The 55,575-nt window shown below is 67.9% G+C and carries 55 protein-coding genes (1 of these 55 only partly in view); 40 read left to right on the top strand and 15 right to left on the bottom strand.

Translation table 11 applies throughout. The features are described 5' to 3' along the window. On the bottom strand, positions 1-441 hold the 5' portion of the coding sequence (locus GQ56_RS0123890; RefSeq protein ID WP_031401036.1) for a LysR family transcriptional regulator. Its footprint begins 471 nt before the window's first position; only the first 441 of its 912 coding nucleotides appear in the window; its start codon is at positions 439-441; the stop codon falls past the left edge of the window. 166 nt (positions 442-607) lie between these two features. Here GQ56_RS0123890 and GQ56_RS0123885 point away from each other — a divergent pair, with 166 nt between their 5' ends. Then, on the top strand, positions 608-1,528 hold the full coding sequence (locus GQ56_RS0123885) for a pyridoxal-phosphate dependent enzyme (RefSeq protein WP_031401035.1): 921 nt from the start codon (positions 608-610) through the stop codon (positions 1,526-1,528). A gap of 223 nt (positions 1,529-1,751) precedes the next feature. Here GQ56_RS0123885 and GQ56_RS0123880 read toward each other — a convergent pair whose 3' ends face one another. After that, positions 1,752-3,005, bottom strand: coding sequence for a DUF2242 domain-containing protein (locus GQ56_RS0123880; protein ID WP_052007322.1), 1,254 nt, complete (start codon positions 3,003-3,005; stop codon positions 1,752-1,754). Positions 3,006-3,121: 116 nt separating this feature from the next. Beyond that, positions 3,122-4,015: a LysR family transcriptional regulator gene (locus GQ56_RS0123875; RefSeq protein WP_031401033.1), complete on the bottom strand. Its 894-nt coding sequence runs from the start codon at positions 4,013-4,015 to the stop codon at positions 3,122-3,124. Between the two features lie 109 nt (positions 4,016-4,124). Between GQ56_RS0123875 and GQ56_RS0123870 the strand changes: the two genes are divergently transcribed. The 4 genes from GQ56_RS0123870 (at position 4,125) to GQ56_RS0123855 (ending at position 7,253) form a co-directional block, all read left to right on the top strand. After that, on the top strand, positions 4,125-4,880 hold the full coding sequence (locus GQ56_RS0123870; protein ID WP_031401032.1) for a TerC family protein: 756 nt from the start codon (positions 4,125-4,127) through the stop codon (positions 4,878-4,880). Between the two features lie 91 nt (positions 4,881-4,971). After that, a complete protein-coding gene (locus GQ56_RS0123865) occupies positions 4,972-5,274 on the top strand; it encodes a TFIIB-type zinc ribbon-containing protein (RefSeq protein ID WP_031401031.1) in 303 nt (100 codons plus the stop codon). A gap of 172 nt (positions 5,275-5,446) precedes the next feature. Continuing rightward, positions 5,447-6,220: an isocitrate lyase/PEP mutase family protein gene (locus GQ56_RS0123860; RefSeq protein ID WP_031401030.1), complete on the top strand. Its 774-nt coding sequence runs from the start codon at positions 5,447-5,449 to the stop codon at positions 6,218-6,220. Next, positions 6,207-7,253: a bifunctional transcriptional activator/DNA repair enzyme AdaA gene (locus GQ56_RS0123855; protein ID WP_031401029.1), complete on the top strand. Its 1,047-nt coding sequence runs from the start codon at positions 6,207-6,209 to the stop codon at positions 7,251-7,253. The genes GQ56_RS0123860 and GQ56_RS0123855 overlap by 14 nt, the downstream gene beginning before the upstream one ends. Before the next feature lie 191 nt (positions 7,254-7,444). On the opposite strand, the gene GQ56_RS0123850 is transcribed toward GQ56_RS0123855, so the two are convergent. Beyond that, a complete protein-coding gene (locus tag GQ56_RS0123850; protein ID WP_031401028.1) occupies positions 7,445-7,855 on the bottom strand; it encodes an Hsp20/alpha crystallin family protein in 411 nt (136 codons plus the stop codon). A 16-nt stretch (positions 7,856-7,871) separates the two neighbouring features. Then, positions 7,872-8,312 (bottom strand): Hsp20/alpha crystallin family protein, encoded by a 441-nt coding sequence (locus tag GQ56_RS0123845; RefSeq protein ID WP_031401027.1) that lies wholly within the window; start codon positions 8,310-8,312, stop codon positions 7,872-7,874. A 246-nt stretch (positions 8,313-8,558) separates the two neighbouring features. Between GQ56_RS0123845 and GQ56_RS0123840 the strand changes: the two genes are divergently transcribed. Continuing rightward, entirely contained in the window at positions 8,559-9,476 is a 918-nt protein-coding gene (locus tag GQ56_RS0123840) for a 3-hydroxyacyl-CoA dehydrogenase NAD-binding domain-containing protein (protein ID WP_031401026.1), read from the top strand. A 39-nt stretch (positions 9,477-9,515) separates the two neighbouring features. Here GQ56_RS0123840 and GQ56_RS0123835 read toward each other — a convergent pair whose 3' ends face one another. Both GQ56_RS0123835 and GQ56_RS0123830 read right to left on the bottom strand, forming a co-directional pair. After that, a complete protein-coding gene (locus GQ56_RS0123835) occupies positions 9,516-9,797 on the bottom strand; it encodes a DUF4148 domain-containing protein (protein WP_031401025.1) in 282 nt (93 codons plus the stop codon). Positions 9,798-9,951: 154 nt separating this feature from the next. Continuing rightward, the gene (locus tag GQ56_RS0123830) at positions 9,952-10,800 is read right to left on the bottom strand and encodes a LysR substrate-binding domain-containing protein (RefSeq protein ID WP_031401024.1); all 849 of its coding nucleotides are present in this window, start codon (positions 10,798-10,800) and stop codon (positions 9,952-9,954) included. Positions 10,801-11,128: 328 nt separating this feature from the next. Here GQ56_RS0123830 and madL point away from each other — a divergent pair, with 328 nt between their 5' ends. The 11 genes from madL (at position 11,129) to GQ56_RS0123775 (ending at position 19,902) form a co-directional block, all read left to right on the top strand. Next, positions 11,129-11,524, top strand: coding sequence for a malonate transporter subunit MadL (madL, locus tag GQ56_RS0123825; RefSeq protein ID WP_031401023.1), 396 nt, complete (start codon positions 11,129-11,131; stop codon positions 11,522-11,524). An 11-nt stretch (positions 11,525-11,535) separates the two neighbouring features. Then, the gene (madM, locus tag GQ56_RS0123820; RefSeq protein WP_031401022.1) at positions 11,536-12,303 is read left to right on the top strand and encodes a malonate transporter subunit MadM; all 768 of its coding nucleotides are present in this window, start codon (positions 11,536-11,538) and stop codon (positions 12,301-12,303) included. Positions 12,304-12,435: 132 nt separating this feature from the next. Next, a complete protein-coding gene (gene mdcA, locus GQ56_RS0123815; protein WP_031401021.1) occupies positions 12,436-14,082 on the top strand; it encodes a malonate decarboxylase subunit alpha in 1,647 nt (548 codons plus the stop codon). Between the two features lie 10 nt (positions 14,083-14,092). Further along, the gene (gene mdcC / locus GQ56_RS0123810) at positions 14,093-14,407 is read left to right on the top strand and encodes a malonate decarboxylase acyl carrier protein (RefSeq protein WP_031401020.1); all 315 of its coding nucleotides are present in this window, start codon (positions 14,093-14,095) and stop codon (positions 14,405-14,407) included. Next, positions 14,404-15,339, top strand: a complete 936-nt coding sequence (locus tag GQ56_RS0123805; protein ID WP_031401019.1) for a biotin-independent malonate decarboxylase subunit beta — start codon at positions 14,404-14,406, stop codon at positions 15,337-15,339. The genes mdcC and GQ56_RS0123805 overlap by 4 nt, the downstream gene beginning before the upstream one ends. Beyond that, on the top strand, positions 15,326-16,033 hold the full coding sequence (gene mdcE / locus GQ56_RS0123800; RefSeq protein ID WP_031401018.1) for a biotin-independent malonate decarboxylase subunit gamma: 708 nt from the start codon (positions 15,326-15,328) through the stop codon (positions 16,031-16,033). The genes GQ56_RS0123805 and mdcE overlap by 14 nt, the downstream gene beginning before the upstream one ends. Continuing rightward, positions 16,020-16,688, top strand: coding sequence for a malonate decarboxylase holo-[acyl-carrier-protein] synthase (mdcG, locus tag GQ56_RS0123795; protein WP_031401017.1), 669 nt, complete (start codon positions 16,020-16,022; stop codon positions 16,686-16,688). The genes mdcE and mdcG overlap by 14 nt, the downstream gene beginning before the upstream one ends. Next, positions 16,685-17,551, top strand: a complete 867-nt coding sequence (gene mdcB, locus GQ56_RS0123790) for a triphosphoribosyl-dephospho-CoA synthase MdcB (RefSeq protein ID WP_031401016.1) — start codon at positions 16,685-16,687, stop codon at positions 17,549-17,551. The genes mdcG and mdcB overlap by 4 nt, the downstream gene beginning before the upstream one ends. Then, on the top strand, positions 17,548-18,480 hold the full coding sequence (locus GQ56_RS0123785) for an acyltransferase domain-containing protein (protein ID WP_031401015.1): 933 nt from the start codon (positions 17,548-17,550) through the stop codon (positions 18,478-18,480). The genes mdcB and GQ56_RS0123785 overlap by 4 nt, the downstream gene beginning before the upstream one ends. Positions 18,481-18,585: 105 nt before the next feature. Next, on the top strand, positions 18,586-19,107 hold the full coding sequence (locus GQ56_RS0123780; protein WP_031401014.1) for a phospholipase D-like domain-containing protein: 522 nt from the start codon (positions 18,586-18,588) through the stop codon (positions 19,105-19,107). A gap of 129 nt (positions 19,108-19,236) precedes the next feature. Continuing rightward, entirely contained in the window at positions 19,237-19,902 is a 666-nt protein-coding gene (locus GQ56_RS0123775; protein ID WP_407638600.1) for a phosphoribosyltransferase, read from the top strand. On the opposite strand, the gene GQ56_RS0123770 is transcribed toward GQ56_RS0123775, so the two are convergent. After that, positions 19,889-21,100 carry a polyhydroxyalkanoate depolymerase gene (locus tag GQ56_RS0123770; protein WP_031401012.1) on the bottom strand — a complete coding sequence of 404 codons (1,212 nt, stop codon included), beginning with the start codon at positions 21,098-21,100 and terminating at the stop codon, positions 19,889-19,891. The two genes, GQ56_RS0123775 and GQ56_RS0123770, sit on opposite strands and share 14 nt — an antisense overlap. A gap of 164 nt (positions 21,101-21,264) precedes the next feature. Between GQ56_RS0123770 and GQ56_RS0123765 the strand changes: the two genes are divergently transcribed. Continuing rightward, positions 21,265-21,894, top strand: a complete 630-nt coding sequence (locus GQ56_RS0123765; RefSeq protein ID WP_031401011.1) for a glutathione S-transferase family protein — start codon at positions 21,265-21,267, stop codon at positions 21,892-21,894. A 176-nt stretch (positions 21,895-22,070) separates the two neighbouring features. Next, positions 22,071-22,277, top strand: coding sequence for a hypothetical protein (locus GQ56_RS0123760; protein WP_031401010.1), 207 nt, complete (start codon positions 22,071-22,073; stop codon positions 22,275-22,277). Positions 22,278-22,387: 110 nt separating this feature from the next. Here the strand turns inward: GQ56_RS0123760 and proP are convergent, their stop codons facing one another. Further along, positions 22,388-23,875, bottom strand: a complete 1,488-nt coding sequence (proP, locus tag GQ56_RS0123755) for a glycine betaine/L-proline transporter ProP (protein WP_031401009.1) — start codon at positions 23,873-23,875, stop codon at positions 22,388-22,390. 526 nt (positions 23,876-24,401) lie between these two features. Here proP and GQ56_RS0123750 point away from each other — a divergent pair. Then, positions 24,402-24,734 (top strand): YnfA family protein, encoded by a 333-nt coding sequence (locus GQ56_RS0123750; protein ID WP_011545077.1) that lies wholly within the window; start codon positions 24,402-24,404, stop codon positions 24,732-24,734. Positions 24,735-24,761: 27 nt separating this feature from the next. Here the strand turns inward: GQ56_RS0123750 and dnaQ are convergent, their stop codons facing one another. The 3 genes from dnaQ to GQ56_RS0123735 are packed head-to-tail and all read right to left on the bottom strand — an operon-like array spanning position 24,762 to position 26,787. Beyond that, the gene (dnaQ, locus tag GQ56_RS0123745; protein WP_031401008.1) at positions 24,762-25,496 is read right to left on the bottom strand and encodes a DNA polymerase III subunit epsilon; all 735 of its coding nucleotides are present in this window, start codon (positions 25,494-25,496) and stop codon (positions 24,762-24,764) included. Positions 25,497-25,534: 38 nt separating this feature from the next. Further along, positions 25,535-25,978, bottom strand: a complete 444-nt coding sequence (gene rnhA / locus GQ56_RS0123740) for a ribonuclease HI (protein WP_031401007.1) — start codon at positions 25,976-25,978, stop codon at positions 25,535-25,537. After that, positions 25,975-26,787, bottom strand: a complete 813-nt coding sequence (locus GQ56_RS0123735) for a class I SAM-dependent methyltransferase (protein ID WP_031401006.1) — start codon at positions 26,785-26,787, stop codon at positions 25,975-25,977. The genes rnhA and GQ56_RS0123735 overlap by 4 nt, the downstream gene beginning before the upstream one ends. Before the next feature lie 18 nt (positions 26,788-26,805). On the opposite strand from GQ56_RS0123735, the gene gloB reads away from it, so the two are divergent. The 8 genes from gloB (at position 26,806) to GQ56_RS0123690 (ending at position 37,278) form a co-directional block, all read left to right on the top strand. Continuing rightward, on the top strand, positions 26,806-27,612 hold the full coding sequence (gloB, locus tag GQ56_RS0123730; RefSeq protein ID WP_031401005.1) for a hydroxyacylglutathione hydrolase: 807 nt from the start codon (positions 26,806-26,808) through the stop codon (positions 27,610-27,612). Between the two features lie 151 nt (positions 27,613-27,763). Beyond that, positions 27,764-29,323, top strand: coding sequence for a transglycosylase SLT domain-containing protein (locus GQ56_RS0123725; RefSeq protein WP_031401004.1), 1,560 nt, complete (start codon positions 27,764-27,766; stop codon positions 29,321-29,323). A 157-nt stretch (positions 29,324-29,480) separates the two neighbouring features. Next, a complete protein-coding gene (locus GQ56_RS0123720; RefSeq protein ID WP_031401003.1) occupies positions 29,481-30,698 on the top strand; it encodes an MFS transporter in 1,218 nt (405 codons plus the stop codon). A gap of 365 nt (positions 30,699-31,063) precedes the next feature. Then, the gene (gene carA / locus GQ56_RS0123710) at positions 31,064-32,209 is read left to right on the top strand and encodes a glutamine-hydrolyzing carbamoyl-phosphate synthase small subunit (RefSeq protein ID WP_031401002.1); all 1,146 of its coding nucleotides are present in this window, start codon (positions 31,064-31,066) and stop codon (positions 32,207-32,209) included. Positions 32,210-32,246: 37 nt separating this feature from the next. Continuing rightward, positions 32,247-32,906 carry a leucine efflux protein LeuE gene (gene leuE / locus GQ56_RS0123705; RefSeq protein WP_031401001.1) on the top strand — a complete coding sequence of 220 codons (660 nt, stop codon included), beginning with the start codon at positions 32,247-32,249 and terminating at the stop codon, positions 32,904-32,906. A 49-nt stretch (positions 32,907-32,955) separates the two neighbouring features. Continuing rightward, positions 32,956-36,210 (top strand): carbamoyl-phosphate synthase large subunit, encoded by a 3,255-nt coding sequence (gene carB / locus GQ56_RS0123700; protein ID WP_031401000.1) that lies wholly within the window; start codon positions 32,956-32,958, stop codon positions 36,208-36,210. A gap of 118 nt (positions 36,211-36,328) precedes the next feature. Continuing rightward, complete coding sequence (gene greA / locus GQ56_RS0123695; RefSeq protein WP_031400999.1) at positions 36,329-36,805, top strand: transcription elongation factor GreA; 477 nt, start codon at positions 36,329-36,331, stop codon at positions 36,803-36,805. A 14-nt stretch (positions 36,806-36,819) separates the two neighbouring features. Continuing rightward, positions 36,820-37,278: a DUF4149 domain-containing protein gene (locus GQ56_RS0123690; RefSeq protein WP_031400998.1), complete on the top strand. Its 459-nt coding sequence runs from the start codon at positions 36,820-36,822 to the stop codon at positions 37,276-37,278. A 46-nt stretch (positions 37,279-37,324) separates the two neighbouring features. On the opposite strand, the gene GQ56_RS0123685 is transcribed toward GQ56_RS0123690, so the two are convergent. Next, positions 37,325-37,852 carry a YhbY family RNA-binding protein gene (locus GQ56_RS0123685; protein ID WP_031400997.1) on the bottom strand — a complete coding sequence of 176 codons (528 nt, stop codon included), beginning with the start codon at positions 37,850-37,852 and terminating at the stop codon, positions 37,325-37,327. Positions 37,853-38,045: 193 nt separating this feature from the next. Between GQ56_RS0123685 and GQ56_RS0123680 the strand changes: the two genes are divergently transcribed. The 11 genes from GQ56_RS0123680 (at position 38,046) to phoR (ending at position 50,259) form a co-directional block, all read left to right on the top strand. Then, the gene (locus tag GQ56_RS0123680; protein WP_031400996.1) at positions 38,046-38,708 is read left to right on the top strand and encodes an RlmE family RNA methyltransferase; all 663 of its coding nucleotides are present in this window, start codon (positions 38,046-38,048) and stop codon (positions 38,706-38,708) included. Between the two features lie 166 nt (positions 38,709-38,874). Next, a complete protein-coding gene (gene ftsH / locus GQ56_RS0123675; RefSeq protein WP_031400995.1) occupies positions 38,875-40,773 on the top strand; it encodes an ATP-dependent zinc metalloprotease FtsH in 1,899 nt (632 codons plus the stop codon). A 76-nt stretch (positions 40,774-40,849) separates the two neighbouring features. Then, complete coding sequence (folP, locus tag GQ56_RS0123670) at positions 40,850-41,743, top strand: dihydropteroate synthase (protein ID WP_031400994.1); 894 nt, start codon at positions 40,850-40,852, stop codon at positions 41,741-41,743. A gap of 26 nt (positions 41,744-41,769) precedes the next feature. Next, on the top strand, positions 41,770-43,125 hold the full coding sequence (gene glmM / locus GQ56_RS0123665; protein WP_031400993.1) for a phosphoglucosamine mutase: 1,356 nt from the start codon (positions 41,770-41,772) through the stop codon (positions 43,123-43,125). A gap of 431 nt (positions 43,126-43,556) precedes the next feature. Beyond that, complete coding sequence (gene pstS, locus GQ56_RS0123660) at positions 43,557-44,591, top strand: phosphate ABC transporter substrate-binding protein PstS (protein WP_031400992.1); 1,035 nt, start codon at positions 43,557-43,559, stop codon at positions 44,589-44,591. Positions 44,592-44,685: 94 nt separating this feature from the next. After that, entirely contained in the window at positions 44,686-45,672 is a 987-nt protein-coding gene (gene pstC / locus GQ56_RS0123655) for a phosphate ABC transporter permease PstC (protein WP_031400991.1), read from the top strand. Continuing rightward, a complete protein-coding gene (gene pstA, locus GQ56_RS0123650) occupies positions 45,669-46,562 on the top strand; it encodes a phosphate ABC transporter permease PstA (protein ID WP_031400990.1) in 894 nt (297 codons plus the stop codon). Before pstC ends, pstA begins: the two co-directional genes overlap by 4 nt. 15 nt (positions 46,563-46,577) lie before the next feature. Continuing rightward, positions 46,578-47,426: a phosphate ABC transporter ATP-binding protein PstB gene (pstB, locus tag GQ56_RS0123645; protein ID WP_031400989.1), complete on the top strand. Its 849-nt coding sequence runs from the start codon at positions 46,578-46,580 to the stop codon at positions 47,424-47,426. A gap of 18 nt (positions 47,427-47,444) precedes the next feature. After that, positions 47,445-48,149: a phosphate signaling complex protein PhoU gene (phoU, locus tag GQ56_RS0123640; RefSeq protein WP_014897420.1), complete on the top strand. Its 705-nt coding sequence runs from the start codon at positions 47,445-47,447 to the stop codon at positions 48,147-48,149. A gap of 31 nt (positions 48,150-48,180) precedes the next feature. Beyond that, on the top strand, positions 48,181-48,882 hold the full coding sequence (gene phoB / locus GQ56_RS0123635; protein WP_006750313.1) for a phosphate regulon transcriptional regulator PhoB: 702 nt from the start codon (positions 48,181-48,183) through the stop codon (positions 48,880-48,882). A 57-nt stretch (positions 48,883-48,939) separates the two neighbouring features. Beyond that, entirely contained in the window at positions 48,940-50,259 is a 1,320-nt protein-coding gene (gene phoR, locus GQ56_RS0123630; protein ID WP_031400988.1) for a phosphate regulon sensor histidine kinase PhoR, read from the top strand. Positions 50,260-50,415: 156 nt separating this feature from the next. On the opposite strand, the gene ppk1 is transcribed toward phoR, so the two are convergent. Further along, positions 50,416-52,479, bottom strand: coding sequence for a polyphosphate kinase 1 (ppk1, locus tag GQ56_RS0123625; protein ID WP_031400987.1), 2,064 nt, complete (start codon positions 52,477-52,479; stop codon positions 50,416-50,418). A gap of 278 nt (positions 52,480-52,757) precedes the next feature. On the opposite strand from ppk1, the gene ppx reads away from it, so the two are divergent. Further along, complete coding sequence (gene ppx, locus GQ56_RS0123620) at positions 52,758-54,272, top strand: exopolyphosphatase (RefSeq protein ID WP_031400986.1); 1,515 nt, start codon at positions 52,758-52,760, stop codon at positions 54,270-54,272. Between the two features lie 73 nt (positions 54,273-54,345). On the opposite strand, the gene GQ56_RS0123615 is transcribed toward ppx, so the two are convergent. Then, positions 54,346-54,780, bottom strand: coding sequence for a hypothetical protein (locus tag GQ56_RS0123615; RefSeq protein ID WP_031400985.1), 435 nt, complete (start codon positions 54,778-54,780; stop codon positions 54,346-54,348). Between the last annotated feature and the right edge of the window lie 795 nt (positions 54,781-55,575).

The following is a 55,575-nucleotide window of genomic DNA, read 5'->3' as shown; positions in this document are numbered from 1 at the left end:
GCCATCGAGCTGGCCGCGTGTCAGCGCGCTCGCCTGTTCGGCCGACAGCATCGGCACGATCGACAGCTTCACGTCCGGGCACGCGTCGCGAAACGCCTTGAGGACGTTCGCGACGATCGGCAGCGGCAGGCAGTTCGGCAGTGCGCCGAGCCGCAACTCGCCGAGCTGGCCGGCCGCGCTGCGCAACGCTCGCTCGCGGCTGTCCTGCAGCGCCGCGAGCAGCCCGGTTGCATCCTGCAGGAAGCTCGCGCCGGCTGCCGTGAGCGTGACGCCCGTCGTACGGCGGACCAGCAGCGGGGTGCCGATGGCGTCCTCGAGTTCGCGGATCTGCCGCGACAGCGCAGGCTGGACGATGCCGGCCGCGCGGGCGCCGGCCATCACGCTGCCGGCTTGCGCGACGGCCACGAAGTAACGCAGGTGACGCAGTTCGATCTGGCGCATGCAGTGTCCGTTCCGGTTCGAAGATATGCCTGGAAAGCATAACAAACATCATTCGATGGTATTGGAAAGCATGGCTGGCGTGCCGTACGATGGCCTTCGTTGCCGTGCTTGCGCAGCGAGCCGCGTGCGTTTCCACCGTTCCCCCTGTTCCCATTGGTCCCGTCCCATGCCGCTTCATATCCCCACTCCCTATGTCCGCTCGCAAATCGCGTCCCGCCGGCTCGGCAAGACCATCCGGCTGAAGCTCGAGGCGTTGCAGCCGTCGGGCTCGTTCAAGCTGCGCGGCGTCGGCGCCGTCTGCGAAGCGCGGCATGCGGCCGGCGCCCGGCGGTTCGTGTCGTCGTCGGGCGGCAACGCGGGCATCGCCGTCGCGTATTGCGGCCGCGAACTGGGTGTGCCGGTGAGCGTCGTCGTGCCGGAAAGCACGTCGGCACGTGCGCGCGAGCTGATTCGGATCGAAGGGGCGGAACTGGTCGTGCACGGCGCGAGCTGGGCCGAGGCGAACGCGTTCGCCCAATCGGCGCTCGGCGAGCACGACGCATTCGTGCATCCGTTCGACGACCGCGTGCTGTGGCAGGGTCACGCGACGATGATCGACGAGATGGCCGCGGCCGGTCCGAAGCCGGACGCGGTCGTGCTCGCGGTCGGCGGCGGCGGGCTGCTGTGCGGCGTGCTCGAGGGGCTGGCGCGCAACGGCTGGCACGACGTGCCGGTGGTCGCGGCCGAAACGGAAGGCGCCGACTGTTATGCGCGCTCGCTCGCGGAGGGACGCCCCGTCGTGTTGCCGGCGATCACGAGCGTCGCGACGTCGCTCGGCGCGAAGCAGCCGTGCGACGCGGCGCTCGAATGGGCCACGCGGCACGCGATCCAGCCGGTCGTCGTGTCCGATGCCGACGCGGTGGCCGCGTCGCTGCGCTTTCTGGACGAACACCGGATCGTCGTCGAGCCCGCTTGCGGCGCCGCGCTGACCGCGCTCGAGCGGACGGTTCCCGTGCTCGCCTCGGCGACGGAGGTTGCCGTGATCGTCTGCGGCGGCGTGACGACCACCGTCGAGCAACTGCAGACGCTGCACGCGACGTTACGGTGAGCCGGGCGGCTGGTGCGGGCGGGCCTGCGGGGCGACGGTCGATGTGGGTGGTCGCAGGCGCCGGCAGCACTTGATCCGCAGGGCGGCATTCATGCAATGACGGCTGCCACGCTGGCGGCCGGCTGCCGTCAGGGCGGGAAATCCGGTGGAGGCGCGTGACGGGGAAGGGTACGTATCGTCGTGCCGAGCCTGATGCGGCCGGGCGCGACGATACGGGTGCCGGTCAGTTCGCGGCGGGTGCGGAGGATGCGACCGGGGTGCCGGCGGCAGGTGCGGGCGATCCGCTTGAGGGCGCAGATGCCGATGCGGGGGCCGAAGTCGCGGTCGCGGCCGGCGCCGTGGCGGCAGGAGGCGATGCCGGGCTGGAGACAGATACAGAGGCGGGTGCGGGTGCCAACGCCGATGCAGGCGTCAACGCGGAGACTGGAGCCGGTGCAGGTGTCGATGAGGCGACTGGTGCTGAAGCCGGTGCAAGAGTCGACGTGGCAACGGGAGCCGTAGCCGGTGCAAGAGTCGACGTGGCAACGGGAGCCGCAGCCGGTGCAAGAGTCGATGTGGCAACGGGAGTCGAAGCCGGTGCAGGTGTCGACGTGGCAACGGGAGCCGCAGCCGGTGCAAGAGTCGACGTGGCAACGGGGGCCGAAGCCGGTGCATGCGTCGCCGTGGCAACCGGAGCCGAAGCCGGCGCGGGCGTCGGCGCGGCGACGGGCGCCGAAACCGCTCCCGCCGGCGCCGCACCGCCCGTCGCGGTAGGCACGGCGCTCGCGCCCGATGCCGGCGCGGCACCCGGCGCCGAAAGCGGCACGGGTGCGGCAGGCGGCGTCGGCACGACCGGCGTCGTCATCTTGATCGGCTCGCCTTGCGGCGTCGGCGCGGGCTCGGGCAGCGGTGCGACGGCTTCCTTTTCGGCCTGCTTGACGGTGGCGCGATCGCGCCGGGCCGGATCGATCTTCAGGAAATGGTCGACGAGGTTGAAGAAGCGCTCATAGAACACGCCGGCGGGAATCGTCTCGCTCGCGGTCTTGACGAGCGCATCGTCGCTCGACCCGATTGGCAGCGACAGCGAGCCGAACAGGCTGAGGCCGACGCTGGCCGACGTATTCGATTTCTTCAGCGTGTAGCGGTCCTGCACCGCGTTCACGTACGCGATGCTCGACGAGCCGTCCGCGTTCGCGTCCGCGCACACGACGTGAAACTCGATCACGACGTGCATGTCGTTGTTCGGCTGGAAATTCTTGCTGCCGTCGACCGCGTCGTTGCGTGACGACGACGCCACATAGCCCTGGCTCAGCAGCGCGCGCCGCGCGGCCTCGCAGGTCGCGTCGGACTTCGAATGGAACGTGTGCGCGTACGGGCTGCTGGTCGCGTCGAACTGCTCCTGCTGGTAGATCGGCTTGGGCGGCGACGAGCACGCTGCCAGCACGGTCGCGGCCGCGAGCGCGCACGAAGCGGAAAACAGGCGAAATCGGTTGTGCATGGCGTCTTTCAGAAGGCTCGGCGAGATGCCGCGCAAGGGGAGGCGCCCGGGTGGTGCGCGCGCAAATCTCGGATGGCCGGGGCGTCATTATAGTTTCGTTTGATGTCGCGCTCGCTTCAGTCGGCCGGCGCGGGGCGAGCCGCGGCCAGCAACTGCGAGGTGAGCGGATGATGCTCGCCGCGCCGTGAGCGGATCGCGTGAATTTCCTCGGTCACGTCGCCCGCGCGCCCGAGCCGCCGAAGGCCGCGCAGCAGCGACGCGTCGTTCGCGCCGAGTTCGCTCAGCGGAAACACGCCGAGGCCGCGCGCCGCGAATACGGCCATCAGTGCGCTGTCCTCGAACTCGCCGGCCACGCGCGGCACGATCCGTTCGCTTTCGAGCCATTGATCGAGGCGCGCGCGCAGTGCCGAATGCGCGGTCGGCAGCAGCACGGGCAGGTCGGCCAGGCACTGCGGGAAGCGCTGCCGCGCGGCCGGCGTCACGAGTGCCGCCGGCCCGTACCAGTCGACCGGCGACGCGACCAGCCGCTCGCTCGTCACGCGCAGGTTCGAGCCCGACGGCGCGCCCTGGCCGGCCAGCACGAGATCGAGATGATGCAGCGCCAGCTCCGCGAGCAGCGCGTCGTGCTCGCCCTCGTGGCACAGCAGCCGCAGCGTGGGCGTATCGAGTACCGGCGCGAGGATCGCGTGGGCGGCGAGCTTGGAGATGCCGTCCGCGAGGCCGACCGCGAGCCGCACGGTCGGCCGGCTGGCCGCCGCGCGGACTTCGTCGGGAATCAGCCGCCCCATCTCGAAGATCGCCTCCGCGCGCGCGAACGCGGCCTGGCCGGCGTCGGTCATCGCGACGCCGCGCCCGGCGGGGCGCAGCAACTGGTGCCCGAGCGCCTTCTCGAGCTCGCGCACCTGTGCGCTGATCGTCTGCACGGCCATGTCGAGCCGTCCGGCCGCGCGCGCGAAGCCGCCTTCCTTCACGACGACCCAGAAATAGTACAGATGCCGGAAATTGAGCATGGAATCGTTTACTTCGTAAAAACCGAACCTAAGATCAGATTCTCTCTGATTTTTCCGAAGTTCGGGGCGGCATATCATCTGGCTTTCCACTTTCGTATCGGCCCATTTCATGGACTACCTGCTGACGCTTGCCGCCGACCCCGCCGTCTGGGCCGCGCTCCTGACGCTCGTCGTGATGGAAGTCGTGCTCGGCATCGACAACCTGATCTTCATCTCGATCCTCAGCAACAAGCTGCCCGAAGCGCAGCGCGCCCGCACGCAGCGCCTCGGCATCGCGCTCGCGCTGGTGATGCGCCTCGCGCTGCTCGGCAGCGTCGCGTGGATCGCGAGCCTCACCGAACCGGTGTTCACGGCCTTCGACCATGCGTTCTCGTGGCGCGACATGATCCTGCTGTCGGGCGGCCTGTTCCTCGTCTGGAAGGCGACCACCGAGATCCATCACCACGTGGCGCACGACGGCGACGGCGCGAGCGGTGCCGGCGGTGCGGCCGGCCTGACGGTGTGGGCTGCGATCGGCCAGATCGTGATGCTCGACATCGTGTTCTCGATCGACAGCATCGTGACCGCGATCGGCATGACCGAGCACGTCCCGATCATGTTCGTCGCGGTGATCGTCGCGGTGGCCGTGATGCTGTTCGCTGCCCAGCCGCTCGCACGCTTCATCGACCGGAACCCGACCATCGTGATGCTTGCGTTGTCGTTCCTCGTCGTGATCGGCATGACGCTGATTGCCGAAGGTTTCGGTTCGCACGTGCCGAAGGGCTATATCTACGCGGCAATGGCGTTCTCGGCCTTCGTCGAGGGGATGAACATGCTGGCGCGGCGCGCGAAGGCGAAGCGCGCGGCGCGGGTGGAGGGCGACTAAGCCATCGTGTGCGATGCGGGCCGCTGCGGCGGCCGGCTCGCACGTATTCAAGTGGAATTTTTAAGGAATCCATACGGAAAGGAGAAGTGCAATGAAATGCCCAGTCTGCAAGACGCCCGACCTGCTGATGGCCGAGCGCCAGTCGATCGAGATCGACTACTGTCCGACGTGCCGCGGTGTGTGGCTCGATCGCGGCGAACTCGACAAGCTGATCGCCGGCGAGACCGGCGACGCGCCGGCGCGGCGCGATATGGCGCCGGCGCAGCACGATGCGCACACGCCGCGCGGCCACGACGACAGTTGGGGGCGCGACGGCCGCGCGCACGACGATCGCTACCGGCACGACGGCCAGCGTCGCAAGAAGTCGGTGTTCGACCTGTTCGATTTCGATTGACCGCGGCGTCGCTTCCCGCGCCGGCACCAGGCACGCGCCGTCCAACGGGGCTGCGGTGCCGGAGAAGGCCGGGAGACGCGGCGCGGCCGGCCGAAAAATACCTGTTCAAATTTCGGTTGTGAGGCGATCGGCCGGGCAACGATACTTGCGCCATGTTCACGCGAGGTGTTCCATGAATTTTGCCCGGCTTCATCAACAAACCGAACCGCTGCTGCTCGCCAACGTCTGGGATGCGGCCAGCGCCCGTGCCGCGGAAGCCGCGGGGTATGCGGCGATCGGGACCTCCAGCGCCGCCATGGCCGAGTTGCTCGGCCATGCAGACGGCGAGGGTATCGCCTTTGCCGAATTGAAGGCGCTGGTCGCGCGTGTGCGATCGGTATCCGGCCTGCCGCTGTCCGTCGATGTCGAGGCCGGCTATGGCGCGACGCCCGAGGCCGTGGTGGACAATCTGCGCGAGCTGGCCGCGCTGGGCGTGGCCGGCGTCAACCTGGAGGATAGTGTCGTGCGCGAAGGCCGTCGCACGCTGGTGGATACCGATACCTTTGCGCGGCGCCTGCACGATATCCATGCCGGCTTGCGGGCGGCCGGCATCGGGCTGTTCCTCAACGTCCGCACCGATACCTTTCTGCTGGGCGTGGCCCATGCGCGCGAGGAAGCCGTTTCACGCGGCCGGCGCTATGCCCTGAGCGGAGCGGACGGCCTTTTTGTTCCCTGTGTGACCGACGAAGCCGATATCGCCGCGATTGCGGCCGGCGTCCCGCTTCCGTTGAACGTGATGTGCATGCCTGATCTGCCGCCGTTCGAGCGGCTGGCGGCGCTGGGCGTCAAGCGCATCAGCATGGGCAATTTCCTGCACCGGCGGATGCACCAGGTGCTGCAGCAACTGCTCGTCGACGTGCGCGCCGGTCAATCCTTCCAGCCGGTGTTCGCGCATGCTGGTGACTGACGCCGGGCGGATCGACGCCTACTATCGCGCGCTGGTCGAACGGGCGGCGGATCACGTCGGCATTTTCTACGTCGGGGTGAAGACCACCGGCGTGTTCTGCATCGCGACCTGCCGGGCGCGCAAGCCCAAACGCGAGAACGTCGTGTTCTACACGGACCTCAAGGAAACGCTCGATGCCGGCTACCGGCCCTGCAAGGTCTGCAAGCCGACCGAGAACGCCCACGCCGCGCCGCCCGAGGTGGCCGAGGCCATCGACTGGGTGCGTGCGCATCCGAAAGAGCGCGTGACCGATGAGCTTCTCCGGCAGCGCGGGCTCGCGCCGGAACGCATCCGCCGCTGGTTTCACCGGCATTACGGGATGAGTTTCCAGGCGTTCCAGCGTTCGCTGCGAATCAATACGGCGCTCGAGGAACTGAAGGCCGGCCGCCGGGCCACCGACGTCGCGCTCGACAGCGGCTACGATTCGCTGAGCGGTTTCGGCTATACCTGCAGGAAACTGACGGGGCGCGCGCCGACCGGGGCCGCGAACGTGGTGCTCGTGCATCGCTTCACCACGCCCCTGGGGCCGATGTTCGTGTGTGCGAGCGAGCGTGGCGCATGCCTGCTCGAGTTTGTCGACCGGCGCATGCTGGAGACCGAATTCAGGGATCTCCAGCGACTGTTGCACGCACGCATCCTCGCGGGAGAAAACGCGCATACGCGTCAGGCCGAACGTGAAATCGGCGAGTATTTCGCCGGTGTGCGCAAGCGGTTCGATCTGGCGCTGGACACGCCCGGCAGCCCGTTTCAGCAGTCGGTATGGCAGGCCCTGCGTGCGATTCCCTATGGCGGTACGGCGAGCTACGGCGAACAGGCGGAGCAGCTCGGCCATCCCCGTGCGGTGCGGGCAGTCGCGCGTGCCAACGGCGCGAACCGGGTGGCGATCGTCATACCGTGTCACCGGGTGCTGGGGCGGGACGGGACGCTGACAGGCTATGGCGGCGGGCTGGCCCGCAAGCAGTGGCTGCTCGAGCATGAGCGGCGCCACGCGTAGCGGCGTCGGCAGTCCGATGGGCCCCGGATCGGAACCGGAGCGGCCGGCCTTGCCGGTGGCATGCCCGCGCGGACGAGCGGGCAACCGGCATGCCCCGTCGCGCATCGCGGTGATGTCGCCGATACACCATGCCCCACCGACGACGTCCGGCGGGGCATTTTCATGCGGAGCGGGGAGATGGCTGCGCGCGCTTACGCGTTGCCGGCCGTCACGTCGATGCGGCGCGGACGCGTTTCCTCGCGGCGCGGAATCGTCACGGTCAGCACGCCGTCGCGCAGGTTCGCATCGATCCGCGACGTGTCGAGGTCGGGGCTCAGCACGAACGACCGTGCATAACGCGTCGCGCGGACTTCGGCGTGACGGACGCGCAGGTCGGCCGGCGTGTCGAGGTGCGTGTCGGCTTCGATCGTCAGCGTGTTGTCGTGCACCTTCACGTCGAGGTTCTCGCGCGGCACGCCGGGCAGGTCGGCCCGCAGCGTGACGCCGAGTGCGTTCTCGACGATGTCGACGGCCGGCGTGATCGTGGGCCGGCGCGCGGCTTCGGCGGCGGCGGAGTGAACGACGTTCGGGCGGCGTTCGGCCAGGGTCGGGTTCGTATTCATGTCGGTATCCTGAATATTATTGAACGGTAATCGAATGCGGCTTCGATGCCTCGCGCCGGCCGACGCGGATCAGCAGGCAGCCGTTTTCATAGCGGGCGCTGACCTGGTCGGGGTCCGCATCCCGCGGCAGCTCGACGACACGGCGGAACGCGCCGTGAAAGCGCTCCTGTGCATACGTGCGCAGATCGTCGCCTTCGCCGCGCGGCGCGGGCTTGCGCTCGCCGCTGATCGTCAGCAGGTCCTTGTCGATCGACACGTCGAAATCGGCCGCGGCCATGCCGGGCGCGAACGCGACGATCTCGATGGCCTCGTCGGTGGCGCCGACGTTGAGCGCGGGAAAGGCACCGGGCCGCACCGCGCGGATGCCGGACGGGCGGTCGCCGAGCAGGTTCGCCACCTGCCGCTGCACGCGGGCGAATTCGTCGAACAGGTCGTTGCCGAAATGGATACCGCTCATGTTGGTCCTCCTGAACAGGGAACGCGGGAGACGTGACGGCGCGACGCCTGCGGCGGGCGCGACGGTGACTCCACGGGGTCGATACGGGGGCGGCGCGTGGCATGACGCACTGCCCGACGCCCTGTAATTAGTGGCCGCCGCGACGCATTTCAAGAGGGCATGTGCAATCTGCGTCAATGCATCCGCGCGGGATTCGATGCGACAATCGCCGCCGCACCATCCGCAGACCAACTACACGGGACAACCATGGACATTCGACGCATCGCGATCGTCGGCGCCGGCGTGATCGGCGCGAGCTGGGCAGCTTTCTATCTGACGCAGGGCTTCGACGTCGTCGCGACGGATCCGGCACCGCAGGCCGACGCGCGGCTGCGCGACGCGCTGGCCGCGTTTCTGGGCGAGCGGGCGGCGGGGCTGTCCGCGCGGCTGTCGTTCGACGCCGATCTGGCGCGCGCGCTCGACGGTGTCGACTTCGTGCAGGAGAACGGCCCGGAGCGGCTCGATCTGAAGCGTGAGCTGTACCGGCAGATGGATGACGTGCTGCCCGCGCACGTGCCGATCGCGTCGAGTTCGTCGGGCCTGAAAATGTCGGACATCCAGACCGCGTGCGCGAAGCATCCCGAACGGTGCCTGATCGCGCATCCGTTCAATCCGCCGCACCTGATTCCGCTCGTCGAGCTGGTCGGCGGAGACGCAACCGGCCGGGACGTGATTGCGCGCGTGAAGGCGTTCTACGATGCGCTCGGCAAGCAGACGATCGTCCTCAACAAGGAGATGACCGGGCACGTCGCGAACCGGCTGGCGGCCGCGCTGTTCCGCGAGGTGTATCACCTCGTCGGCGAAGGCGTCGTGAGTGTCGCCGATGCGGACAAGGCCGTCGCATGGGGCCCCGGCCTGCGCTGGGGGCTGATGGGGCAGTGCCTGACCTATCACCTCGGCGGCGGCGCGGGCGGGATCGCGCACTTTCTCGAGCACCTGTCGGGGCCGATCACGAGCTGGTGGGACGACCTCGGCACGCCGTCGTTCGATCCGGCCGTCGATCGCCAGCTGAACGACGAATTGCACACGATCCAGGGCGAGCGGTCGATGCAGGAACTCGCGGCCGAGCGCGACCGGCTGCTCGTCGAGCTGATCGACGCGCGGCGGCGCAGCTTCCTGCCCTGATCGAGCCGCAGCGCAGCGACCCGGCGAGCCTGCGGCTGCTTACTGCTGCGCCGCCGTTTGCGGTGCCTGCGGCGCCTGTGCGAGCCACGGGGGATTCTCGGCCTGCACGAGTTCGCGGTTGCGCGCGCGTGTCGCGTCGCTCGGCGGATAGTTGCCGTCGTTCGTCGGCAGTTCGCCGTTCAGATAGGCCTGCTTGAGCTGGTCGATGACTTGCGCGCGGGTCAGTCCCTGCTCGGGCGCCGCGGCGTCGGTCGTCTGGGCGAAGGCGGGGGAAAGCAGCGCGGCGGCGGCGGTCGCGACGGCGAATCGCAAGATGTTCATGGCGTACTCCGGTCAATGGAACGAGGCACCGGATGCGCGCGGCGGCGGGCCGTGCGTTCCGATGGGTTCCATTGTCGCGAGCGGGTGCTGCGCGGACGATGACGCGTTCCGGGCAGAGCTGTCAGTTCGCGCGCGGGCGGCGCGCCTGCCGCGGTTACAACTCCGAGGCCGCCGCGATCAGCGTGGCTTCGAGCGCGAGCGTCGAGCGCGACGCGGCCGCCGGCCGGTCGATCACGTATTCGAGTTCGCCGAGTTCGGGCAGCCCCGCGTCGAGCCGCGCGAGCCCGGCCGGGATCACGTAGCCGGCGAACGCGCTGACGCCGAGCCCCGCGCTCGCGGCCGCGCGCAACACCGCGACGCTGCTGCTCACGACCGCGATCCGGTACGGCCGCCCGACGGCCTCGAGCGATTCGAGCACGCGGCGGCGCGACACGCTCGGCTCCGGATGCATCGCGAGCGGCAGCACGGCCTCGTGGCCGGTGATCGGCGAATCGGGGCCCGTGCACCAGTACAGCGGCTCGCTGCGGATCACGCGGCCGCGCCGGCTGCCCGCGATGCGCTTCGCGAACACGAGATCGTGCCGCCCTTCGTCGAGCGCGTCGAACAGGTCGCCCGACAGGCCGGTCGAGATCGCGAGCTCGACTTCCGGGTTGCGCTGCACGAAGCTGGCGAGCGCGGCCGTCAGGTGCGCCGACGCGAAATCCTCCGACATCGCGAGCCGCACCTTGCCCGACAGCGGCGGCCCGCACACCGACGTGACGGCTTCGTCCATCAGCTCGAGGATGCGCACCGCGTAGCGGAACAGCGCGTCGCCGTGCCGCGACAGGTGCACGTTGCGCGTATCGCGCTCGAAGAGCGGCCGGTCGAGCAGTTCCTCCAGGCGGCGGATGTGCTGGCTGACGGTCGACTGCGACAGGCTCACGCGCTCGGACGCGGCCGTGAAGCTGCCGGACTGGGCGACGGCGACGAAGCTGCGCAGCAGCTCGGGCGGTAACGGACGCATTGCTAAATCCACTGAATCGGTTTCGACAACTTCATAAATGGCCGGAGCGCGCGGCGCTAGTATCGGATCACGCCCCGGTGCGTCCCGCAACGGGGCGCAAGCGGGGCGCGCGGGGCGCGTCGTGCCGGCGGCTGCATCGGTCAGTCTACGGCATCCGGCGTCCGGCCCGAAACCGCATCATTCCATCGACCGCCCGAGAACGCACCCGCACGACGGGCCGCCGGGCAGCGGCGCACCGCCGCAGGAGACAGTCCGCGCACGGGATCGGCGTGCCGGCCCGGTTCCTGCACGCGTCCGGCGCCCGTCACGAAGAGACTGGAGACGACTCATGATCATCTACGGAACCGCGCTGCTGGCGTTCTGCCATCTGGCCGGGCTGTTCCTCGGCGACCTGCTGGGCAGCGCGATCGGCGTGAAGACCAACGTCGGCGGCGTCGGCATCGCGATGTTGCTGCTGATCTGCCTGCGCCTGTGGCTGCACCGCCGCGGCTGGCTGCCGAAGGAGACCGAGGCGGGCGTCGGCTTCTGGGGCGCGATGTACATTCCGGTCGTCGTCGCGATGGCCGCGAACCAGAACGTCGTCGCCGCGCTGAAGGGCGGGCCGGTCGCGCTGCTGGCCGCCGTCGGCGCGGTCGCGATCTGCGCCTGCTGCATCGCGGTACTCGTGCGCACCGGGCGCGACGACACGGCCTTCGCGGGCGTGCCGCAATTCGACGAACAATGACGGAGGCCGCCATGCTGCAGATGCTCGAAAAAACCGTCGCCCACAACGGGCTCGTCGCGTCGTTCGCGCTGGTCGGCCTGATCATGTGGCTGTCGTCGATCGCGTCGCGCAAGCTCACGTTCGGCCGCGTGCACGGCTCCGCGATCGCGATCGTGATCGGTCTTGCGCTCGCGTATGCCGGCGGCGCGTTCACCGGCGGCGAGAAAGGGATCGCCGACGTGCCGCTGTTCGCGGGCGTCGGCCTGATGGGCGGCGCGATGCTGCGCGATTTCGCGATCGTCGCGACTGCGTTCGAAGTGCAGCCGGCCGAGGCGCGCAAGGCCGGGCTCGTCGGCGTGGTGTCGCTGCTGCTCGGCACCGTGCTGCCGTTCATCGTCGGTGCGTGCATCGCGCGCGCGTTCGGCTACACCGACGCGGTCAGCATGACGACCATCGGCGCGGGCGCCGTCACCTACATCGTCGGGCCCGTCACGGGCGCGGCGATCGGCGCAAGCTCCGACGTGATCGCGCTCAGCATCGCGACCGGGCTCGTGAAGGCGATCATCGTGATGGTCGGCACGCCGGTCGCGGCCGGCTTCATGGGCCTGAAGACGCCGCGTTCCGCGATGATCTTCGGCGGCCTGGCCGGCACCGTCAGCGGCGTGAGCGCGGGCCTTGCCGCGACCGATCGCCGGCTCGTCCCGTACGGCGCGCTGGTCGCGACGTTCCACACCGGCGTGGGCTGCCTGCTCGGCCCGTCGGTGCTGTTCTTCACGACGCGCGCGCTGGTCGGCGGATAGGCCGGCGCGGGTCGGCCCGCGCGCGGGCCGCATCCATCGCGGCGTCCTCTGAGTCACATTCGTCAACATCATCAATCGGCGGCGGCGTCAGGCTTAGAATGCCGCTGAACCATCGAAGCGGGAGAACTGTTCATGACGGGATGGAATCACGCGCGTCAGGCGCGCGATGCACGCCTCGCAGCCGGCGCGGCGCATGCGCAAGGCAAGCGGGTCGATGCGCGCGACGCCGTCGCGCTGCTCGAAGCGGTGCTGCGGCCCGGCGACCGCGTGTGCCTCGAAGGCGACAACCAGAAGCAGGCCGACCTGCTCGCGACGGCGCTTGCCGACGTCGACAGCGCGAAGATCCACGATCTGCACATGGTGCAGTCGGGCGTCGTGCTGCCCGAGCATCTCGACGTGTTCGAGCGCGGCATCGCGAAGCGTCTCGACTTCGCGTATTCGGGCCCCCAGTCGCAGCGGATCGCGAAGCTGCTGTTCGGCGGCAGGATCGCGCTCGGCGCGGTGCATACCTATCTCGAGCTGTTCGCGCGCTACTTCATCGACCTCACGCCGCAGGTCGCGCTGATCGCGGCGGTCAGCGCCGATCGCGACGGCAACCTGTACACGGGGCCGAACACCGAGGACACGCCGACCGTCGTCGAGGCCACCGCATTCAAGGACGGCATCGTGATCGCGCAGGTCGACCGCATCGTCGACAAGGTGCCGCGCGTCGACATTCCCGGCGATCGCGTGCATTTCGTCGTCGAGGCCGGCCGGCCGTTCTACGTCGAGCCGCTGTTCACGCGCGATCCGGCCGCGATCACCGAAACGCAGATCCTCACCGCGATGCTCGCGATCAAGGGCATCTACGAGCCGTACGGCATCCGGCGGCTGAACCACGGGATCGGTTTCAACACCGCCGCGATCGAGCTGCTGCTGCCGACCTACGGCGAGAAGCTCGGGCTGAAGGGCAAGGTCTGCACGCACTGGGCGCTCAATCCGCACCCGACGCTGATTCCCGCGATCGAGTCGGGCTGGGTCGAGCAGATCCATTGCTTCGGCTCCGAGGTCGGGATGGACGACTACATTCGCGCGCGCTCCGACGTGTGGTTCACGGGCCCCGACGGCTCGCTGCGTTCGAACCGCGCGTTCTGCCAGACGGCCGGCCTCTATGCGTGCGACATGTTCATCGGCTCGACGCTGCAGATCGACCTGTCCGGCCATTCGTCGACGGTCACCGCGGAGCGGATCGCCGGCTTCGGCGGCGCGCCGAACATGGGCAGCGACGCGCGCGGCCGGCGCCATCCGAGCGAGCCGTGGCTGAAGGCCGGCGCGGAAGCCGACCCCGACACGCCGGCGCCGCTCAGGCGCGGCCGCAAGCTCGTGGTGCAGATCGGCGAGACGTTCGGCGACAAGAACGTGCCGATGTTCGTCGAGCAGCTCGATGCGCTGAAGCTCGCCGACAAGCTGCAGCTCGACCTCGCGCCGATCATGGTCTACGGCGACGACGTCACGCACATCGTCACCGAGGAAGGGATCGCGAACCTGCTGATGTGCCGCGACAGGGACGAGCGCGAGCACGCGATCCGCGGCGTGGCCGGCTATACGGAGATCGGCCGCGGCCGCGACCGGAAGATGGTCGAGCGGTTGCGCGCGCGCGGCGTGATCCGCCGCCCGGAGGATCTCGGCATCGATCCGCTCGACGCCGATCGCCGCTGGCTCGCCGCGCGCTCGATCAAGGATCTCGTGCACTGGTCGGGCGGGCTCTACGCGCCGCCGGCCCGGTTCCGCAACTGGTAAGGAAGAGGGCATGGAACAGTTGAACTATCGCTTCACCGCGCGCGAACGCGCGAAGGGCGGGCAGGCCGTGGCGCTCGTCGGCGTGGTCGCGTCCGGCAATCTCGAGGTGCTCGTCGAGCGTGTGCTGCCCGGCAACGAATGCGAGATCGACATTCGCACCGCGGCGGTCGGCTTCGGCGCGGTATGGCAGGCCGTCGTGGCGGATTTCGTCGAGCGGCGCACGCCGGGCGGCCTGAAGCTGTCGATCAACGACGGCGGCGCGCGCCCCGACATGGTGTCGCTGCGCCTCGCGCAGGCCGTGCGCGCCATCGAGGGGGACGCATGATGAGCGACGCGATCCACGACGCGCCGGCGTTCGTCGCGAACGGCGCGAGCTGGTACGAGGCGTCGGCGCGGCAGCGCATCGACGGGCTGCTCGACGCGGGCAGCTTCAGCGAATTCCTCGGGCCGGCCGAGCGCGTGACGAGCCCGCACCTGCCGCTGTTCGACCTGCCGCAGCAGTTCGACGACGGAATGGTGGTCGGCCACGGCCGGCTCGACGGCCGCCCGGTGTTCGTCGCCGCGCAGGAAGGCCGCTTCATGGGCGGCGCGTTCGGCGAAGTGCACGGCGCGAAGCTCACGGGGCTGCTGCGGGCCGCGCGCGACGCCGGCAAGCCGGTGCTGATCCTGTTCGATACGGGCGGCGTGCGGCTGCAGGAAGCGAACGCGGGCGAGCTCGCGATCGCCGAGATCATGCGTGCGCTCGTCGACGCGCGGGCGGCCGGCGTGCCGGTGATCGGGCTGGTCGGCGGACGCGCGGGCTGCTACGGCGGCGGCGGACTGCTTGCCGCGTGCTGTTCGGCGCTCGCGGTATCGGAGCAGGGGCGCATCAGCGTGTCGGGCCCCGAAGTGATCGAGACCAATCGCGGCGTCGAGGAATTCGACGCGAAGGACCGAGCGTTGATCTGGCGCACGATGGGCGGCAAGCACCGGCGGCTGACGGGCGGCGTCGACCGCTATGTCGCCGACACGCCCGATGCGTTCCGCGCGGCGGCGCTCGAGCTGATCGGCCGCGCGCCGCGGTTCGACGCGGCGATGCTGCGCGCGGAACAGGCGCGTCTCGAAGCGCGCGTCGAGCGGTTCGGCGGATGCGCGGACGCGCTCGACGTGTGGCGCGCGCTCGGCGCATCCGCGCCGGAAGCGATTCCGGGCATGCCGGACGACGCGTTCGCCGCGCTTGCCGACCAACTGCAGGAGCCCAAGCATGACGCTCGATGAAGTCCTGACCTCGCTGTTTCCCCACGGCCATTCGATCGCGCGCGCCGGCGGGCTGCTGACCGGCCACGCGGAACTCGCCGGCACGCGGGTCGACGTGATCGGCGTCGCCGAGCGCTTGCCGTTCGGCATCGACGAGGCGCTGACCCTCGCGTCGCACGTGCTCGGCACGATCGAGCGCGGCGCGGCGACGCCGATCCTCGTACTCGTCGACAGCGACAGCCAGCGGATGAGCAAGCGCGACGAACTGCTCGGCTTGAACGAGGGGCTGTCGCATCTCGCGAAGTGCCTGATGCACGCCGATCTCGCCGGGCACCGGACGATCGGCGTGCTGTACGGGCACACGGCCGCGGGCGCGTTCATCGCGACCGCGCTCGCGACGCGCACGCTGCTCGCGGTGCCGGGCGCCGAGCCGGAAGTGATGGACCTGCCGTCGATGTCGCGCGTGACGAAGCTGCCGATCGACGTGCTGACGGCGATGTCGCGCTCGACCCCGGTATTCGCGCCGGGGCTCGACAATCTCGTGCAGATGGGCGCCGTCGACGCCGTGCTCGATCCGGCGCGCGGGCTCGATGCGCAGGTTGGCGAATGGCTCGGCAAGCCGCTCGAGCGCGTCGATCGACGCGCGGCGCGCGGCCGGCCGGTCGCGACCGAGGTCGCACGGCGCGTCGAGGCGCTCGCGCGTGCCGCAGGCTGACATGCCGCTGCGCCGCCACACGCTCGTCACGTTGACGTCGGCGGGGTGGGACGCGGCGTTCGCGCGCGACCCCGCGCTTGCGGCCGATCCGCGCGTGCGGGCGTGGGCCGCGCGCGGCTGGCCGCTGATCGTGCGCCGCGCATCGCCCGACGAGGTCGAGGCCGGCCGCGTGCCGCTCGGGTTGCCGCTGCCGCCTTCCGCGGGCAAGCGGCGTATCGCGCTGAACGCGGCCGCCGACGCGCTCGCGACGATCGGCCCGCTGCCCGCGCCGGCCGACGTGCTGGCCGTCGCGCCCGACGCGTGGCGCGCATCGCTGCGCGCGCTCGACGCGCTCGGCGTGCGTTGCGGCGTGCAGGGCCGCGTGTTCGGCAGCCTCGCGTGGCAGGCGCTGACGGGCGAGACGTACCTTGGCGCGGCATCCGATCTCGACATCGTGTTTCCGTTGCCGGACGCCGCGTCGATTGCGCCGCTGCTCGACGGCCTCGCGGCGATCGACGCGGGTGCGCCGATGCGCATCGACGGCGAACTGCTGCGCGCCGACGGCGCGGGGGTCAACTGGCGCGAACTGCATGCGCGCCAGCCCGAAGTCGCGGTCAAGACCGCGAGCGCCGTCGAACTGATGCCGGCCGGCGCATTCACCGGAGGCGCGCGATGAGCGCATCGGCTGCCCGGCGCGTCGCGGCGCCGTCCGACGCCGAGCGTATCGCCGGGCTGGCCGAGCGCTGTCTCGTGCTCGAGATCGAGACCTATCCGAAGCCGGGGCTCGTCAGTCACGTCGACACAGGCAGTCATTCGGACATGGATGCCGCGACGTTCGCCCGCAGCGCCGCCGCGTTGCGCCCGTACTTCGCCGAGCTGGCCGACGCGGGCGCGCGCGACGCGGACATGGCCGTGCTGCGCAAGATCGGCCTGCGGGCCGAGCACGCGATGCTCGCCGCGACGGGCGGCGTCAACACGCATCGCGGCGCGATCTTCGGGCTCGGGCTGCTGTGCGCGGCCGCGGGCCGGCGTGCGATGCCCGGCGCCGCGCCGGACGGGACGACGCTCGGCGCGTGCGTCGCGCGCCGCTGGGGCGCCGATATCCTGGGCGGCCCGCGCTTGCCAGACAGCCACGGCGAGCGCGCGAGCCGCCGTTACGGCGTCGGCGGCGCGCGTCGCGAGGCGGCCGACGGGTTCACGACCGTGTACGCGGTCGGGGTGCCCGCGCTGCGCCGCGCGAAGCGCGATTTGCCTGACGATCCGGAAGCCGCGCGCGTCGATGCGTGCTTCGCGCTGATTGCCGCGCTCGACGACACGAATCTGCTGCACCGGGGCGGGCAGGCCGGCCTCGACTTCGCGCGGGCGACCGCCCGTGCATTCGTGGCGCGCGGCGGCGTGCGCGCGCGCGACTGGCGGCTGCGCGCGGCCGCCGTGCATCTTGCGTTCGTCGCGCGGCGGCTGAGCCCGGGCGGCGCGGCCGATCTGCTCGCGATGAGCGTCTTCGTCGATGCGCTCGAAGCCGGCGGGGCGGTGCGATGACGCTGGCCATCCTGTGCTCGGGGCAGGGCGCGCAACGCGCCGACATGTTCGACCTGACCGGCGCCGCGCCGGCGGCCGGCGCGCTGTTCGCGCACGCCGGCCGGCTCCTCGGCGACGATCCGCGCGAGTGGGTCCGGCGAGCCGGGACGGACGCGCTGCACGAAAACCGTGCCGCGCAGATCCTCTGCACGCTCCAGGCGCTCGCGGCCGCCGCGCTGCTCGATGCCGTGTGGCCGCGCCGGCGCTGCGTTGCAGGCTACAGCGTCGGCGAAGTCGCATCGTGGAGCGTCGCGGGGATGATCGGGCCCGAGGACGCGCTCGACCTGGCCGATGCGCGTGCGCGTGCGATGGATGCCGCGAGCGGCGGCGGCGAGCGGATGGTGTTCGTCCGGGGGCTGACCCGCGCGCAGCTCGCGCGGCTGTGCGACGGCCGCGACGCGGCGATCGCGATCGCGAACCCGGGCGACGCGTTCGTGGTGGCCGGGCGGCAGGCCGATGTCGACGCGGTGGGCGACGATGCGGCGCGCGACGGCGCGCTGCGCGTCGCGCCGGTGGGCGTGCGGATCGCGTCGCATACGCGCCTGCTGGCGGCGGCCGTGCCGGGATTCCGCGCGTCGCTCGCCGCAACGCACGTGCGGCGGCCGCTGCCGGGCACGCGGCTGTTTTCCGGCATCGACGGCGCATCGGTGCTCGATGTCGATGCGGGTCTCGACAAGCTCGCGCGGCAGATCGCGGAGCCGGTCGAGTGGGCAGCCTGTCTTGCCGCGTGCGTGGAGGCGGGCGCGACCGCGTTTCTCGAACTCGGCCCCGGCCGCGCGCTCGCCGAGATGGCCGGTGCGGCGTATCCGGCGCTGCCGGCGCGCAGCCTGGCGGATTTTCGTTCGGTCGACGGCGTCGCGAGCTGGCTCGCGCGCGTCGCATCGGGCTGAACGGCGACCGGGACGGCCGCCGTCGCACGCGTTTTCCGCACCGTGTGTTGCGCCCGCGCCGCAGCGCCGCCGCGGGCGCTTGCCACCCGAACTGGCGTCGCTACAATGGCGCCCGCCATGAGATCCGCCGCCTTCCTTCTCGCCGCGCTCTGCTGCGCGGCGAGCGTCCACGCCAGCCCGATGCCGTCCGACGCCGCATCGCTCGGCACGTACTTTTCGTATGACAACGCAGCGGCCGACGCGACCGTCGGCCTGATCGAGCAAGCGCAGCGCCGCGTGCTGCTGGCCGGCCATACGCACGTGCAGCCGGCCGTCGCGAGCGCGCTGCGCGCGGCGCGTGCGCGTGGCGTCGAGGTTCGGGTCGTGCTCGTGCGCTCGCCGCGCGCCGGCAGGTACAGCGGCGCGGGCTATCTGAAATCCGCAGGCATCGACGTCGCGATCGATTCGCGGCCCGGCGATCCCGCGCCGCGCTTCGTGATCGTCGACGACAGCGTCGCGCTGACGACGCTGTCCGAAGGCGCGGCCGCGCATGCGGAAACGGTGAACGTGTTCCGGCGCGCGCCCGAACTCGCGCAATCCTATGCACAGTCGTTCTGGCGGCTGTACCGGCAGGCCGGCGGCCTCTGATCCTTGCCTTCGGCGGGCGCTGCGCCCGCCGGTGTGACCCCGCTTGCATCGGCCGCGCCGATGAACCATGCTCGTTGACAGGCGCCGACGCGGGTTGCGCGCGTCCGGCGCAACAGCCGGGAGCCGATCGTGACCGAGTGGTTTGCCGACCGCGCCGATGCGGGCCGCCAGCTGGCCGATGCATTGGGCGATTACGCGGGGCGTCGCGACGTCGTCGTGCTCGCATTGCCGCGCGGCGGCGTGCCCGTCGCGTATCCGGTTGCCTGCGCGCTGCGCGCGCCGCTCGACGTGCTGGTCGTGCGCAAGCTCGGCGTGCCGTACGATCCCGAACTCGCGATGGGGGCGATCGCGACGGGCGGCGCGATTCATCTGCAGCGTTCGGTGCTCCGTTCGATGAACGTGTCCGACACGCAGCTCGCCGACGTGATCGCGCGCGAGACGGCCGAACTGCATCGCCGCGAAGCACTGTATCGGGGCGCCGCGCCGCCGCTGTCGGTCGACGGACGCGTGGCGATCGTCGTCGACGACGGTATTGCGACCGGTGCGTCGATGCGCGTCGCGCTGCAGGCGCTGCGCGAGCGTCGTCCCGCGCGCGTCGTGGCGGCCGCGCCGGTTGCGCCGGCGGGTGCGCGGCATGCGTTCGACGATCTGGCGGACGCGTTCGTCGCGGTGTCGCAGCCGTCGTCGTTCTTCGGGATCAGCCAGTTCTACGCGTGCTTCGAGCAGACGAGCGACGACGAGGTGCGCGCATTGCTCGACGCGGCCCGTCTCCGACCCGGCATCACGTCCGCCTGAGCCCGTGCGGGCGGTCGGCCTCGGCCAGGGCGAACGCGCGCTGCAGCGCCGGATGGACGTTGCCGTGCCAGCGCGCTCCCGTAAACAGCCCGTAGTGATCGCAATCGTCGACGTCGATGCGATAGCGCTCGTCGGCCGTGAGGCCGCCGCACATGTCGAGCGCCGCATGCGTCTGGCCGGCGCCCGTGACCGCGTCGCAGGCGCCTTCGACGGTCAGCAGCGTGACGCCGCGCAGCGCGGCCGGCTCGATCCGCCGGCCGCCTACCTCCCACGTGCCGTTGGCGAGACTCATGCGCTGGAACACGATGTCGATCGTGTCGAGGAAATACTCGGCCGGCATGTCGAGCAGCGCGGTGTATTCGAGCAGCGCCCGCCGCGCCGCGGCGAGCCCGGCCATGTCGAAGCGCGACGCGGCCAGCGCGTAGGCCTCGATCAGCGTCAGGAAGCGCCGCGGATACAGGAGGGCGATCTCGCCCTGTTGCAGGTAGGTCGGGAACACGTGGCGGCCGTGCCCGGTGAAGCCGGGCGGCACGACGTCGATCAGGTAGCGGCGGCACCAGCCGAGCGAGTGCGCGGCCGCGGCGCTGCCGAGCGAGCTCGGATTCAGGCGGGCGTCGAGCGGGCCGCCGATCAGCGTGATGCTCGCGGGCGGCGCGAGGCCGCGTGCGGCGCGCAGGGCGAGGGCGCCGAGCGCCGGCACGGTCGCCTGGCACACGGCGACGACATGCAGCGGCCGCTCGTCGTGCGCGAGCCCGTCGACGAAGCCGTCGAGCGTCGCCACGTATTCGTCGAGCCCGAAGCGGCCCGACGCGAGCGGCACGTCGCGCGCGTTGCGCCAGTCGGTCACGCAGACGTCGCCGTCGGCGAGCAGTGTTTCCACGGTTTCCCGCATCATCACGGCCGCGTGCCCGGCCAGCGGCGCGCACAGCAGCACCGTACGCCGTGTGTCGGGGCGCGTGAAACGCCGCAGGTCGCAGAACGGCGTGCGCGCGACGATGCGCTCGCCGAGGTCCGGCCACCCGATGTCGAAGCGCGGCGGGCCGGCCGGCCGTCCGAGCAACGGCTCGAACAGATCGTCGTAGCACGACGCGGCGGCGTGCGGCAGCGTCGTCGGGGGCCACGCGTCGAACGCATGCCGCGTCGCGGCGCGCCAGGCGCGCATCCATTCCCGCTGCTGCTCGACGAGGGCATACCACATGGCGAACCTTGGGGCGGAAGGGGCGTGAATCTGCATTATGGCCACTGTAGCCGCGCAGCGGGAGTCCGATCTGCGGCCGGCTGATGCGTATCAAGCGATCTAGGCGGCGCGGTGCAACGCTGCTACAGTCGTCGGTCCCATTCCCCTCGAGCGGAGCGTTTGCGATGAAGCTGATCGGCATGCTGGATTCCCCATTCGTGCGACGTGTCGCCATTTCGGCGAAGCTGCTCGACCTGCCGTTCGAACACGAGCCGGTTTCGGTATTCCGTCATTTCGAGCAGTTCAAGGCGCTCAACCCGGTCGTCAAGGCGCCGACGCTCGTGACCGGCGACGGCACGACGCTGCTCGATTCGTCGCTGATCGTCGACTATCTCGATCACCTGGTTGAGCCGGAGCGGCGCCTGCTGCCCGACGCCGCGGAGGCGCGGCTGCGGGCGCTCGTGCCGGTCGGTTTTGCGCTGGCGGCGGCCGAGAAGACCGTGCAGGTCATCTACGAGCAGGCGCTGCGCCCGGCCGACAAGCAGCACGCGCCGTGGCTCGAGCGCGTGATGGGCCAGCTCGAAGGGGCGTACGGCGCACTGGAGCCGCTCGTGGCGGCGGCGAACGGCTGGCTGGGCGGCGCGCGTCCGCTGCAATCCGACGTGACGGTCGCGGTGGCGTGGCGCTTCACGCAGTTCATGGCGGCCGATTACCCGGCGCTCGCGCGGATCGATCCGGCCCGCTATCCGGCGCTGGCCGCGCATTCGGCCCGGGCGGAAGCGCTGCCGGCGTTCGTCGGGACGCCGCTGGTCTGAGGCCGGTTCGCGCGGGGCGATCGACCGCCGCGGGCCGAGATCCGGCGCGCGCCGGGCCCGGGCGGGCAAACCGCTGCCGATTGTTCGCGAACGCTGACAAGTGACTTCGCATTCGCGCGGTTTATCCGGGGCCGGCCGATCCCTAGAATTCACTCCATCGAATCACGCGTTGCCTGATGGAGCCGAACATGAAAGCCCTGATCGAATCGAGCCTGTACCACCCGTCCGTCGTGTTGCCGCTTGCCGCGCTGACGCAACTGATGGTCGAGCGCGACTTCAATCTCGGCCAGATCGGACTGATCGTCGCGACCCGAGGCGCACAGGCGGCGGTGTCGCGCTCGCGCGCACTGATCTTCTGCCGTCACTGCGAGGCGCAGGCATGAGCGCGCTTGAGGCGGATCGCTGAAAAAAAGCCCGGCCGGCGCGAGCCGGTCGGGCGGATCGGGTTCGATCGGGCCCCGGCTTCGGCCGGGGCCTTTTTCATGGTCGACGCTCAGGCGCGCGCGGTCGATACGACGCCATACGGCTGCGCATCGTCGTCCTCGCGCATCTGGCGCGCCAACTGGTGGGCTTCGCGGCGCGTCGCGACGGCCGGCGGCGAGCCCTTGAGCGGCTGGCGCGCGGTTTCGGCGAGCGCGAGCACCGACACGATGCCGATCACGGCCGCGCCCATCATGTAGTACGCGGGCATCATCAGGTTGTGGGTCAAGTCGACGAGCCACGCGGTCACGAGCGGCGTCGTGCCGCCGAACAGCGACACCGACACGTTGAAGCCGATCGCGAGCGCGCCGTAGCGGATCTCGGTCGGGAACAGCGCCGGCAGCGCCGACGGCATCACGCCGGTAAAGCACGACAGCAGCACGCCGAGGATCAGCAGGCCGCCGAACACCGAGGCCGTGGTGCCCGCATGGATCAGCGTCATCGACGGAATCGACAGCGCGAGCAGGCCGATACAGCCGGCGAGCATCACGGGCTTGCGGCCGACCTTGTCGGACAGGCGGCCCGCGGCGAGCGTCATCGGCATCATCAGCACCATCACGATCAGCACGAGCACGAGGCTGTGCGATTCGTCGAAGTGCAGTGTCGACGACATGAAGCTCGGCAGGTACGACAGCACCATGTAGTCGGTCACGTTGAAGATCAGCACGAGGCCGACGCACAGCAGCAGCGCGCGCCAGTTGCGCATCAGCGTGTCGCGGAAGCGCGCCTTCGGCACGGCCTTGTCCTGCGCTTCGCGCGCTTCGGCCTGGCGCTTGAACGCGGGCGTTTCCTCGAGCTTCATCCGGATGTAGAGGCCGATCAGGCCGAGCGGGCCGGCGATCAGGAACGGCACGCGCCAGCCCCACGACAGCAGCGCTTCCTGCGACAGCGACGCGGTGAGCAGCGCGACGACGCCGGCCCCCAGCACGTAGCCGATCAGCGTACCGAACTCGAGGAAGCTGCCCATGAAGCCGCGCCGCTTGTCGGTCGAGAATTCGGCGATGAAGGTGGCTGCGCCGCCGTATTCGCCGCCGGTCGAGAAACCCTGCACGAGACGCGCGACGAGCAGCAGCACGGGCGCCATGATGCCGATGGACGCGTAGCTGGGAATCAGGCCGATCGCGAAGGTGCCGACGGCCATCATGATCATCGTGGCGGCGAGCACGCGCTGGCGGCCGATGCGATCGCCGAGCGGGCCGAACACCATGCCGCCGAGCGGGCGCACGAGGAACGCGGCCGCGAACGTGCCGAAGGTCGCGAGCAATTGCGCGGACGGGCTGCTGGACGGGAAGAACACCTTGCCGAGCGTGACGGCGATGTAGCTGTAGACGCCGAAGTCGAACCATTCCATCGCATTGCCGATGGCCATCGCGCTGACGGCGCGCTTGAGGAGGCTCTGGTCGACGACGGTGATGTCGTCGGCGGCGAGTGGGGCCTCGCCGGACGGCGAGGCGGAGGGAGCAGCAGCGGTCGGGCTGACGTGTGTTGCGGTCAAGGTCATGCACTCCTTTGACTGCGCCGGAACGGGCGGGCCGTCCGACACGGTTTGCCGGCGAGCGTGGTGTCGTGTGCGGCGCGTCGGGGCAAACCATTAAGCACTTACTGCACAACGGGCGGTAAAGAGCCTGAAGGGACTGCTTCGACGCGGGCCCGGCGGGCCGTCGCGACAGTGCGCTCATGAAGAATGGGCCGCGTGATGCAGGCGGCAGATGCCGGCGCGGACGATGTCCGGCGTTCCGGCGAGCACCCCGGAGGGGCAGCGAAACGAGAAAAGCGGGCCTGTCGGGCGGGCTTTCCTGTGGATGCAATTTCGGTCGAAGGGCCGGCCCGCAACACGCGGACGGACTTCTCTCGAAATCGAATAGACAGAGATTGAATGTTGAAACAGGCGACATGATAGCACGATGACGGATGATCGTGCAAATTGCCGGGAGACGCCCGTCCGGCGGGGGCCGCTCGGGTATGATCGGCGGCGCGCGGCGAGCCCGCGCAACCCCGTTGGCGGGGGTGAATTCGCGAGGAACCGGATGACCGAACTGATGAGGATCGCGGCGCTGTTTGCCGCCACCGCGCTGGCCGAAATCGTCGGCTGCTACCTGCCGTGGCTCGTGCTGAAAGCCGGGCGCCCGGCCTGGCTGCTGGTGCCGGCCGCGCTGTCGCTCGCGCTGTTCGCGTGGCTGCTGACGCTGCACCCGAGCGCGGCGGGGCGCACCTACGCGGCGTACGGCGGCGTGTATATCGCCGTTGCGCTGATCTGGCTGCGGGTGGTCGACGGCGTCGCGCTGACCCGCTGGGACGTGGCCGGCGCGGTGCTCGCGCTCGGCGGGATGGCGGTCATCGCGCTGCAGCCGCGCGCGTGAGCGCGACTGCGGCGCGGGCCGGGTGCGTCAGGCCGGCTCGGCGGCGCCCGCGTCGGCGGGCTTGCGCCATACGCAGGTGCCCTTGACCGATTTGTCGAGCTCGTCGAGTTGCGCGTGGTGCGCGGCAAGTTCGTCGTCGCTCGCGGTCACCACGGCCAGGTCGAGCGCGGCGAGCGACACGCGCTGGCCGTTGCCCGCGCCGCCGTCGGCGCCCGCGTCGTCGAGCATGTCGATCACGAGGCTGTCCTGGCCGCGCGTCATCGCGAGATACACCTCGGCGAGCAGTTCCGAGTCGAGCAGCGCGCCGTGCAGCGTACGGTGCGCGTTGCTGATGCCGAAGCGGTCGCACAGCGCGTCGAGCGAGTTGCGCTTGCCGGGGAACATCTGCTTGGCCTGCACCAGCGTGTCGATCACGCCGCCGCAATGCTCGGTGAACGGCGGCAGGCCGAGCCGCGAGAATTCGGCGTCGAGGAACCCGAGGTCGAACGGCGCGTTGTGGATGATCAGCTCGGCGTCCTGCACGAAATCGCGAATCTGGTTAGCGACTTCCGCGAACTTCGGCTTGTCGCTGAGGAATTCGGTCGTGAGGCCGTGCACCGCCAGCGCGCCCGGATCGCTGTCGCGCTCGGGGTTCACGTAGAAATGCAGGTTGTTGCCGGTGAGCCGCCGGTTCAGCAGCTCGACGCAGCCGATTTCGATGAGGCGGTCGCCCGTGCGGGCGTTCAGGCCGGTGGTTTCGGTATCGAGAATGATCTGGCGCATGTCGGGAAAAACAAGGAAAACAGGGGAGCGGCCGGTGCTCAGGCCGTGAGCGATTCGACGCCGCGATTCGCGAGCGCGTCGGCGCGCTCGTTTTCGGGATGGCCCGCGTGGCCCTTGACCCAGCGCCACTCGACCTCGTGCTGCGCGACGAGCGCGTCGAGCCGCTTCCACAGGTCGGCGTTCTTCACGGGCGTCTTCGCCGCGGTGATCCAGCCTTTCTTCTTCCAGCCGTGGATCCACTCGCTGATGCCTTTCTGCACGTATTGCGAGTCGGTGTGCACGATCACCTGGCACGGCCGCTTCAGCGCCTCGAGCGCGGCGATCACGCCCATCAGCTCCATGCGGTTGTTGGTCGTGTTGGGCTCGCCGCCGAACAGTTCCTTTTCGCGGTCGCCGTAGCGCATCAGTGCGCCCCAGCCGCCGGGGCCGGGGTTGCCCTTGCAGGCGCCGTCGGTATAGATGTCGATGGTATCGGTGGTCATGAGTGTTCTTGATGGGTGGTCGGGGAGGCCGCCGGCGTCAGGCCCGGCGCGAGCACGGGCTTCTTCATCCTGATCTGGCCGACAAGGCGCATGCCGCGCACGCGCTTGACGGCCGTCACCATGTAGACGGCGCCGAAGATCGGCCACCAGCGGTCGCCGGCGGCTTCCATGAAGCCGTAGCGGGCCAGCCACTTGTCGGTGGCGAGCGGCGGCCGGTAGCAGCCGAAACGGCCGCGTTCGAGGTCGAAGCCGAGCAGCTTGATCCAGTCCTTGAGCCGGATGAACGCGATCTGGTCGCGCGCGGCCGGCACGAACGGATGGTTCGCCATGCGCCCGAACGATTGCCGCATGCCCCACAGGCTCAGCGAATTGAAGCCGGTGATGACGAGCTGGCCTTCCGGCATCAGCACGCGTTCGGCCTCGCGCAGCAGGCGGTGCGGGTCGGACGTGAATTCGAGCGTATGCGGCATCACGATCAGGTCGACGCTCTGCGACTCGAACGGCAGGTCGAGCAGGTCGCACCAGGTCGTGCTGCGCCCGTCGGGCGCGTGCTCGGGCGTGTGCGCCTCGCGCGCCCACGGATACTGGTACGGCGCGCTCGCGCCGCTCGCCGGATCGAGCACGAGGCCGCGATACGGCATGCGGTTCTCGCGCAGCGCGTCGAGCTGCGGCAGGCCGAGCTGCAGCGCGTGGAACCCGAAGACGTCGGACACGATCCGGTCGAGCTGCGCCTGCTCCCAGCCCAGCACGTAGCGGCCGGGCGGCGAGTCGGTCCAGGCGGGCCAGTCTATAATTTGTCGGTCAGACATAACGATGATTGCGCGCCCATGAACGAGCTGGAATACGTGCCGGTGCCGGCATTCGAAGACAACTATATCTGGCTCGTCTCGGACGGCCGCGATGCGATCGCCGTCGATCCGGGTGAAGCCGCGCCCGTGCGCCGGGTTCTTGCCGAACGAGGCTGGCGGTTGACCGCTATTTTACTCACGCACCACCATGCCGACCACGTCGGCGGTGTCGCGGCACTGCGCGATAGCCAACCGGCCGATGTTCCGCTCGCCGTTTACGGCCCGGCGGCCGAGGCGATCGGCGTGGTCACGCGGCCGCTGTCCGGCGGCGCGCGCGTGGTGCTCGACGCGCCGGCCGTCGCGTTCGACGTGCTCGACGTGCCCGGCCATACGCGCGGCCACATCGCCTACTTCCAGGCGGCCGGGCAGGGCGCTGCGGTGCCGCACGTGTTCTGCGGCGACACCTTGTTCTCGTGCGGCTGCGGCCGCCTGTTCGAAGGCACGCCCGCGCAGATGCTCGCGTCGCTCGACGCGCTCGCGGCGCTGCCCGGCGACACGCGCGTGCACTGCGCCCACGAATACACGCTGTCGAACATCCGCTTCGCGCTCGCATGCGAGCCCGGCAACGCGGCGCTCGCCGCGTGGCGCGACGACGCACAGGCGCTGCGCGCGCGCGGCGTGCCGACGCTGCCCACTACGATCGCGCACGAACGCGCCGTTAACCCGTTCATGCGGGCGGACAGCGATGCGATCCGCGCGACGCTTGAAGCCGAACTGCACGAAACAGTGCCGGATCGACTGGCGGCGTTCACGCTGATGCGAGAGTGGAAAAACCGGTTCCGGTGATCATTTCCGGAGGACTCCAAAGCTCAAGCGGTGTCTGTAAAAATTGCTCCAAATGTAGGATTTCGCTGAGTTTTCGGTGTTTTTATTGACGTGAAGCACGCACTTCCGTAGTATCGCCTGCAATTTCCAGCCGTCGGAAGCCGAGATTTTCATGCGACTTATATTGAGTGCGATGGTGGTTCTGCTGCTCGCCGCCTGTGCGAGCCAGCCGCCTGTCGCCAACAACGCCGCCGATTCGCAGGCGACGTCCAGCTACCTCCGTAAATCAGCCACTGCCAAGGAAACCGTCGACGTCGACAAGCAATCCGTCGGCGACCTGACCAGCGCGGACTCCGATCTCTGGGGGCGCATTCGTCGCGGCTTCCAGATGCCCGACCTGCAGAGCGACCTGGTCGACATGCAGACGACCTGGTACACGCAGCGGCCCGATTACGTGCAGCGCATGACCGAGCGTTCGCAGAAGTACCTGTATCACATCGTCGAGGAGCTCGAGGCGCGGCACATGCCGACCGAGCTTGCGCTGCTGCCGTTCATCGAGTCCGCGTACAACCCGCAGGCGCTGTCGGTCGCGAAGGCGGCCGGCATGTGGCAGTTCATGCCCGGCACGGGCCGCACGTACAACCTGAAGCGCAACATGTGGCAGGACGAGCGCCGCGACGTGCTCGCGTCGACGAGCGCCGCGCTCGACTACCTGTCGCGCCTGCATGACATGTTCGGCGACTGGTACCTGGCGCTGGCCGCGTACAACTGGGGCGAGGGCAACGTGCAGCGCGCGATCGCGCGCAACCAGGCGGCCGGTCTGCCGACCGACTACCAGAGCCTGCGGATGCCGAACGAGACGCGCAACTACGTGCCGAAGCTGCAGGCGGTGAAGAACATCATCGCGAGCCCGCAGCAGTACGGCCTGACGCTGCCGGACATCCCGAACCACCCGTATTTCGTGACGGTCACGACGTCGCGCGACATCGACGTGGAGATCGCCGCGAAGCTCGCGAACCTGTCGCTCGACGAATTCCGCTCGCTGAACCCGTCGTTCTCGAAGCCGGTGATCCTCGGTGCGACCGAGCCGCAGATCCTGCTGCCGTTCGACAACGCGTCGGCGTTCGAGAAGAACCTGAAGGCCTACAACGGCCAGCTTTCGTCCTGGACCACCTATACGGTCAGCGAGCGCGCGCGGCCGGCCGCGATCGCCGAGAAGATCGGCGTGGACGCCGATACGCTGATGGCGGTCAACAAGATTCCGGCCGGCATGCGCCTGAAGCCGGGCTCGACGATCGTCGTGCCGCGCGGCGGCGACGACGACGAGGACATCAGCGCCGATGTCGCCGAAAACGGCGTACTCGCGATGGAACCCGACGTGCCCGACACGCGCAAGATGCTGATCCGCGTGCGCCGCAAGCAGTCGATGGCGGCGATCGCCGGCCGCTACGGGGTGTCGGTCGGCCAGCTCAAGGCCTGGAATCGCACGCACCGGGATCTCGCGATGCCGGGCCAGGCGCTCGTGCTGCACGTGCCGGTCGGCCGCGCGGTGCCGGCCGAGCCGGGGCCCGAACGGATCGCGACGTCGGTCGGCGGCGCGCACATCGAGCGCGCGAGCCTGGCGGTGGGCGGCAAGTCCGCGCACGGCGCGAAGCGCGCCGCGGCCAAGCCGGCTGCCAAGTCGTCGAAGGCGGCGCCCGCGAAGGCGGAGCACAAGGGCAAGAAGAAGTAACGCGGTCGCGCACGCGTCGCGCGGCCGGCCCGGTTCGCGCGATTGCGTTATCATCCGATCAAATGCGACGAAACGCCGTCACCGAGGTGACGGCGTTTTCGTTTGTGCGCGGCGCGCGGGCGCCGCGCCGGAAATCTTCACATAACGAGGGGAAGCGATGTCGTCGGTGCAGGTGAGGGTGCTCGCGCTGTTTTCGGTCGGGTATTTCGTGTCGTACGTGTTTCGCGGCGTCAATCTGGGCTTCGCGCCGTTCGTCACGCACGAACTCGGGCTGTCCGCCGCCGATCTCGGCCTGCTCACGAGTCTGTATTTCCTCGGCTTCGCGGGTGCGCAGATCCCGGCCGGCGTGATGCTCGACCATTTCGGCCCGCGCCGCGTGACGGCCGGCATGCTGCTGTTCGCGGCAGCCGGTGCGGCCGTGTTCGGCGCCGCGCACAGCCTCGGCACGATGATGGCCGGCCGGCTGCTGATCGGCGTGGGCGTGTCGGTCTGTCTCGGCGCGGCGTTCAAGGCGCTCGCGCAGCACTTCCCGGTCGGCCGGCTGCCGCTCGTCAACGGTCTCGTGATGGCCGTGGGCGGCCTTGGCGGCGTCGTGGTCGGCTCGCCGCTGACCTGGCTGCTCGGCTGGACGAGCTGGCGCGATATCTGTTTCGGTCTCGCGGTGCTGACGGTGGCCGTCGCGGCCTCGATCGGCCTCGGGGCGCCCGAAGCGGCGCAGGCGCGCCACCAGGGCGGGCTCGTCAGTCAGTTCAAGGGGACGTGGCACATCCTGAGCAGCCGTGCGTTCTGGAAGATCGCGTCGTTCTCGGTCGTCACGCAGGGCGTGTTCTACGCGATGCAGTCGCTGTGGGTCGGGCCGTACCTGCGCGACGTCGCCGGGTTCGATGCGCCGCATGCCGCGCGCCTCGTGTCGGTGCTCGGTTTCGCGATGATGGCCGGCTGCGTCGGTTTCGGCGCGGCGGCGCGCGTGCTCGAGCGGCGCGGCGTATCCGTCTACGCGTTCTGCGGGGTGGGCATGGCGCTGTTCGTCGCGACCCAGGCCGCGATCGTCGCGCGCGCGCCGCTGCCGCCGGCGGTGCTGTGGGCGGCCTACGGGATGTTCGGCGGCGTCGGCATCCTGACCTACGCGGTGATGGCGGGGCACTTTCCCGCCCATCTGATCGGCCGGGCGAACACGACGCTCACGCTCGTGATCTTCCTGCTGATCTTTGCATTCCAGATCGGCGTCGGCGCGGTGCTGTCGCACTGGCCGGCGGTCGACGGCCGTTATCCGGCCGTCGCGCATTTCACCGCGTGGGGCGTGCTGCTCGCGCTGCAGCTCGCGAGCGCGGTCTGGTACGTATGGCCCGCGCGCGGCGCTGGCCAAGCACACTGATCAGGCGGTACGCTGACGGGTAGGGCGGCCGCGGAAACGGGGCCGCAGCACGTCGCGCCGCGCCGGCGGGCGCCGCGCGTGCATGATCGGACGCGCCATATCGATTGAAGATAGGGCCGTTTTCAGGCTATAATTTGAAAGTTTGTGCTGATCAACCTCGCACCCTAGCGCCTACCTCATTCATCCCGTTCATCCGCCGCACGCCGCCTGCCGGGCGATGCCGCGAAGCCTCGTGCGCCACGCGCCGGGTTCGCGGCTCGCAGCGCAAGCCGCGTCCAGCTAGCGACCACGCGCGCTCACGCAGCGCGGCGCTCGCGCGGCAGGGTAAACAGGTCGGCAGCAGGGTGTTCCCCAAGGAGCCTCCCGTGTTGCCGTCTTTTACTCCCGCCTTGCTTGCACTCGCCGACGGCACGGTCTTTCGTGGTTATTCGATCGGGGCCGAAGGCCACACGATCGGCGAAGTCGTGTTCAATACCGCGATCACCGGCTATCAGGAAATCCTGACCGATCCGAGCTACTCGCGCCAGATCGTCACGCTCACCTATCCGCATATCGGCAACGTCGGCGTCAACGCCGAGGACGTCGAAGCCACGAAAGTCCATGCCGCCGGCCTGATCATCCGTGATCTGCCCTCGCTCGCGTCGAACTTCCGCATGGACCGCACGCTTGGCGATTACCTGCGCGACGAAGGCGTCGTCGCGATCGCCGGTATCGACACCCGCAAGCTGACCCGGATCCTGCGCGACAAGGGCGCGCAGAACGGCTGCATCCTGACGGGCTCGGACGACGCGGAGAAGGCGATCGAGCTCGCGCGCTCGTTCCCCGGTCTTGCCGGCATGGATCTCGCGAAGGTCGTGTCGACCGACAAGCCGTTCGAGTGGAAGCAGACCGAATGGCGCCTCGGCAGCGGCTACGGCATGCAGGAAGCGCCGAAGTATCGCGTCGTCGCGTACGATTTCGGCGTCAAGTACAACATCCTGCGCATGCTCGCGGAGCGCGGCTGCCACGTGACGGTCCTGCCCGCGCAGGCGAGCGCGGCCGATGCGCTCGCGCTGAATCCGGACGGCATCTTCCTGTCGAACGGCCCCGGCGATCCGGAGCCGTGCGACTACGCGATCGCCGCCGCAAAGGAATTCATCGCGCGCGGCGTGCCGACCTTCGGCATCTGCCTGGGCCACCAGATCATGGGCCTCGCGGTCGGCGCGAAGACGCTGAAGATGAAGACCGGCCACCACGGCGCGAACCACCCGGTGAAGGATCTCGGCGACGGCCGTGTCGTGATCACGTCGCAGAACCACGGCTTCGCGGTCGACGCCGACTCGCTGCCGGCCAACGCGCGCGTGACGCACGTGTCGCTGTTCGACGGCACGCTGCAGGGCTTCGAGCTCACCGACAAGCCGGCGTTCTGCTTCCAGGGTCACCCGGAAGCGTCGCCCGGCCCGCACGACATCGGCTATCTGTTCGACCGTTTCACCGCGCTGATGGACGCGGCGAAGCAGCACAACGCCTGACGTCACCGACGCAACCGAAGAACGGGAGATTCGCATCATGTTCGGCCACGCACTCGGCATCACGGATATCTGGACCTACGTGTTCGGCGTGATCTTCATCATCCTGCTGCCGGGGCCGAACTCGATGTACGTGCTGTCGCTCGCGGCGCAGCGCGGCGTGAAGGCCGGCTACCGCGCGGCCTGCGGCGTGTTCCTCGGCGACACCGTGCTGATGGTGCTGTCCGCCGCGGGCGTCGCGTCGCTGCTGAAGGCGAACCCGTTGCTGTTCTCCGTCGTCAAGTACGGCGGCGCCGCGTATCTGCTCTACATCGGCACCGGCATGCTGCGCAGCGCGTGGCAGAAGCTGCGCGCGCCGGCCCATGCGCCGGCCGACGCGCCGCGTTCGGTCGATGCGGAGCGGCCGTTCCGCAAGGCGCTGATCGTGAGCCTGCTGAACCCGAAGGCGATCCTGTTCTTCATCTCGTTCTTCATCCAGTTCGTCGACCCGGCATTCCCGCATCCCGCGCTGTCGTTCGTCGTGCTCGGGGCGATCGCGCAATGCGCGAGCTTCCTGTACCTGAGCACGCTGATCTTCGCGGGCGCGCGGCTCGCCGAGCATTTCCGTCGCCGCCGCAAGCTTGCGGCAGGCGCGGCGAGCAGCGTGGGCGGCCTGTTCATCGGATTCTCGGTGAAGCTGGCGCTCGCGACCCTGAGCTGAGCGCCGCCGGCCGACCCACGACAACGATTACTTATTGAATTCACCAGCCATGCCAAAACGCACAGACATCAAGAGCATCCTCATCATCGGCGCCGGCCCGATCATCATCGGCCAGGCGTGCGAGTTCGACTATTCGGGCGCGCAGGCTTGCAAGGCGTTGCGTGAGGAGGGCTACAAGGTCGTTCTCGTCAACAGCAACCCGGCGACGATCATGACCGACCCCAACACGGCCGACGTGACCTACATCGAGCCGATCACGTGGGAAGTCGTCGCGCGCATCATCGAGAAGGAGCGCCCGGACGCGATCCTGCCGACGATGGGCGGCCAGACCGCGCTGAACTGCGCGCTCGACCTGCACCACCACGGCGTGCTCGAGAAGTTCGGCGTCGAGCTGATCGGCGCGTCGCCGGAAGCGATCGACAAGGCGGAAGACCGCCAGAAGTTCAAGGACGCGATGACCAAGATCGGTCTCGGTTCCGCGAAGTCGGGCATCGCGCATTCGATGGAAGACGCGACCCGCGTGCACGGCGAGATCATGGCGGCCACCGGCGGCAGCGGCTACCCGATCGTGATCCGTCCGTCGTTCACGCTCGGCGGCTCGGGCGGCGGCATCGCGTACAACCGCGAGGAGTTCGAGGAGATCTGCAAGCGCGGTCTCGACCTCTCGCCCACGCGCGAGCTGCTGATCGAGGAATCGCTGCTCGGCTGGAAGGAGTACGAGATGGAAGTCGTGCGCGACCGCGCCGACAACTGCATCATCGTCTGCTCGATCGAGAACCTCGACCCGATGGGCGTGCACACCGGCGACTCGATCACGGTCGCCCCGGCGCAGACGCTCACCGACAAGGAATACCAGATCCTGCGTAACGCATCGCTTGCGGTGCTGCGCGAGATCGGCGTCGACACGGGCGGCTCGAACGTGCAGTTCTCGATCAACCCGAAGGACGGCCGCATGGTCGTCATCGAGATGAACCCGCGCGTGTCGCGTTCGTCGGCGCTCGCATCGAAGGCGACGGGCTTCCCGATCGCGAAGGTCGCCGCGAAGCTGGCGGTCGGCTACACGCTCGACGAGCTGAAGAACGAAATCACCGGCGGCCAGACCCCGGCGTCGTTCGAGCCGACGATCGACTACGTCGTCACGAAGATTCCGCGCTTCGCGTTCGAGAAATTCCGCGAAGCCGATTCGCGCCTGACGACGCAGATGAAGTCGGTCGGTGAAGTGATGGCGATCGGCCGCACGTTCCAGGAATCGTTCCAGAAGGCGCTGCGTGGCCTCGAAGTCGGCGTCGACGGTCTCGACGAGAAGTCGACCAACCGCGACGAAATCGCGATCGAGATCCACGAGCCGGGCCCGGACCGCATCTGGTACGTCGGCGATGCGTTCCGCATCGGCATGACGGCCGAGGAAATCTTCGCGGAAACCGCGATCGACCCGTGGTTCCTCGAACAGATCGAACAGATCATCCTGAAGGAAAAGGCGCTTTCGGGCCGCACGCTCGCGTCGCTGACGTTCGACGAGCTGCGCTACCTGAAGCAGAGCGGTTTCTCCGACCGCCGCCTCGCGAAGCTGCTCGGCGCGAGCCCGGAAGACGTCCGCAAGCGTCGCGTCGAACTGAACGTGCGCCCGGTCTACAAGCGTGTCGACACCTGCGCGGCCGAATTCGCGACGAAAACCGCGTACATGTACTCGACCTACGAGGAAGAGTGCGAGGCGCAGCCGACCACCAACAAGAAGATCATGGTGCTGGGCGGCGGCCCGAACCGGATCGGCCAGGGTATCGAGTTCGACTACTGCTGCGTGCACGCGGCGCTCGCGATGCGCGAGGACGGTTACGAAACGATCATGGTCAACTGCAACCCGGAAACGGTGTCGACCGACTACGATACGTCCGACCGCCTGTACTTCGAGCCGCTGACGCTCGAAGACGTGCTCGAGATCGTCGACAAGGAAAAGCCTGTCGGCGTGATCGTCCAGTACGGCGGCCAGACGCCGCTGAAGCTCGCGCTCGACCTCGAGGCGCACGGTGTGCCGATCGTCGGCACGTCGCCGGACATGATCGACGCGGCCGAAGACCGCGAGCGCTTCCAGAAGCTGCTGCAGGACCTCGGCCTGCGCCAGCCGCCGAACCGCACCGCGCGCGCCGAAGACGAAGCGCTCAAGCTGGCCGAGGAAATCGGCTATCCGCTGGTCGTGCGCCCGTCGTACGTGCTGGGCGGCCGCGCGATGGAAATCGTCCACGAGCCGCGCGACCTTGAGCGCTACATGCGCGAGGCCGTGAAGGTGTCGAACGATTCGCCGGTGCTGCTCGACCGCTTCCTGAACGACGCGATCGAGTGCGACGTCGACTGCATCTGCGACGGCGACGCCGTGTTCATCGGCGGCGTGATGGAGCACATCGAGCAGGCGGGCGTCCACTCGGGCGACTCGGCGTGCTCGCTGCCGCCGTACTCGCTGTCGAAGGAAACCGTGGCCGAACTGAAGCGCCAGACGGGCGCGATGGCGAAGGCGCTGAACGTGGTCGGCCTGATGAACGTGCAGTTCGCGATCCAGCAGGTGCCGCAGGCGGACGGTTCGAAGCAGGACATCATCTACGTGCTCGAAGTGAACCCGCGCGCATCGCGCACGGTGCCGTACGTGTCGAAGGCAACCAGCCTGCCGCTCGCGAAGATCGCGGCGCGCGCGATGGTCGGCCAGAAGCTCGCGCAGCAGGGCGTGACGAAGGAAGTCGAGCCGCCGTACTTCAGCGTGAAGGAAGCCGTGTTCCCGTTCGTCAAGTTCCCGAGCGTCGATCCGGTCCTCGGGCCTGAAATGCGCTCGACCGGCGAAGTGATGGGCGTCGGCCAGACGTTCGGCGAAGCGCTGTTCAAGTCGCAGCTCGCGGCCGGTTCGCGCCTGCCGGAGTCGGGCACGGTGCTGCTGACCGTGATGGACGCCGACAAGCCGAAGGCGGTCGAAGTCGCGCGCATGCTGCACGACCTCGGCTACCCGATCGTCGCGACCAAGGGTACGGCCGCCGCGATCGAGGCTGCCGGCGTGCCGGTGAAGGTCGTGAACAAGGTGAAGGACGGCCGTCCGCACATTGTCGACATGATCAAGAGCGGCGAGATCGCCCTCGTGTTTACGACGGTCGACGAGACGCGCCAGGCGATCGCCGATTCGCGTTCGATCCGCATGAGCGCACAGGCGCACAAGGTCACGTACTACACGACGATGTCGGGCGCGCGCGCGGCGGTCGAAGGCCTGCGCTACCTGAAGGATCTGGAAGTCTATGATTTACAAGGTCTTCACGCTCGCCTAAACTAAGCGGTCAGTTACCTGTAGAAGCAACACGTGCCGCGATTAGGCGGCGTTTCCGGTTCGCCGGAAATGCGCTTAATCGCGGTGATTTTTTTTATAGCCGTTTTTAGCGATTGAGCCGTTTATGAGCACCATTCCGTTGACAAAGCGTGGCGCAGGACTCCTGCGCGATGAATTGCAGCGCCTCAAGTCCGTCGAGCGGCCGGCCGTGATCAACGCGATCGCGGAGGCCCGCGCACAGGGCGACCTGTCCGAAAACGCCGAATACGATGCCGCGAAGGAAAAGCAGGGCTTCATTGAGGGTCGTATCGCGGAACTCGAATCGAAGCTGTCCGCCGCGCAGGTCATCGATCCCGCCGTGCTCGACGCCGAAGGCCGCGTGGTCTTCGCCTCGACGGTCGAGCTCGAGGATCTCGAGTCGGGCGACACCGTCAAGTACCAGATCGTCGGCGACGACGAAGCCGATATCGATCACGGCCTGATCTCGGTCAGCTCGCCGATCGCGCGCGCACTGATCGGCAAGACCGAAGGCGACGTCGCGGCCGTGCAGGCGCCGAGCGGCGTGCGCGAGTACGAAATCATCTCGGTCAGCTACATCTGAAGCGGGGCGACGTGATGCCGCATCGGGTGTTCCGTCTGCTGTCGGCCGTGTGGGTCGGCAGCCTGCTGACGATCGGGTATGCGGTCGCGCCCGTGCTGTTCAGGACGCTGGAGCGGATGACGGCCGGTTCGGTCGCCGCCCAGCTGTTCCGTATCGAGGCGATCCTCGGTGTCGTGTGCGGCGTGCTGCTGCTCGCGTTGTCGAACCAGCAGGTGCGGCGCGGCAGCAACGAGTATCGCCGCGTGCGCTGGGTCGTCGCGGCGATGATCGTATGCGTGCTGGTCGGGTATTTCGCGCTGCAACCGTTCATGAACGCGCTGCGGGTGGCCGCGATGGACGCGGGCACCGACATCGCGAACTCGCCGTATGCGAGCCGTTTCGGGATGCTGCACGGCGTCTCGAGCGTGTTCTACCTCGTCGAGAGCGTGCTGGGGCTGATGCTGATCTGGCGTTTGCCGACCCGCGACGCCTGAAGCGTGCCGCGCAGGCCCGGCCGATGGCGGGCCCGCGGGGCAGGGCTTACTTGTCCTGGAACGGACGCTTCGTGCTGGCCTGGCGCTTCTTGGCCCGCTTCACGGTGCCGCCGGCCGTCACGCGCTCGTTGCCGCGCACGACGACCTTCGTCGGCTTCGGGCGGCGCACGGGGCTCGCGTTCGGCGAAACCTTGACGACCTTGACGGTGCGCGGTGCGCGGCCTTTCCGGTCGTCGGCGGCTTCGGCCGCGCTCGGCAGCGTGCCGGCACGACGGCCGCGCGCCGGGGCCGCCGCGGCGGCTTCGGGTTTCCAGATCACCAGCAGCTTGCCGATGTGCTGGATCGGCGCCGCGCTCAGGCGGTCGCAGATCTCGTCGTAAATCGCGATGCGTTCGTCGCGTTCGTCGCCGAACACGCGGATCTTGATCAGCTGGTGCGCGTTCAGGTGCACCTTGATCTCCTTCAGCACGGCGTCGGTCAGCCCTTCGGCGCCGATCAGCACGACGGGCTTGAGCGCATGGGCCTGGGAGCGCAGCGCGGAGCGCTCGGCGGGGGTAAGCGAAAGGGCGGGCATGGAAATGTCGAAATCTAAATAAGGGCGCGCTGACTGAATAGCGATCGCGGAACGTTACCGCGTCAGCCGTGCGCCGAAACCACGTAAAATCGCGGCATGGGCCTGAAAAGGGGCCGCAGCCGCGCGAAGAAGACGCGTATTATCCGCTAAAAGCGCGGCTTCACGAAGCAAATGGCAGCAATCTCTCTCTCGAATGGCAAAAAATCGCTTTAACCAGCACTGGCTGCACGACCACATCAACGACCCGTACGTCAAAATGGCGCAGCGGGAGGGCTATCGCGCGCGCGCCGCGTACAAGCTGAAGGAAATCGACGAGCAGGACAAGCTGATCCGTCCGGGCCAGGTGATCGTCGATCTCGGTTCGGCGCCGGGCAGCTGGAGCCAGTATGCGCGCAACAAGCTTGCGCAGGGCAGGAAGCGCGACGCGGAACGCGAAGGCGGCATCGACGGCACGATCGTGGCGCTCGATATCCTGCCGATGGAGCCGATCGCCGATGTCCACTTTCTCCAGGGCGACTTCCGCGAGGACGAGGTGCTCCATCAGCTCGAGGATTTGCTCGAAGGTCGCGCGGTGGACCTTGTTATTTCCGACATGGCCCCCAACCTCTCTGGCGTGGCCATGGCGGACGCGGCGCGCATCGAGCACATCTGCGATCTGGCGCTCGAATTCGCGCAGAACCATCTGAAGCCGGAAGGTGCGCTGCTCGTGAAGTGTTTTCACGGCAGCGGCTACAGCCAGATCGTCGAGAAATTCAAACAGCAGTTTAAGATCGTCGCGCCGCGCAAGCCGAAGGCGTCCCGCGACAAATCGTCCGAAACGTTCATTTTGGGTCGGCATCTGAAACGTCCGCGCTGATGCGCGGCGGGGTGCCGCAAACGGGCTCCGGCCCTTGCCAGACAAGCGAAGCGCTATCGCGGCGGTTGTCAATGCTTATGGCGAGGGTGGTCGGACTGGATTAGAATGACCGAGGGGCGCCGCAAGGAAAATGTAGGCGCTCGTCTACGAGTGAAGGAGTGGTGCTTTGAACAACAACATGTTTTCGAAGGCAGCAGTGTGGCTGGTGATCGCACTGGTGCTGTTTACCGTGTTCAAGCAGTTCGACAAGCCCCGCGTCCAGGAAGGCGTGTCCTATTCGCAGTTCATGGACGACGCCAAGAACGGCAAGGTCAAGAACGTCATCGTTCAGGGGCGCAACCTCACCGTCACTCCGGCTGATGGCCAGAAATACCAGATCGTGTCGCCCGGCGACATCTGGATGGTTGGCGATCTGATGAAGTACGGCGTGCAGGTCAGCGGCAAGGCCGACGACGAGCCGAACGCGCTGATGTCCGCGCTGTACTACCTCGGGCCGACGATCCTGATCATCGTGTTCTGGTTCTACATGATGCGGCAGATGCAGGGGGGCGGCAAAGGCGGTGCGTTCTCGTTCGGCAAATCGCGTGCGCGGCTGATCGACGAGAACAACAACGCGGTGAACTTCTCCGACGTCGCGGGCTGCGACGAAGCGAAGGAAGAAGTGTCCGAGCTCGTCGACTTCCTGCGCGATCCGCAGAAATTCCAGAAGCTCGGCGGCCGCATTCCGCGCGGCGTGCTGCTCGTCGGCCCTCCGGGTACCGGCAAGACGCTGCTGGCCCGCGCGATCGCGGGTGAAGCGAAGGTGCCGTTCTTCAGCATCTCGGGTTCCGACTTCGTCGAAATGTTCGTCGGCGTCGGCGCGGCCCGCGTGCGCGACATGTTCGAGCAGGCGAAGAAGCATGCGCCTTGCATCGTGTTCATCGACGAAATCGACGCGGTCGGCCGTCATCGCGGCGCCGGCATGGGCGGCGGCAACGACGAACGCGAACAGACGCTGAACCAGATGCTCGTCGAGATGGACGGCTTCGAGGCGAACTCCGGCGTGATCGTGATCGCCGCGACCAACCGTTCCGACGTGCTCGACAAGGCGCTGCTGCGTCCGGGCCGTTTCGACCGCCAGGTCTACGTCGGCCTGCCGGACATCCGCGGCCGCGAACAGATCATGCGCGTGCACCTGCGCAAGGTGCCGATCGCGAACGACGTCGATGCGGCAGTCATCGCGCGCGGCACGCCGGGTTTCTCCGGCGCCGATCTCGCGAACCTCGTGAACGAGGCCGCGCTGTTCGCCGCCCGTCGCGGCAAGCGCATCGTCGAGATGCAGGATTTCGAGGACGCGAAGGACAAGATCTTCATGGGTCCGGAGCGCAAGTCGGCCGTGATCCGCGAGGAAGCGAAGCGCGCAACCGCTTACCACGAGTCGGGCCACGCGGTGATCGCGAAGCTGCTGCCGAAGGCCGACCCGGTGCACAAGGTCACGATCATCCCGCGCGGCCGTGCGCTGGGTGTCACGTGGCAGTTGCCGGAGCATGACAACGAAACGTACTCGAAGGACTACCTGATGGACCGCCTCGCGATCCTGTTCGGTGGCCGGGTGGCGGAAGAGTTGTTCATGAACCTCGTCAGCACCGGCGCGTCGGACGACTTCAACAAGGCGACCCAGACGGCGCGCGCGATGGTGGCACGCTTCGGCATGACCGATGCGCTCGGGCCGATGGTCTACGTCGACGACGAGAACGATGCGTCGCCGTTCGGCCGGGGTTTCACGCGCACGATTTCGGAAGCGACGCAGCAGAAGGTCGACGCGGAAATCCGCCGCGTGCTCGACGAGCAGTACAGCCTCGCACGCCGCCTGCTCGACGAGAACCGCGACAAGGTCGAAGCGATGACCGCCGCGCTGATGGAGTGGGAGACGATCGATGCCGATCAGATCAACGACATCATGGACGGCCGTCCGCCGCGCTCGCCGAAGAGCGCGCCGGCTGTCGGCGGCGATTCGTCGGGCGGCGGCAGCAGCGCCGAGGTGAAGCCCGGCAACGCACCGGCGCCTGCCTCGCCGGCGGCGTAATCTCCGTTTCAGCGCCGTTCACGGGCTGGTGTGGCTTCACACCGGCCCGTTTTGCATTCATCCACGCCCGTTCCTCGTGTCCGATTCCGCTGTCTTCCCGCTCATTCCCGCGCCGCTCCAGTGCGGCCGTTTCGAACTGACGTTCGAGCGCCCGCTCGTGATGGGCATCCTCAACGCCACGCCCGATTCGTTTTCCGACGGCGGCCGCTTCCTGGCGCGCGACGACGCGCTGCGCCAGGCCGAGCGGATGATCGCCGAAGGCGTCGACCTCCTCGATATCGGCGGTGAGTCGACGCGGCCCGGTGCGCCGCCCGTGCCGCTCGACGAGGAACTCGCGCGGGTGATTCCGCTTGTCGAGGCGCTGCGGCCGCTGAACGTGCCGCTGTCGATCGACACCTACAAGCCGGCCGTGATGCGCGCGGCGCTCGCCGCCGGCGCGGACCTGATCAACGACATCTGGGGGTTTCGCCAGCCGGGCGCGATCGACGCGGTGCGCGAGGGCCGCTGCGGGCTGTGCGCGATGCACATGCTCGGCGAGCCGCAGACGATGCAGGTCGGCGAACCCGACTACGACGACGTCGTGACCGACGTGCGCGATTTTCTCGCCGCGCGCGCCCAGGCGTTGCGCGACGCAGGCATCGCGCCGGAGCGGATTTGCGTCGATCCCGGCTTCGGGTTCGGCAAGGCCGTCGTCGACGACAACTACGCGCTGCTGGCCGCGTTGCCGGACACGGCGCCGGCGCGGCCCGACGGGCGGGCCTATCCGATCCTCGCGGGCATGTCGCGCAAGTCGATGCTCGGCGCGGTGATCGGCGGCAAGCCGCCTATGGAGCGTGTCGCGGCGAGTGTGGCGGCGGCAGTGTGCGCGGTCGGGCGCGGGGCGGCGATCGTGCGCGTGCACGATGTCGCGGCGACGGTCGACGCGCTGAAGATCTGGAATGCCGTGCGCGAAGCCGCGCGGCAACGATAAGTCAGAAGACGAAGGAGGAAGAACCCATGGGACGTCGATATTTCGGCACGGACGGCATTCGCGGTACGGTGGGCGAAGCGCCCATCACGCCCGATTTCGTGTTGCGCCTCGGTTACGCGGCCGGCAAGGTGCTGGCCGGTTCGGCCGACGGCGCGGCAGGCTCGCGTCCGACCGTGCTGATCGGCAAGGACACCCGTGTGTCGGGCTACATGCTCGAAGCCGCGCTCGAGGCCGGGTTCTCGGCGGCCGGCGTCGACGTGATGCTGGCCGGCCCGATGCCGACGCCGGGCGTCGCGTACCTGACGCGCGCGCTGCGCCTGTCGGCCGGCGTCGTGATCAGCGCGTCGCACAACCCGTACCACGACAACGGGATCAAGTTTTTTTCCGCTGACGGCAACAAGCTGCCCGACGACACCGAGGCCGCGATCGAAGCGTGGCTCGACAAGCCGCTCGAATGCGCGCCATCCGACGGCCTCGGCAAGGCGCGCCGCCTCGACGACGCGGCCGGCCGCTACATCGAGTTCTGCAAGAGCACGTTCCCGGCCGCGTTCGACCTGCGCGGGATGAAGCTCGTGATCGACTGCGCGCACGGTGCCGCATACCAGATCGCGCCGCACGTGTTCCACGAGCTCGGCGCGGACGTGATCCCGATCGGCGTCGCGCCGAACGGCTTCAACATCAACGACGGCGTCGGCGCGACCGCGCCGGACGCACTGGTGCGCGCGGTGCGGGCAAATCATGCCGATCTCGGCATTGCGCTCGACGGCGATGCGGACCGCCTGCAGGTCGTCGATTCGACCGGCCGCCTTTATAACGGCGACGAGTTGCTCTACGTGCTCGTGAAGGACCGGATCGCGACCGACGGCAAGGTCGAGGGCGCGGTCGGCACGCTGATGACGAACCTCGCCGTCGAAGTCGCGCTGCAGCGCGAGGGCGTGCAATTCGTCCGTGCGGCGGTCGGCGACCGCTACGTGCTCGAACAGCTGCGCGAGCACGGCTGGCAGCTCGGCGCGGAAGGCTCCGGCCATATCCTGTCGCTCGACCGCCATTCGACCGGCGACGGCATCGTGTCGGCGCTGCTCGTGCTGGCCGCGCTGAAGCGCAGCGGCCAAACGCTCGCGCAGATGCTCGACGGCGTCACGCTGTTCCCGCAGAAGCTCATCAATGTGCGGATGAAGCCGGGCGCCGACTGGAAGGGCAGCGCGGCGATCCGCGCCGCGATCGAAGCGGCGGAAGCGGCGCTCGCCGGCAGCGGCCGCGTGCTGATCCGCGCGTCGGGCACCGAGCCCGTGCTGCGCGTGATGGTCGAGGCGCAGCAGGCGGCCGACGCGGTGCGCCACGCCGAGACGATCGCCGACGTGGTGCGCGCGGCGACGACCTGATGCAGGATGCCGGCGCGGGCGGCTCTGACGCCCCCGCGCCTGCCTGCCGGCCATTCCTTACGCGGCGCCTTCGGGGCGCCGCTGTTTCGTCAGACGCAAAGGTTTGCGACAGCGGGAAAGCGTGGTTCCGCGTACGCATTCATCAGACCGAGGCAAACGCCACCGGCCCCGAATATCGAACCCGTTGCCGGCGGGCGTTTTTCCGGCCGGTCGATGCCGCGGCACGCCGCGCCGGCGCTCCGCGGCGGAGGTTCTTCGCATCCGTCCGGGCAGGCATTTCGGGCCTGCCGTCGCCGCTTCGGCGCGCCCGCTGTTTCCTTTCAAGCAGTCATGTTACTGTCACGCCAGTTTCATCGATTGTCACATTACCGTCATGAGGAGCCCCTAACCTTCGCGGTGCCGTAGTCATCCGCTCACACACTGGAGGTCTCATGAAATTGATGCAAACCGCGATTGCCGGCCTGGCTGGCGCGCTTTTCGCCGTAGCTGCGCACGCTTCCGACATCACGGGTGCTGGCAGCACGTTCGCGATGCCGATCTATACGAAGTGGGCTGCCGATTACCAGCAGTCCGGCGGCGCGAAGGTCAACTACCAGGGCATCGGCTCGTCGGGCGGCCTGAAGCAGATCGTCGCGAAGACGGTCGACTTTGCCGGTTCGGACGCCCCGCTGAAGGATGACGAGCTCGCGAAGGAAGGCCTGTTCCAGTTCCCGACGGTGGTCGGTGGCGTGGTGCCGGTCGTCAACGTGCCGGGCGTGAAGGCTGGCGAACTGACGCTGTCGGGCCCGGTGCTCGGCGACATCTACCTCGGCAAGATCAAGAAGTGGAACGATCCGGCGATCGCCGCGCTGAACCCGAAGGTCAAGCTGCCGGATACGGACATCGCCGTGGTCCGCCGCGCCGACGGCTCGGGCACGAGCTTCATCTGGACGAACTACCTGTCGAAGGTCAACGACGAGTGGAAGTCGAAGATCGGCGAAGGCACGACGGTCAACTGGCCGACGGGCACGGGCGGCAAGGGTAACGACGGCGTCGCGGCCTTCGTGCAGCGTCTGCCGGGCGCGATCGGCTACGTCGAATGGGCGTACGCGAAGAAGAACAACATGATCTACACGGCCCTGAAGAACTCGACGGGCACGGTGGTCGAGCCGAAGACGGAAACGTTCAAGGCCGCTGCTGCCGGCGCGAACTGGTCGAAGTCGTTCTACCAGATCCTGACGAACCAGCCGGGCAAGGAAGCATGGCCGGTCGTCGGCGCGACGTTCGTGCTGCTGCACGCGAAGCAGGACAAGCCGGAGCAGGGCGCGGAAACGCTGAAGTTCTTCAGTTGGGCGTTCAAGAACGGCGAGAAGGCTGCTGACAGCCTGGACTACATCTCGCTGCCGCCGGCAGTCGAAGTGGAAATCCGCAAGCAGTGGAAGACCAAGGTGACGGACGCTTCGGGCAAGTCGGTCGCCGCCGAGTAAGCATTGCAGCGGTTCGCTGCCCGGCCGTGCAGGTCGGGCGGTGTGTGCGGTAAAGCCGGGCGTTACGGCGCCCGGCAATCAAAAGCAGGCACCCATGTCTGATATTTCCTATACGTCCTCACGGTCCGCCGACGTTGCGCAGCAACGCGCGCCGAGCCGCCTCGGGGATGTCGTATTCGGCGGTCTTGCACGGCTTGCCGCCATCGTGACCCTGCTGCTGCTCGGCGGGATCATCGTTTCCCTGATCATCGCGTCGATGCCGACCATCCAGAAGTTCGGCCTCGGCTTCCTGTGGCAATCCGAGTGGGATCCCAACTCGGACATCTACGGCGCGCTCGTGCCGATCTACGGCACGATCGTGACGTCGCTCATCGCGCTCGTCATCGCCGTGCCGGTCAGCTTCGGCATCGCGCTGTTCCTCACCGAGCTGTCGCCCGTCTGGCTGCGCCGCCCGCTCGGCATTGCAATCGAGCTGCTCGCAGCGATTCCGTCGATCGTGTACGGCATGTGGGGCCTGCTCGTGTTCGCGCCGATCTTCGCGGAATATTTCCAGAAGCCGCTCGGCCGCCTGTTCAAGGACGTGTGGATTCTCGGCCCGCTTACCGCCGGGCCGCCGATCGGCATCGGCATCCTCGCGGCGGGCGTGATCCTTGCGATCATGATCATCCCGTACATCGCGTCGGTGATGCGTGACGTGTTCGAAGTCACGCCCGTGCTGCTGAAGGAGTCGGCGTACGGCATCGGCTGCACGACCTGGGAAGTGATGTGGAAGGTCGTGCTGCCCTATACGAAGACCGGCGTGATCGGCGGCGTGATGCTCGGCCTCGGCCGCGCGCTCGGCGAGACGATGGCCGTGACCTTCGTGATCGGCAACACCAACCTGCTCGACAGCGTGTCGCTGTTCGCACCGGGCAACAGCATCACGTCGGCGCTGGCCAACGAATTCGCGGAAGCGCAGCCGGGCCTGCATACGTCCGCGCTGATGGAACTGGGCCTGATCCTGTTCGTGATCACGTTCATCGTGCTGACCATCTCCAAACTGCTGCTGCTTCGTCTCGAGAAGGGAGAGGGCAAGAAATGAGCGAGCCCGTCATGAATTTCCCGGGGCCGGACGGCGCCGTGCTCGACGCGATGCGCAACCGCCTGCAGCGCAAGCGCAAGGCCGTCAACGCGATCGCGCTCGCCGCGGCGCTCGGTGCGATGGCATTCGGCCTGCTGTGGCTCGTGTGGATTCTCTACACGACGATCCACCTCGGCATCGGCGGCCTGTCGCTGCAACTGTTCACCGAATCGACGCCGGCACCGAACACGGAAGGCGGCGGTCTCGCGAACGCGATCGTCGGCAGCTTGCTGCTGTGCGGTTTCGGCACGCTGGTCGGCACGCCGATCGGTATCCTCGCAGGCGTCTATCTCGCCGAATACGGCCAGAGGAACCTGCTGGCGAGCACGATCCGCTTCATCAACGACATCCTGCTGTCCGCGCCGTCGATCGTCATCGGCCTGTTCGTGTACGCGATCGTCGTCGCGAAGTCGGGGCGTTTTTCGGGCTGGGCCGGCGTGATCGCGCTGGCACTGCTGCAGATCCCGATCGTGATCCGCACGACCGAGAACATGCTGAAGCTCGTGCCGAACGCGCTGCGCGAAGCGGCCTTCGCGCTCGGCACGCCGAAGTGGCGGATGGTGCTGAAGATCACGCTGCGTGCTTCGGTGGGCGGCATCATCACCGGCGTGCTGCTTGCGGTCGCGCGGATCGCCGGCGAAACGGCGCCGCTGCTGTTCACCGCCTTGTCGAACCAGTTCTTCTCGTGGGACATGAGCCAGCCGATGGCGAACCTGCCCGTCACGATCTACAAGTTCGCGATGAGCCCGTTCGCCGAATGGCAGTCGCTCGCATGGGCGGGCGTGTTCCTGATTACGCTCGGGGTGCTCGGACTCAACATCCTGGCGCGCTCGATCTTCTCGAAAAAGTAACGGCGGAGCAATCCGATGAATATGGCAGAAAGCCACCTGAATCCCGTCGAGCGCACTGCTGCGCCGGCCGGCACGCAAGACGCGGCGCACGGCCGCCCGCTCGAGCCGCTGAACGCGAAGATCGAGGTCAACAACCTCAACTTCTTCTACAACAAGTTCCATGCGCTGAAGAACATCAACCTGAGCATTCCCGAAGGGAAGGTGACGGCGTTCATCGGCCCGTCGGGCTGCGGCAAGTCGACGCTGCTGCGCACGTTCAACAAGATGTTCGCGCTCTATCCGGAGCAGCGCGCCGAAGGCGAAATCCTGATGGACGGCGAGAACCTGCTGACGACGAAGCGCGACATCTCGCTGCTGCGCGCGCGCATCGGCATGGTGTTCCAGAAGCCGACCCCGTTCCCGATGTCGATCTATGACAATATCGCGTTCGGCGTGAAGATGTTCGAAAAGCTCACGCGCTCGGAAATGGACGACCGCGTCGAGTGGGCGCTCACGAAGGCCGCGCTGTGGAACGAAGTGAAGGACAAGCTGAGCCAGAGCGGCTACGGCCTCTCGGGCGGCCAGCAGCAGCGGCTGTGCATCGCGCGCGGCATCGCGATCCGTCCGGAAGTGCTGCTGCTCGACGAACCGTGCTCGGCGCTCGACCCGATCTCGACGGGCCGCATCGAGGAGCTGATCGCGGAGCTGAAGAGCGACTACACGGTCGTGATCGTCACGCACAACATGCAGCAGGCCGCGCGCTGCTCGGATTTCACGGCCTACATGTACCTGGGCGAGCTGATCGAATTCGGCGAGACCGAAAAGATCTTCATCAAGCCGGTGCGCAAGGAAACGGAAGACTACATCACCGGCCGTTTCGGTTGATGACGGAGAACAACAGCCATGTCGGATAAACATCTGTCGAGCCAGTTCGACGCGGACCTGAATGCCGTGTCGTCGAAAGTGCTGGAAATGGGCGGGCTCGTCGAGTCGCAGATCGTCGGCGCGATGCACGCGCTGAACGAATTCGATCGCGATGCGGCCGAGAAGGTGATCGCCGCAGAGGAAACGCTGAACGCGATGGAAGTCGACATCGACCAGGAGTGCGGCAACATCATCGCGCGGAGGCAGCCTGCCGCGCGTGACCTGCGCCTTTTGATGTCGATTTCGAAAACGATTACGAACCTCGAGCGCGCAGGCGACGAGGCCGAGAAGATCGCGAAGCGCGTGCGCCGTCTGGTCGACGAGCCGGCTGCTCGTACGGTCAACATCGCCGAGATCAAGGTGTCGGGCGAGATGGCCGTGACGATCCTGCGCCGCGCGCTCGACGCGTTCGCGCGTCTCGATACGGTGGCCGCCGCGCAGATCGTCAAGGACGACAAGGAGATCGACCTGGAATTCCGCGCGTTCGTGCGCAAGCTCGTGTCGTACATGCAGGAAGATCCGCGCACGATCTCGGTCGGCCTCGAATACCTGTTCATCGCGAAGGCCATCGAGCGGATCGGCGACCACGCGAAGAACATCGCCGAATTCATCATCTACATCGTGAAGGGCACCGACGTACGGCACCAGCCGCGCGACACGCTCGATCGCGAAGCCAACAGTTAATCGACTCCGTACAGGAAAAAAAGAGGTGCCGATGCCCAGCAACATTCTCGTCGTTGAAGATGAGCCCGCGATTTCCGAACTGATCTCGGTGAATCTCCAGCACGCCGGTCACTGCCCGATCCGGGCGTACAACGCGGAACAGGCGCAGAACCTGATCAGCGACGTGCTGCCCGATCTTGTGCTGCTCGACTGGATGCTGCCGGGCAAGTCCGGCATCGCGTTCGCGCGCGACCTGCGCAACAACGAACGGACCAAGCACATTCCGATCATCATGCTGACCGCTCGCGGCGACGAGCAGGACAAGGTGCTCGGCCTCGAAATCGGCGCGGACGACTACGTGACGAAGCCGTTTTCGCCGAAGGAGCTGATGGCGCGGATCAAGGCCGTGCTGCGCCGCCGCGCGCCGCAGCTGACCGAGGACGTCGTGTCGATCAACGGGCTGCGTCTCGATCCGGCCACGCATCGTGTCGCCGCGCATGGCGACGGCAGCGAGATCAAGCTCGATCTCGGCCCGACCGAGTTCCGCCTGCTGCATTTCTTCATGACGCATCCGGAGCGCGTGCACAGCCGCACGCAACTGCTCGACCAGGTGTGGGGCGACCATGTGTTCGTCGAGGAGCGTACCGTCGACGTGCATATCAAGCGACTGCGCGCAGCCTTGAAACCGGCCGGCTGCGATGCGATGATCGAGACCGTGCGCGGCAGCGGCTACCGGCTCGCCAAGCACGCGTAACGTATTCGTGCATGCCGTGTGCCACGGCATGCCGTTCATTCTTTCGGACGCTGAATCATGAACATCATCTGGGCGCGCTTTCTCGTGTCGCTCGTGCTGCTCGTGCTGATCGGCGTATTGGTCGGCGTGTTCGCCGGCCCGACCGCGGGCCTCGTGTTCGTGGTCGTGATGCTGATCGTGCAGGGCTTTTTCAGCACCTTTCATACGCAGCGTCTGTGGCGGCTGCTCGACGCGCCGGTCTACGGCGAAGTGCCGAGCGCGCCGGGCATCTGGGGCGAGATCTACTATCGGCTGCACAAGCTCGCGAAGCAGTGGCATGCGCAGGTGCGGCAGGTCGAGCAGCAGCATTCGCGCTTCATCCAGGCGATCCAGGCGTCGCCGAACGGCGTCGCGATGCTCGACGACCACGATCAGATCGAGTGGTGCAACGCGATCGCCGAAGTCCACTTCGGCCTCGATGCGAAGCGCGACCTGCGCCAGCACATCACGAACCTGGTGCGTCATCCCGATTTCGTCCGCTACCTGAACGCGCAGCATTACGACGAGACGCTCGTGATGCGCGGGATGGGCGATTCGCGGCAGAACGTGCTGGCCGTGCAGGTGTTTCCGTACGGCGAGAACCGCAAGCTGCTGCTCACGCAGGACATCACGGAGCTCGAGCGCACCGATGCGATGCGGCGCGACTTCGTCGCGAACGTGTCGCACGAGCTGAAGACGCCGCTTACCGTGCTGTCGGGCTTCCTCGAGACGATGCGCGAGCTGCCGCTGAACGAGGAGGATCGCGCGCGCTATCTCGACATGATGGACCAGCAGGCGTCGCGGATGCGGCACATCGTCACCGACCTGCTCGTGCTCGCGAAGCTGGAGGGCGAGAGCAAGCCGCCGGCCGATCGCGCGATCGACATGCGCGCCGTGTTCGACCATCTGAAGGAGGACGCGCAGACGCTGTCGAACGGGCATCACGACATCTCGTTCACGATCGACGACACGCTCGGCGTGACCGGTGCGCAGACGGAGCTGTTCAGCGCGTTCGCGAATCTCGTCACGAATGCGATCCGCTATACGCCGGACGGCGGCAAGATCGCCGTGTCGTGGCGGCGCGAGGGCGCCCACGGGGTGTTTTCGGTCACGGACAGCGGCTTCGGCATTCCGGCCGCGGACCTGCCGCGATTGACCGAGCGCTTCTACCGCGTCGACCGCAGCCGCTCGCGCGATACGGGCGGCACGGGGCTCGGGCTCGCGATCGTCAAGCACGTGCTGCAGCGGCACGATGCGCACCTGTACGTGCAGAGCGAGGAAGGGCGCGGCAGCACGTTTACCGCCCGGTTCCCGGGCTCGCGCATCATCGCGATCCGGCCGGCCGCGTACGAGGCATGATCGCGTCATGGCGACCCGTCGCTCGCCCGGCGAGCGGCGGCATGCCGGTTTGAACGGTCCGAAAGGTCTGAACGGTCGGAAATGAAAAAAGCACAGCCCGCGGGCTGTGCTTTTTGCATTGGCGGTGCGGCGCGCGACTCGCGCCGCGCTGCCGGATCACGAGCAGAACTTCGCGAGCAACCCGAGTTGCGCGTTGCGGATCGTCTTGCCGGCGCGGCGGCGGCGGTAGTGGCCGTCGCTTTGCATCTGCCAGGCCGACTGGTTGTCGCCGAGGCAGACCGACAGGCCTTCGGCGATCACGCGCCGCTTGAGCTTGCGATCGCGGATCGGGAACGCGACTTCGACGCGGCGGAACAGGTTGCGGTCCATCCAGTCGGCGCTCGACAGATAGACGTCTTCCGTGCCGCCCGCGTGGAAATAGTAGATCCGGTGGTGCTCGAGGAACCGCCCGACGATCGAGCGCACCGTGATGTTCTCCGACAGCCCCGGCACGCCGGGTTTCAGCGCGCAGACCCCGCGCACGATCAGGTCGACCTTGACGCCGGCCTGCGACGCCTCGTACAGCGCGGCGATCACCGACGGCTCCAGCAGCGCGTTCATCTTCGCGACGACGCGCGCACGCTTGCCGGCTCGCGCATTGTCGATTTCCTTGCGGATCGATTCGATGATGCGCGGATGCAGCGTGAACGGCGACTGCCACAGCTCGTGCAGCGTGAGTTCGCCGCCGATTCCGGTCAGCTGCTGGAACACGTGATGGACGTCCTCGCAGATCTTCTGGTCGGCCGTCATCAGCCCGAAGTCGGTGTAGAGGCGCGCCGTGCGCGGGTGGTAGTTGCCGGTGCCGAGGTGCACGTAGCGGCGCAGCGACGTCTTGCCGGCCTGCACGACGCGCCGCACGATCAGCATCATCTTCGCGTGGCACTTGTGGCCGACCACGCCGTACACGACGTGCGCGCCGACGGCTTCGAGCTGCGACGCCCAGTTGATGTTGGTTTCCTCGTCGAAGCGCGCGAGCAGCTCGACGACGACGGTCACTTCCTTGCCGTTGCGCGCGGCTTCCATCAGCGCGTCCATCAGCGGCGAATCGGTGCCGGTACGGTAGATCGTCTGCTTGATCGCGACGACGCTCGGATCCTTCGCGGCCTGCTGCAACAGCTCGAGCACCGGCTGGAAGCTCTCGTACGGGTGGTGCAGCAGGATGTCGCCGTGATCGATCGCGTCGAACATCGTCGGCGCGCTCGTGATCGCGGCCGGCGTCGATGCGGTGAACGGCGTGAACTTCAGCTCGGGGCGGTCGACGAGATCGGGAATCTGCATCAGGCGCACGAGATTCACGGATCCGGCGACGCGATAGCAATCCTTCTCGCCGAGCTCGCTTTCCTCGAGCAGGCGCCGCACGATGTGCGGCGGCGTATCGGCCGACACCTCGAGGCGCACCGCGTTGCCGAGGTGGCGCGCGGGCAGTTCGCCCTGCAGCGCGACGCGCAGGTTCGTGATTTCGTCCTCGTCGACGAACAGTTCACTGTTGCGCGTGATGCGGAACTGGTTGCAGCTTTTCACGACGAGTTGCGGGAAGAGTTCGCCGACGAAGCGCTGCATGAACGAGCTCAGCAGCACGAAGCCGTGCTCGAAGCCCGACAGCGCGTGCGGCATGCGCACGACGCGCGGCAGCGCGCGCGGCGCCTGCACGATGCCCATCACGGCCTGGCGGCCGAAGGCGTCGCGGCCTTCGAGCTCGACGACGAAGTTCAGGCTCTTGTTCAGCACGCGCGGGAACGGATGGGCCGGATCGAGGCCGATTGGCGTCAGCACGGGCAGCAGCTCGTCGAGGAAGTAGCGCCGCGCCCATTCGAGCTGCTCGTCGTTCCACGTATCGCTTGCATGGAAGTAGATGCCTTCCTGCTCGAGCGCGGGCAGCACGGTTTCGTGCAGCATCGTGTACTGTCGATGGACGAGCCGCTGCGCGCGTTCGACGACGAGATCGTAAGCGTGCTGTAACGACATGCCGTCGGGTGTCAGCGCGCCGGGATTGTCGCGGATCTGCTCCTGCAGGCCGGCCATCCGCACTTCGAAGAATTCGTCGAGGTTGCTGCTCGTGATGCAGATGAAGCGCAGGCGTTCGAGCAAAGGGACTTGAGGATCGGCCGCTTGGGCCAGCACGCGCTCGTTGAAACCGAGGATGCCGAGTTCACGATTGAGAAGCGGATAACGGACGGACATCGGCAGAGTAGGGGGTGATTCGGGCGATGATTCGAAAGGACGCTCGGAAACTCTCACGGTACGGTGACGTGCTGATGACAATGGTGTATTTATATCGGGAAATTCTACGCCGTAACCGTTTTGTCTCATAAATGTTTCGACGATATGCAAACGAGCGGCGTGCATGCCCGTGAAGCGTGGCAACGGCAAGCGTTCCACGCTTAAAATGTCGCCTTTGATTGATCGCCCGCGGCGGCCGGCCGGCTGCCGCGGGCGAACGCTCACGGAGCCCCCTTCTGATGGTTACAACCCCCCACTTGCTGGCTGCCGTGGATCTCGGCTCGAACAGCTTCCGGCTGATCGTCGGGCGCGTCGAGGAGACGCCGGCGGGCAGCCAGATCTATCCCGTCGACGCACTGCGCGAGCCGGTCCGGCTGGCCGCGGGCCTGTCGAGCGACAAGATGCTCGACCGTGCGTCGCAGGAGCGTGGCTGGGAGGCGCTGAAGCGGTTCGGCGAGCGCCTGCGCGATTTCCATCCCGATCATGTGCGCGCGGTGGCGACCAACACGCTGCGCGTCGCGAAGAACGCGGGCGAGTTTCTCGGCGAGGCCGAGGCGGCGCTCGGCTTCCCGATCGAAGTGATCGCCGGCCGCGAGGAAGCGCGGCTGATCTACGCGGGCGCCGCGCACTCGGTGCCGGCGAGCGCCGGCAAGCGGCTCGTCGTCGACATCGGCGGCGGCTCGACCGAGTTCATCATCGGCTCGCACTACACGCCGATCGTGATGGAGAGTCTCTATATCGGCTGCGTGAGCCACAGCCGCGCCTTTTTCCCGGCCGGCAACGTCGACGAATACACGATGCGGCAGGCCGAGCTCGCGGCCAAGCGCGAGATCCAGATCATTTCGAGTGAGTACAAGAAGGCCGGATGGGATCAGGCGATCGGCTCGTCCGGCACCGCGCGGGCGCTTGCGGAGCTCGTCGAGGCGAACGGCTTCAACGATCCGGGCGTCACGCACGGCATTTCGCGCGGCGGCCTCGAGCGCCTGAAACGCGCGCTGATCAAGTCGGAGAACGTCAACCGGCTGAAGCTGATCGCGCTGAAGCCCGACCGCGTGCCGGTGCTCGCGGGCGGCCTCGCGATCATGCTTGCGGTGTTCGAGGAACTCGGCGTCGACTATGTCGACACGACCGACGGCGCGCTGCGCCTCGGCGTGCTGTACGACCTGCTCGGGCGGACGCAGCACGAGGACATGCGCGCGGTGACCGTCGAGGGCTTCACGCGTCGCTACGGCGTCGATCGGTCGCAGGCCGAGCGGATCGGCACGCTGGCGGTGCGTTTATACGACGAACTCGAAGAGGCCGACGACGAGGCGCGCGAGGAAGGGCGGATGTTCCTCGGCTGGGCGGCCGCGTTGCACGAGATCGGCCTGTCGATCTCGCACAGCGCGTATCACAAGCATTCGGCCTATATCGCGAGCAACGCGGACATGCCGGGTTTTTCGCGCACCGACCAGGCGCGGCTCGCCGCGCTCGTGCTCGGGCACGCGGGCAAGCTCGGCAAGCTGTCGCAGGCGCGCGAGGTCGAGTGGCCGCTGCTGTTCTGCCTGCGGCTCGCGGCGCTGCTGTGCCGGCGCCGGACCGATGCCGGGCTGCCCGACATTTCCGTGTCGCAGATGAAGAAGGGCGGGTATGAAGTGCGCCTGCCGGGCACGTGGGTCGAGCAGAATCCGTTGACCGACTACAGCCTCAGCCAGGAGGCGGCCGAGTGGGAGAAGGTCGGTATCCCGTATCGCGTGGTGTACACCGGCGCGTGACCGGCCGATAGCGGGGGCCGATGGGGTCGGTGCGCCGCGTTCGGGCGGCGCGCGTGACCGCCGCGACGCCCGCTCAGTCGGACGAGCAGACGATCGCGGTCAGGAACGGGAATGCCTGTTTGACGGTCGCGTCGCTGCCGGCCTTGCGCACGGCTTCCTCCACCGCACTCTTCGTGCCCCGCACCACGACGCCGTAGGCCCAGTCGCCGATCGGCGTGCCGTCGCCCGGACGGAAGATCGGGTCGTTCGCTTGGTAGCCGAGCACGACATAGACGCCGAAGCCGTATGCCGTCAGCGAGCGGTTGGTACGGAATGCGTTGACCGAATTCGATTCGACATGCATCGGTTCCGACTGAATGTCGCCGGCTGCGAGCAACGGCGCGACGAACTTGTGGCCGGTGGAATGGCAGTCGAGCGCATCGTCGAGCGTCTTGGCCGATGCGGCGCCGGAAGTTGCAAGCGCGAGCAGCGAGGCGCAGAGGGCGGTTTTGAGAATGTTGTCGTTCATGCGCGGATGCGGGTTGTTCATGCGCATTATCGCGTGTTCCGGGATGGGGCGTGTGCGGGTGCGGGGCCGCGCTGGATGGCGATGCTTTCCGCGATCAAATCGGCTGCATGATTGCGCTGTACGTCTCAATTGGAAGTCCCGGAAGTTATCCGTCGGGCAGGTTCGATTCCGAATATCAAAGCAGGAAGTGCGGCGACAGCCATTCTGGATGCATTTGAGGCGCGCGCGGTTGAGTCGTGGTCGGGAGCGTGATCTGTGGCGGGTAAGCCGGTTATCTAAACGCGGAAGGTGACAGCAGCGCCATAATCAAAGCTTGATCATATTGGAATGTCAGTCGACGCTTCGGCGAGACTTTGTGGAATGCATAAGCTTGTTGAGGCAGGCAATGTAATCGACGAAGAATATCGATTGGCGCTCGTGCCGGAGTTTTCCAATTTCAACTCGGGCAGTTTTGTGGGCCAGGGTCACTGATCGCAAAAAAGCGAACGACACAATCATTCAGCAATCACCGATCGCCGGTGACCGAGCGACGGTGGCCCACACAATGATGGCGCAGGCGGCGCGCGAAGCTGGCGGCGGCGTTACCCCAAAAGAAAAAGGGTTACGGCATTTCTGCCGTAACCCCTTGATTCCTTTGGTCGGAGCGATAGGATTCGAACCTACGACCCTCTGATCCGGTAATCCCCCCAAAAGACCGGTGTGATCAGAAGTAGAATTTTCTCGTTGAGGGAGTTCTACAGCATGAAGAAATCGAGATTCACGGACAGCCAGATCATGGACGCGCTCAAGCGCGTG

The organism is Burkholderia paludis, from assembly GCF_000732615.1.
Taxonomy (GTDB): Bacteria; Pseudomonadota; Gammaproteobacteria; order Burkholderiales; family Burkholderiaceae; genus Burkholderia; species Burkholderia paludis.
The sequence above is the reverse complement of the archived record's forward strand: the minus strand, read 5'-3'. Positions and strand labels throughout refer to the sequence as shown.

Excerpts from the sequence above, each read along its gene's own strand:
- GQ56_RS0123885 (WP_031401035.1), top strand. The coding sequence starts at position 608 with ATGCCGCTTCATATCCCCACTCCCTATGTCCGCTCGCAAATCGCGTCC.
- GQ56_RS0123880 (WP_052007322.1), bottom strand. The coding sequence starts at position 3,005 with ATGCACAACCGATTTCGCCTGTTTTCCGCTTCGTGCGCGCTCGCGGCC.
- GQ56_RS0123875 (WP_031401033.1), bottom strand. The coding sequence starts at position 4,015 with ATGCTCAATTTCCGGCATCTGTACTATTTCTGGGTCGTCGTGAAGGAA.
- GQ56_RS0123870 (WP_031401032.1), top strand. The coding sequence starts at position 4,125 with ATGGACTACCTGCTGACGCTTGCCGCCGACCCCGCCGTCTGGGCCGCG.
- GQ56_RS0123865 (WP_031401031.1), top strand. The coding sequence starts at position 4,972 with ATGAAATGCCCAGTCTGCAAGACGCCCGACCTGCTGATGGCCGAGCGC.
- GQ56_RS0123860 (WP_031401030.1), top strand. The coding sequence starts at position 5,447 with ATGAATTTTGCCCGGCTTCATCAACAAACCGAACCGCTGCTGCTCGCC.
- GQ56_RS0123855 (WP_031401029.1), top strand. The coding sequence starts at position 6,207 with ATGCTGGTGACTGACGCCGGGCGGATCGACGCCTACTATCGCGCGCTG.
- GQ56_RS0123850 (WP_031401028.1), bottom strand. The coding sequence starts at position 7,855 with ATGAATACGAACCCGACCCTGGCCGAACGCCGCCCGAACGTCGTTCAC.
- GQ56_RS0123845 (WP_031401027.1), bottom strand. The coding sequence starts at position 8,312 with ATGAGCGGTATCCATTTCGGCAACGACCTGTTCGACGAATTCGCCCGC.
- GQ56_RS0123840 (WP_031401026.1), top strand. The coding sequence starts at position 8,559 with ATGGACATTCGACGCATCGCGATCGTCGGCGCCGGCGTGATCGGCGCG.
- GQ56_RS0123835 (WP_031401025.1), bottom strand. The coding sequence starts at position 9,797 with ATGAACATCTTGCGATTCGCCGTCGCGACCGCCGCCGCCGCGCTGCTT.
- GQ56_RS0123830 (WP_031401024.1), bottom strand. The coding sequence starts at position 10,800 with ATGCGTCCGTTACCGCCCGAGCTGCTGCGCAGCTTCGTCGCCGTCGCC.
- madL (WP_031401023.1), top strand. The coding sequence starts at position 11,129 with ATGATCATCTACGGAACCGCGCTGCTGGCGTTCTGCCATCTGGCCGGG.
- madM (WP_031401022.1), top strand. The coding sequence starts at position 11,536 with ATGCTGCAGATGCTCGAAAAAACCGTCGCCCACAACGGGCTCGTCGCG.
- mdcA (WP_031401021.1), top strand. The coding sequence starts at position 12,436 with ATGACGGGATGGAATCACGCGCGTCAGGCGCGCGATGCACGCCTCGCA.
- mdcC (WP_031401020.1), top strand. The coding sequence starts at position 14,093 with ATGGAACAGTTGAACTATCGCTTCACCGCGCGCGAACGCGCGAAGGGC.
- GQ56_RS0123805 (WP_031401019.1), top strand. The coding sequence starts at position 14,404 with ATGATGAGCGACGCGATCCACGACGCGCCGGCGTTCGTCGCGAACGGC.
- mdcE (WP_031401018.1), top strand. The coding sequence starts at position 15,326 with ATGACGCTCGATGAAGTCCTGACCTCGCTGTTTCCCCACGGCCATTCG.
- mdcB (WP_031401016.1), top strand. The coding sequence starts at position 16,685 with ATGAGCGCATCGGCTGCCCGGCGCGTCGCGGCGCCGTCCGACGCCGAG.
- GQ56_RS0123785 (WP_031401015.1), top strand. The coding sequence starts at position 17,548 with ATGACGCTGGCCATCCTGTGCTCGGGGCAGGGCGCGCAACGCGCCGAC.
- GQ56_RS0123780 (WP_031401014.1), top strand. The coding sequence starts at position 18,586 with ATGGCGCCCGCCATGAGATCCGCCGCCTTCCTTCTCGCCGCGCTCTGC.
- GQ56_RS0123770 (WP_031401012.1), bottom strand. The coding sequence starts at position 21,100 with ATGTGGTATGCCCTCGTCGAGCAGCAGCGGGAATGGATGCGCGCCTGG.
- GQ56_RS0123765 (WP_031401011.1), top strand. The coding sequence starts at position 21,265 with ATGAAGCTGATCGGCATGCTGGATTCCCCATTCGTGCGACGTGTCGCC.
- GQ56_RS0123760 (WP_031401010.1), top strand. The coding sequence starts at position 22,071 with ATGGAGCCGAACATGAAAGCCCTGATCGAATCGAGCCTGTACCACCCG.
- proP (WP_031401009.1), bottom strand. The coding sequence starts at position 23,875 with ATGACCTTGACCGCAACACACGTCAGCCCGACCGCTGCTGCTCCCTCC.
- GQ56_RS0123750 (WP_011545077.1), top strand. The coding sequence starts at position 24,402 with ATGACCGAACTGATGAGGATCGCGGCGCTGTTTGCCGCCACCGCGCTG.
- dnaQ (WP_031401008.1), bottom strand. The coding sequence starts at position 25,496 with ATGCGCCAGATCATTCTCGATACCGAAACCACCGGCCTGAACGCCCGC.
- rnhA (WP_031401007.1), bottom strand. The coding sequence starts at position 25,978 with ATGACCACCGATACCATCGACATCTATACCGACGGCGCCTGCAAGGGC.
- GQ56_RS0123735 (WP_031401006.1), bottom strand. The coding sequence starts at position 26,787 with ATGTCTGACCGACAAATTATAGACTGGCCCGCCTGGACCGACTCGCCG.
- gloB (WP_031401005.1), top strand. The coding sequence starts at position 26,806 with ATGAACGAGCTGGAATACGTGCCGGTGCCGGCATTCGAAGACAACTAT.
- GQ56_RS0123725 (WP_031401004.1), top strand. The coding sequence starts at position 27,764 with ATGCGACTTATATTGAGTGCGATGGTGGTTCTGCTGCTCGCCGCCTGT.
- GQ56_RS0123720 (WP_031401003.1), top strand. The coding sequence starts at position 29,481 with ATGTCGTCGGTGCAGGTGAGGGTGCTCGCGCTGTTTTCGGTCGGGTAT.
- leuE (WP_031401001.1), top strand. The coding sequence starts at position 32,247 with ATGTTCGGCCACGCACTCGGCATCACGGATATCTGGACCTACGTGTTC.
- carB (WP_031401000.1), top strand. The coding sequence starts at position 32,956 with ATGCCAAAACGCACAGACATCAAGAGCATCCTCATCATCGGCGCCGGC.
- greA (WP_031400999.1), top strand. The coding sequence starts at position 36,329 with ATGAGCACCATTCCGTTGACAAAGCGTGGCGCAGGACTCCTGCGCGAT.
- GQ56_RS0123690 (WP_031400998.1), top strand. The coding sequence starts at position 36,820 with ATGCCGCATCGGGTGTTCCGTCTGCTGTCGGCCGTGTGGGTCGGCAGC.
- GQ56_RS0123685 (WP_031400997.1), bottom strand. The coding sequence starts at position 37,852 with ATGCCCGCCCTTTCGCTTACCCCCGCCGAGCGCTCCGCGCTGCGCTCC.
- GQ56_RS0123680 (WP_031400996.1), top strand. The coding sequence starts at position 38,046 with ATGGCAAAAAATCGCTTTAACCAGCACTGGCTGCACGACCACATCAAC.
- glmM (WP_031400993.1), top strand. The coding sequence starts at position 41,770 with ATGGGACGTCGATATTTCGGCACGGACGGCATTCGCGGTACGGTGGGC.
- pstS (WP_031400992.1), top strand. The coding sequence starts at position 43,557 with ATGAAATTGATGCAAACCGCGATTGCCGGCCTGGCTGGCGCGCTTTTC.
- pstC (WP_031400991.1), top strand. The coding sequence starts at position 44,686 with ATGTCTGATATTTCCTATACGTCCTCACGGTCCGCCGACGTTGCGCAG.
- pstA (WP_031400990.1), top strand. The coding sequence starts at position 45,669 with ATGAGCGAGCCCGTCATGAATTTCCCGGGGCCGGACGGCGCCGTGCTC.
- pstB (WP_031400989.1), top strand. The coding sequence starts at position 46,578 with ATGAATATGGCAGAAAGCCACCTGAATCCCGTCGAGCGCACTGCTGCG.
- phoU (WP_014897420.1), top strand. The coding sequence starts at position 47,445 with ATGTCGGATAAACATCTGTCGAGCCAGTTCGACGCGGACCTGAATGCC.
- phoB (WP_006750313.1), top strand. The coding sequence starts at position 48,181 with ATGCCCAGCAACATTCTCGTCGTTGAAGATGAGCCCGCGATTTCCGAA.
- phoR (WP_031400988.1), top strand. The coding sequence starts at position 48,940 with ATGAACATCATCTGGGCGCGCTTTCTCGTGTCGCTCGTGCTGCTCGTG.
- ppk1 (WP_031400987.1), bottom strand. The coding sequence starts at position 52,479 with ATGTCCGTCCGTTATCCGCTTCTCAATCGTGAACTCGGCATCCTCGGT.
- ppx (WP_031400986.1), top strand. The coding sequence starts at position 52,758 with ATGGTTACAACCCCCCACTTGCTGGCTGCCGTGGATCTCGGCTCGAAC.
- GQ56_RS0123615 (WP_031400985.1), bottom strand. The coding sequence starts at position 54,780 with ATGAACGACAACATTCTCAAAACCGCCCTCTGCGCCTCGCTGCTCGCG.